The 56885-nt window shown below is 72.8% G+C and carries 50 protein-coding genes and 1 pseudogene (2 of these 51 running past the window's edge); 24 read left to right on the top strand and 27 right to left on the bottom strand.

What is annotated here, in order from left to right:
• The 5 genes from VE614_RS07165 to VE614_RS07185 all read right to left on the bottom strand — a co-directional run.
• A protein-coding gene (locus VE614_RS07165) for a gas vesicle structural protein GvpA (RefSeq protein ID WP_324933762.1) crosses the window boundary here: on the bottom strand, nt 1-411 show its 5' portion. The gene continues 21 nt to the left of window position 1, outside the view; 411 of the gene's 432 nt are visible here — the first part of the coding sequence; it begins with the start codon at nt 409-411; its stop codon lies off the left edge, out of view.
• A 50-nt stretch (nt 412-461) separates the two neighbouring features.
• Entirely contained in the window at nt 462-815 is a 354-nt protein-coding gene (locus VE614_RS07170) for a gas vesicle protein (RefSeq protein ID WP_324933764.1), read from the bottom strand.
• A gap of 98 nt (nt 816-913) precedes the next feature.
• On the bottom strand, nt 914-1840 hold the full coding sequence (gene ligD, locus VE614_RS07175) for a non-homologous end-joining DNA ligase (protein ID WP_324933766.1): 927 nt from the start codon (nt 1838-1840) through the stop codon (nt 914-916).
• The gene (locus VE614_RS07180) at nt 1837-3690 is read right to left on the bottom strand and encodes a transketolase (protein ID WP_324933768.1); all 1854 of its coding nucleotides are present in this window, start codon (nt 3688-3690) and stop codon (nt 1837-1839) included. Before VE614_RS07180 ends, ligD begins: the two co-directional genes overlap by 4 nt.
• The gene (locus tag VE614_RS07185) at nt 3687-5750 is read right to left on the bottom strand and encodes an FAD-dependent oxidoreductase (RefSeq protein WP_324933770.1); all 2064 of its coding nucleotides are present in this window, start codon (nt 5748-5750) and stop codon (nt 3687-3689) included. The genes VE614_RS07180 and VE614_RS07185 overlap by 4 nt, the downstream gene beginning before the upstream one ends.
• A 214-nt stretch (nt 5751-5964) precedes the next feature.
• On the opposite strand from VE614_RS07185, the gene VE614_RS07190 reads away from it, so the two are divergent.
• Nucleotides 5965-6924 carry an LLM class F420-dependent oxidoreductase gene (locus tag VE614_RS07190; RefSeq protein WP_324933772.1) on the top strand — a complete coding sequence of 320 codons (960 nt, stop codon included), beginning with the start codon at nt 5965-5967 and terminating at the stop codon, nt 6922-6924.
• Between the two features lie 7 nt (nt 6925-6931).
• Nucleotides 6932-8023 (top strand): enolase C-terminal domain-like protein, encoded by a 1092-nt coding sequence (locus tag VE614_RS07195; protein WP_324933774.1) that lies wholly within the window; start codon nt 6932-6934, stop codon nt 8021-8023.
• 424 nt (nt 8024-8447) lie between these two features.
• Here VE614_RS07195 and VE614_RS07200 read toward each other — a convergent pair whose 3' ends face one another.
• From VE614_RS07200 to VE614_RS07235, 8 genes are all read right to left on the bottom strand, one after another.
• A complete protein-coding gene (locus tag VE614_RS07200) occupies nt 8448-8957 on the bottom strand; it encodes a phage holin family protein (protein ID WP_324933776.1) in 510 nt (169 codons plus the stop codon).
• A 260-nt stretch (nt 8958-9217) separates the two neighbouring features.
• Nucleotides 9218-9781, bottom strand: coding sequence for a GNAT family protein (locus tag VE614_RS07205; RefSeq protein ID WP_324933778.1), 564 nt, complete (start codon nt 9779-9781; stop codon nt 9218-9220).
• A 275-nt stretch (nt 9782-10056) separates the two neighbouring features.
• On the bottom strand, nt 10057-10980 hold the full coding sequence (locus VE614_RS07210) for an LD-carboxypeptidase (RefSeq protein WP_324933780.1): 924 nt from the start codon (nt 10978-10980) through the stop codon (nt 10057-10059).
• On the bottom strand, nt 10977-12944 hold the full coding sequence (locus VE614_RS07215) for a prolyl oligopeptidase family serine peptidase (RefSeq protein ID WP_324933782.1): 1968 nt from the start codon (nt 12942-12944) through the stop codon (nt 10977-10979). Before VE614_RS07215 ends, VE614_RS07210 begins: the two co-directional genes overlap by 4 nt.
• Before the next feature lie 4 nt (nt 12945-12948).
• Nucleotides 12949-14253: a M20/M25/M40 family metallo-hydrolase gene (locus VE614_RS07220; RefSeq protein ID WP_324933784.1), complete on the bottom strand. Its 1305-nt coding sequence runs from the start codon at nt 14251-14253 to the stop codon at nt 12949-12951.
• Entirely contained in the window at nt 14246-15115 is an 870-nt protein-coding gene (locus VE614_RS07225; RefSeq protein ID WP_324933930.1) for a M55 family metallopeptidase, read from the bottom strand. The genes VE614_RS07220 and VE614_RS07225 overlap by 8 nt, the downstream gene beginning before the upstream one ends.
• A gap of 286 nt (nt 15116-15401) precedes the next feature.
• Nucleotides 15402-17810 carry an MFS transporter gene (locus tag VE614_RS07230; protein ID WP_324933786.1) on the bottom strand — a complete coding sequence of 803 codons (2409 nt, stop codon included), beginning with the start codon at nt 17808-17810 and terminating at the stop codon, nt 15402-15404.
• A gap of 148 nt (nt 17811-17958) precedes the next feature.
• On the bottom strand, nt 17959-18402 hold the full coding sequence (locus VE614_RS07235; RefSeq protein WP_324933788.1) for an SRPBCC family protein: 444 nt from the start codon (nt 18400-18402) through the stop codon (nt 17959-17961).
• 147 nt (nt 18403-18549) lie between these two features.
• Here VE614_RS07235 and VE614_RS07240 point away from each other — a divergent pair, with 147 nt between their 5' ends.
• The 4 genes from VE614_RS07240 to VE614_RS07255 all read left to right on the top strand — a co-directional run bounded on the left by VE614_RS07240 (nt 18550) and on the right by VE614_RS07255 (nt 22289).
• On the top strand, nt 18550-19581 hold the full coding sequence (locus VE614_RS07240) for an Rv2578c family radical SAM protein (RefSeq protein ID WP_324933932.1): 1032 nt from the start codon (nt 18550-18552) through the stop codon (nt 19579-19581).
• Nucleotides 19582-19716: 135 nt separating this feature from the next.
• On the top strand, nt 19717-21312 hold the full coding sequence (locus tag VE614_RS07245) for an alpha/beta hydrolase (RefSeq protein ID WP_414719538.1): 1596 nt from the start codon (nt 19717-19719) through the stop codon (nt 21310-21312).
• Nucleotides 21313-21369: 57 nt separating this feature from the next.
• The gene (locus tag VE614_RS07250; protein WP_324933790.1) at nt 21370-21768 is read left to right on the top strand and encodes a RidA family protein; all 399 of its coding nucleotides are present in this window, start codon (nt 21370-21372) and stop codon (nt 21766-21768) included.
• A gap of 20 nt (nt 21769-21788) precedes the next feature.
• Entirely contained in the window at nt 21789-22289 is a 501-nt protein-coding gene (locus VE614_RS07255; RefSeq protein WP_414719541.1) for a GNAT family N-acetyltransferase, read from the top strand.
• A gap of 45 nt (nt 22290-22334) precedes the next feature.
• Here VE614_RS07255 and VE614_RS07260 read toward each other — a convergent pair whose 3' ends face one another.
• A complete protein-coding gene (locus VE614_RS07260; RefSeq protein ID WP_324933794.1) occupies nt 22335-22919 on the bottom strand; it encodes an adenylosuccinate lyase in 585 nt (194 codons plus the stop codon).
• A gap of 404 nt (nt 22920-23323) precedes the next feature.
• Here VE614_RS07260 and VE614_RS07265 point away from each other — a divergent pair, with 404 nt between their 5' ends.
• The 9 genes from VE614_RS07265 (at nt 23324) to pssA (ending at nt 34240) form a co-directional block, all read left to right on the top strand.
• A complete protein-coding gene (locus VE614_RS07265) occupies nt 23324-25129 on the top strand; it encodes a 3-hydroxybutyryl-CoA dehydrogenase (RefSeq protein ID WP_324933796.1) in 1806 nt (601 codons plus the stop codon).
• Between the two features lie 160 nt (nt 25130-25289).
• Complete coding sequence (locus tag VE614_RS07270) at nt 25290-26099, top strand: TetR family transcriptional regulator (protein WP_324933798.1); 810 nt, start codon at nt 25290-25292, stop codon at nt 26097-26099.
• Nucleotides 26100-26517: 418 nt separating this feature from the next.
• Nucleotides 26518-27855: a crotonyl-CoA carboxylase/reductase gene (gene ccrA, locus VE614_RS07275; RefSeq protein WP_324933936.1), complete on the top strand. Its 1338-nt coding sequence runs from the start codon at nt 26518-26520 to the stop codon at nt 27853-27855.
• A 10-nt stretch (nt 27856-27865) separates the two neighbouring features.
• Nucleotides 27866-29893 carry a protein meaA gene (locus VE614_RS07280; RefSeq protein ID WP_324933800.1) on the top strand — a complete coding sequence of 676 codons (2028 nt, stop codon included), beginning with the start codon at nt 27866-27868 and terminating at the stop codon, nt 29891-29893.
• Nucleotides 29890-30849, top strand: coding sequence for a CoA ester lyase (locus VE614_RS07285; RefSeq protein ID WP_324933803.1), 960 nt, complete (start codon nt 29890-29892; stop codon nt 30847-30849). Before VE614_RS07280 ends, VE614_RS07285 begins: the two co-directional genes overlap by 4 nt.
• 4 nt (nt 30850-30853) lie before the next feature.
• The gene (locus tag VE614_RS07290) at nt 30854-31366 is read left to right on the top strand and encodes a MaoC family dehydratase (protein ID WP_324933805.1); all 513 of its coding nucleotides are present in this window, start codon (nt 30854-30856) and stop codon (nt 31364-31366) included.
• 2 nt (nt 31367-31368) lie between these two features.
• Nucleotides 31369-32574, top strand: a complete 1206-nt coding sequence (locus tag VE614_RS07295; protein ID WP_324933807.1) for an acyl-CoA dehydrogenase family protein — start codon at nt 31369-31371, stop codon at nt 32572-32574.
• 171 nt (nt 32575-32745) lie between these two features.
• A complete protein-coding gene (locus VE614_RS07300) occupies nt 32746-33402 on the top strand; it encodes a phosphatidylserine decarboxylase (RefSeq protein WP_324933809.1) in 657 nt (218 codons plus the stop codon).
• Nucleotides 33389-34240, top strand: coding sequence for a CDP-diacylglycerol--serine O-phosphatidyltransferase (gene pssA, locus VE614_RS07305; RefSeq protein ID WP_324933811.1), 852 nt, complete (start codon nt 33389-33391; stop codon nt 34238-34240). Before VE614_RS07300 ends, pssA begins: the two co-directional genes overlap by 14 nt.
• A gap of 192 nt (nt 34241-34432) precedes the next feature.
• Here pssA and VE614_RS07310 read toward each other — a convergent pair whose 3' ends face one another.
• A complete protein-coding gene (locus VE614_RS07310) occupies nt 34433-35590 on the bottom strand; it encodes a glycerate kinase (protein ID WP_324933813.1) in 1158 nt (385 codons plus the stop codon).
• A gap of 159 nt (nt 35591-35749) precedes the next feature.
• Between VE614_RS07310 and VE614_RS07315 the strand changes: the two genes are divergently transcribed.
• Entirely contained in the window at nt 35750-36850 is a 1101-nt protein-coding gene (locus VE614_RS07315) for an ADP-ribosylglycohydrolase family protein (protein WP_324933815.1), read from the top strand.
• Nucleotides 36851-36945: 95 nt separating this feature from the next.
• Nucleotides 36946-37440 (top strand): NUDIX hydrolase, encoded by a 495-nt coding sequence (locus VE614_RS07320; protein ID WP_324933817.1) that lies wholly within the window; start codon nt 36946-36948, stop codon nt 37438-37440.
• A gap of 52 nt (nt 37441-37492) precedes the next feature.
• Here VE614_RS07320 and VE614_RS07325 read toward each other — a convergent pair whose 3' ends face one another.
• Nucleotides 37493-37690, bottom strand: a complete 198-nt coding sequence (locus VE614_RS07325) for a type II toxin-antitoxin system VapB family antitoxin (RefSeq protein ID WP_324933819.1) — start codon at nt 37688-37690, stop codon at nt 37493-37495.
• A 77-nt stretch (nt 37691-37767) separates the two neighbouring features.
• Here VE614_RS07325 and VE614_RS07330 point away from each other — a divergent pair, with 77 nt between their 5' ends.
• Nucleotides 37768-38499: a Sir2 family NAD-dependent protein deacetylase gene (locus VE614_RS07330; protein WP_324933821.1), complete on the top strand. Its 732-nt coding sequence runs from the start codon at nt 37768-37770 to the stop codon at nt 38497-38499.
• 358 nt (nt 38500-38857) lie between these two features.
• Here the strand turns inward: VE614_RS07330 and VE614_RS07335 are convergent, their stop codons facing one another.
• From VE614_RS07335 to VE614_RS07345, 3 genes are read right to left on the bottom strand one after another with little or no spacing between them, the layout of a single operon-like run.
• Nucleotides 38858-39349, bottom strand: a complete 492-nt coding sequence (locus VE614_RS07335; RefSeq protein WP_324933823.1) for a methylated-DNA--[protein]-cysteine S-methyltransferase — start codon at nt 39347-39349, stop codon at nt 38858-38860.
• A gap of 16 nt (nt 39350-39365) precedes the next feature.
• Nucleotides 39366-40859, bottom strand: a complete 1494-nt coding sequence (locus VE614_RS07340) for an AlkA N-terminal domain-containing protein (RefSeq protein ID WP_324933824.1) — start codon at nt 40857-40859, stop codon at nt 39366-39368.
• A gap of 49 nt (nt 40860-40908) precedes the next feature.
• Nucleotides 40909-43026, bottom strand: a complete 2118-nt coding sequence (locus tag VE614_RS07345) for a heavy metal translocating P-type ATPase (RefSeq protein ID WP_324933826.1) — start codon at nt 43024-43026, stop codon at nt 40909-40911.
• 57 nt (nt 43027-43083) lie between these two features.
• Between VE614_RS07345 and VE614_RS07350 the strand changes: the two genes are divergently transcribed.
• Complete coding sequence (locus VE614_RS07350) at nt 43084-43449, top strand: metalloregulator ArsR/SmtB family transcription factor (RefSeq protein WP_324933829.1); 366 nt, start codon at nt 43084-43086, stop codon at nt 43447-43449.
• 14 nt (nt 43450-43463) lie between these two features.
• On the opposite strand, the gene lpdA is transcribed toward VE614_RS07350, so the two are convergent.
• The 4 genes and pseudogenes from lpdA to VE614_RS07370 all read right to left on the bottom strand — a co-directional run bounded on the left by lpdA (nt 43464) and on the right by VE614_RS07370 (nt 46693).
• Nucleotides 43464-44876, bottom strand: a complete 1413-nt coding sequence (gene lpdA, locus VE614_RS07355) for a dihydrolipoyl dehydrogenase (RefSeq protein WP_324933832.1) — start codon at nt 44874-44876, stop codon at nt 43464-43466.
• Between the two features lie 138 nt (nt 44877-45014).
• Nucleotides 45015-45440, bottom strand: a complete 426-nt coding sequence (locus VE614_RS07360) for a CBS domain-containing protein (RefSeq protein WP_324933938.1) — start codon at nt 45438-45440, stop codon at nt 45015-45017.
• An 18-nt stretch (nt 45441-45458) separates the two neighbouring features.
• Nucleotides 45459-46103, bottom strand: a pseudogene (locus tag VE614_RS07365) (phosphoribosyltransferase); the annotation flags it as partial.
• Nucleotides 46100-46693: an Hsp20/alpha crystallin family protein gene (locus VE614_RS07370; protein WP_324933834.1), complete on the bottom strand. Its 594-nt coding sequence runs from the start codon at nt 46691-46693 to the stop codon at nt 46100-46102. The pseudogene VE614_RS07365 and the gene VE614_RS07370, both read right to left, overlap by 4 nt.
• A gap of 92 nt (nt 46694-46785) precedes the next feature.
• Between VE614_RS07370 and VE614_RS07375 the strand changes: the two genes are divergently transcribed.
• Entirely contained in the window at nt 46786-47889 is a 1104-nt protein-coding gene (locus VE614_RS07375) for a CapA family protein (protein ID WP_324933836.1), read from the top strand.
• 37 nt (nt 47890-47926) lie between these two features.
• Here VE614_RS07375 and VE614_RS07380 read toward each other — a convergent pair whose 3' ends face one another.
• Entirely contained in the window at nt 47927-51919 is a 3993-nt protein-coding gene (locus tag VE614_RS07380) for a glycoside hydrolase family 2 TIM barrel-domain containing protein (RefSeq protein ID WP_324933838.1), read from the bottom strand.
• Nucleotides 51920-52191: 272 nt separating this feature from the next.
• Between VE614_RS07380 and VE614_RS07385 the strand changes: the two genes are divergently transcribed.
• Together VE614_RS07385 and VE614_RS07390 are read left to right on the top strand one after the other, a co-directional pair.
• The gene (locus VE614_RS07385; protein WP_324933840.1) at nt 52192-52938 is read left to right on the top strand and encodes a DUF4142 domain-containing protein; all 747 of its coding nucleotides are present in this window, start codon (nt 52192-52194) and stop codon (nt 52936-52938) included.
• Nucleotides 52939-53067: 129 nt separating this feature from the next.
• Nucleotides 53068-53763 (top strand): type 1 glutamine amidotransferase domain-containing protein, encoded by a 696-nt coding sequence (locus VE614_RS07390; protein WP_324933842.1) that lies wholly within the window; start codon nt 53068-53070, stop codon nt 53761-53763.
• 48 nt (nt 53764-53811) lie between these two features.
• Here VE614_RS07390 and VE614_RS07395 read toward each other — a convergent pair whose 3' ends face one another.
• Nucleotides 53812-54237, bottom strand: a complete 426-nt coding sequence (locus tag VE614_RS07395) for a nuclear transport factor 2 family protein (RefSeq protein WP_324933844.1) — start codon at nt 54235-54237, stop codon at nt 53812-53814.
• Nucleotides 54238-54348: 111 nt separating this feature from the next.
• On the opposite strand from VE614_RS07395, the gene VE614_RS07400 reads away from it, so the two are divergent.
• Both VE614_RS07400 and VE614_RS07405 read left to right on the top strand, forming a co-directional pair.
• The gene (locus VE614_RS07400) at nt 54349-54921 is read left to right on the top strand and encodes a PadR family transcriptional regulator (RefSeq protein WP_324933846.1); all 573 of its coding nucleotides are present in this window, start codon (nt 54349-54351) and stop codon (nt 54919-54921) included.
• A gap of 9 nt (nt 54922-54930) precedes the next feature.
• Nucleotides 54931-55890, top strand: a complete 960-nt coding sequence (locus VE614_RS07405; protein ID WP_414719539.1) for a LysR family transcriptional regulator — start codon at nt 54931-54933, stop codon at nt 55888-55890.
• A gap of 300 nt (nt 55891-56190) precedes the next feature.
• Here VE614_RS07405 and VE614_RS07415 read toward each other — a convergent pair whose 3' ends face one another.
• A complete protein-coding gene (locus VE614_RS07415) occupies nt 56191-56742 on the bottom strand; it encodes an O-acetyl-ADP-ribose deacetylase (protein WP_324933850.1) in 552 nt (183 codons plus the stop codon).
• Nucleotides 56739-56885: the 3' portion of an NAD(P)/FAD-dependent oxidoreductase gene (locus tag VE614_RS07420; RefSeq protein ID WP_324933852.1), read on the bottom strand. The gene runs 1266 nt beyond the window's last position; the window shows 147 of its 1413 coding nt (coding positions 1267-1413); its start codon lies off the right edge, out of view; it ends in the stop codon at nt 56739-56741. Before VE614_RS07420 ends, VE614_RS07415 begins: the two co-directional genes overlap by 4 nt.

A 56885-nucleotide genomic window follows, 5' to 3' on the forward strand; every position in this document is an offset into this window, starting at 1 on the left:
GCGGGCGGTGGTGCTCCGGCGCGAACGGCTCTTGCTCTCGGGCTCGGCGGAACCTTCGTCACGGGCCTGCTTGAAGGCGTCGGATATGGTCTGCGCGGCGCCGGACAGCGCGCCCTTGGACTTGCCGCGCGCGCCGGACTCGGTGATCTGGCCGACGACGTCGGGCAGGCCGGGGCTCTTGCGCGGACCCGACTCCAGGTCGAGGCGGTTACAGGCCTCGGCGAAGCGCAGGTAGGTGTCGACGCTGGCGACGACGACCCGCACGTCGATCTTCAGGATCTCGATGCCGACCAGGGAGACCCGGACGAAGGCGTCGATGACGAGGCCTCGGTCGAGGACGAGTTCCAGGACGTCGTAGAGGCCGCTGGAGCCGCCCCCCGAGCCCGTCTGCTGTGCCGGGACAACGGTCATGCCGACCGGTCCTCCTTCTCTGCTGGTGGGTTGGTGGCGGGCGGGGCGGCCTAGCGGCCGCCGGACCGGTGTGCGTCGGCCCGCCCGCGCTCGTAACGGCGCACCCGGCGGTACCCGGTGAGCTGTCCCCGGTCGTCGAGGGTCACCTCGTAACCGGCCATCAGACTCATCGTGTCCGGCACTCGTTCGAGTTCGAGTACCTCGACCTCCAGGGACCAGCCGTCCTCCGTCTGCTCGAAGGACGACACGGTCTCGGCGACCATGCCGGTCAGCTCCGCGAGCTGGGCGCGCGCCTGGCGCAGCACCTCCATCGGGCCCGGCCGGTCGTCCGCCGTGTGCGTGTTGTTGTCGGTCTGGGTTTCTTGTGAATTCTGCGACTGGGATGTGCGATTCGTGTTCGACATGGCCACCTCTTTGCTCGGGTGGCCGCCCAGCCCATGGCCAAACCTGTGGATGACGAAGCGGTGTCCGGACCGGTGGACGGCACGGCGGCGTCCGCAGGTCAGCCGCGCAGCGCGTCGAGCCTGCGCCGGGCCGGTCCGAGGGCCCGGCCCCGGCTCATCACGCCCGCCCAGGGGTTGGTGCGGGCCTGGTCGACGGCGTCGGCGAGGGTCCAGCGGCGGGGTCCGAAGCCGGGCTCGTCGAGCTGGTCCCAGGAGACGGGCACGGCCACGGGCGCGCCGGGGCGGGCGCGGACGGTGAAGGGGGCGACGGCGGTCTGGGCGTAGGCGTTGCGCTGGACGTCCAGGTAGAGGCGGTCGCCGCGGTCCTTCTTGCGGGCGGCGGTGGTGAACCGGTCGGGGTGCCCGGCGGCGAGGGTGTCGGCGGCGTCGCGAGCGAAGTGCCGTACCTCGTCGAAGTCGTGCCGGCCGGTCAGCGGCACCACGATGTGCAGGCCGCGCGAGCCGGTGGTCATCAGGGCCGACGGCAGCCGCAGTTCGTCGAGGAGTTCGCCGAGCAGCACGGCCGCCTCGCGCACGGGCGCGAAGTCGTCGCCGGAGGGGTCGAGGTCGAAGACCATCCGGTCGGGGCGGTCCAGCCGGTCACCGCGCGACAGCCAGCGGTGGAGCGTGACGCACGCCTGGCCGGCGAGGTGGACGAGGGTCGCGGAGTCGTCGCAGACGGTGTGACGGACGGTGCCGCCCTCCTTGGGCACCTCGACGCGGGTGATCCAGTCCGGGTAGGTCTCCGGGGTGTTCTTCTGCATGAAGCCGGGGCCGTCGACACCGTCCGGGTGCATCTCCAGCATCAGCGGCCGGCCGCGCAGATGCGGCAGCAGGAAGGGTGCGACGGACCGGTAGTAGTCGACGAGGTCGCCCTTGGTGTACTCCGGGTGGCCGTCGCCGCCCGGGAAGAGGACCTTGCCGGGCCGCCGTACCTCGACCGTACGGCGGCCCGCCCGTACCGTGCGCGCCTCGGCGCCGCTCACGGGACGATCGCCTGCTCCACGAGCAGGCGGACGGAGGCCGCGATCGACTCGGCGTCGATGCCGGCGGCGTGCAACTGCTCCTCGGGCGAGGCGGAGCCCGGCATCGTCCGGACCGCGAGGCGGACCAGGCGCGGCACCGGGCGCCCGTCGAGGAACGCGTCGAGGACGGCGTCCCCGAGGCCGCCCTCCGGGTGGTGGTCCTCCACGGTCAGCAGGCAGCCGGTGTCCTCCGCGGCCTGACGCAGGGTCAGCCGGTCGACGGGCTTGACCGAGTACAGGTCGATCACCCGCACCTGGATGCCCTCCCGGTCCAGGGCGTCGGCGGCGGCCAGCGCCTCGGGGACGGTGATCCCGGCCGCGACGACGGTGAGCCGGTCCTCGCCGGAGGAGCGCAGCACCTTGCTGCCGCCGATCGGGAACTCCTCGTCCGGCCCGTAGATCACCGGGGTCGCGCCGCGCGAGGTGCGCAGATAGCGGATGCCGTCCAGACCGGCGGTCTCCGCGACCAGCCGGGCCGTCTGGTTGGCGTCGCACGGGTACAGCACGGTCGAGCCGTGCACGGCCCGGAACATCGCCAGATCCTCCAGGCCCATCTGCGAGGGGCCGTCCTGCCCGATCGCGACGCCCGCGTGCGAGCCGGCCAGGTTGATCCCGGCCCCGCTGACCGACGCCATCCGCACGAAGTCGTACGCACGGGTGAGGAAGGCGGCGAAGGAGGAGGCGTACGGCACCCACCCGCGGGCGGCGAGACCGACCGCGGCGGCGACCATCTGCTGCTCGGCGATGTAGCACTCGAAGTAGCGGTCGGGGTGCTCCTTGGCGAAGTACTCGGCGCGGGTGGAGTCGCCGACCTCCCCGTCGAGGGCGACGATGTCGTCGCGGGCGGTACCGAGCGCGGTCAGCGCCTTGCCGTAGGCGTCGCGGGTGGCGGTCTTGTCGCCGCCGCGCTCCCACCGGGGCAGGTCGACACCCGAGCCGGTGGGCACGGACCGCAGGGCCCGGTCGCCCGGCGGCTGGTGCACCCGGACGGCGAGATCGCGCTTCCCGCCCAGCTGCGCGATCGCCTCCTCGGCGTCCGGCAGCGGCTTGCCGTGCAGTCCTTCACGGTCCTCGACCCCCTCGACTCCCTTGCCCTTCAGGGTGCGGGCGAGAATCGCGGTGGGCTGGCCGAGGGTGGAGATCGCCTCCCCGTAGGCGCGGTCGATGGCGTCCACGTCATGGCCGTCGATCTCGATGGTGTGCCAGTCGAAGGCGCGGAAGCGGCGTGCGTAGGCGTCGAGGTCGTGGCCGTGCCGGGTGGGGCCGCGCTGGCCCAGCCGGTTGACGTCGACGATCGCGACGAGATTGTCCAGCTGTTCGTGGCCCGCGTGCTCGGCGGCCTCCCAGACGGAACCCTCGGCCAGCTCACTGTCGCCGCACAGCACCCAGACACGGTAGTCGGCGCGTTCCAGCCGCTTGCCGGAGAGGGCGACACCGACGCCGACCGGCAGTCCCTGACCCAGCGATCCGGTGGCCGTCTCCACCCAGGGCAGCCGCCGCGGCGTGGGATGCCCCTCCAGCCGGCTGCCCATCGTCCGGAACGTCAGCAGCTCTTCGTCGTCCAGGGCGCCGGCCGCCTTGAACGCCGAGTACAGCAGGGGGGAGGCGTGCCCCTTGGACAGGATGAAGCGGTCGTTGGCGGGGTGGTCGGGGCGGTCGAAGTCGTAGCGCAGGTGGTTGGCCAGCAGGACGGCCATCAGGTCGGCGGCCGACATCGAGGACGTGGGGTGCCCCGAGCCCGCGGCGGCGGCCGCCCGCACACTGTCGACGCGCAACTGCTGTCCCAGCTCCACGAGTTCGTCGGTGTTCATCGCTCTCCTTGGACGGACTGGTCGGAAACGTCGGTGGTGTCGGGAGGGTCGGTGGGGTCAGGAGGGTCGGCGGGGTCGGGAGGGTCGGCGGGTTCGGAGGGCAGATCGGTGCTCTTGACCGGACCGGGAGGTTCGGGTCCCGTGCGCTGCCGGGCCGGGCCGGGCGGCTCACGGCCGGCCCGGGGCTCGGCGGCCGCGTCGGGACGCCGCACCGGCCCGGGAGGTTCGGCGCCGGACCCCGGACCCGGCGGTTCACGGCCGGCCCGCGGCTCGGCGGGCCCGTCACCCGGACTCCGCCGGGGGCCGTAGTGCGGCTCGGCCGGGCTCGACCCCTCCTCCCCGGTCACGGTCTCGGCGGGCCCGGACGGTTCGATCTCGGCGGACCCGGCGGCCCCGGGCGTCTCGGCGTCCAGGAACGGCCCGGCCACCCCGGACCACTCCGCGTCCCCTTCCACGACGGCCCCCAGGGCCCGGCCCCGGCTCCGCACGGGCTGCCCGCCCGGCTGCCCCGTCCCAGGCTCGCCGCCGGGCTGGTTCCTGGCCGGCTCCCCACCGGGCTGGTTCTTGGCCGGCTCCCCACCGGGCTGGTTCTTCGCGGGTTCGGACCCGGGCTGGTTCTTCGCGGGTTCGGACCCCGGCTGGTTCTTCGCGCTCTCGGACACGGCCCGCCTCCTGTTGGCCTCCGTACGGTCGTCCCCCTCTCCCCCGTTCCCGGGCGCCCGCTCTCTCCCGCTCCCCCGCACCCGCTCTCCCCCGTTCCCCGGCGTCCGCGCCGGCTCCGGTGAGGCCGTGTCCAGCGGGACGGACGACGACCGGTCGAGTCCCAGCTGGACGGCCTGCCGGGGCAGCACCGCGTCGAGCAGCCAGTCGGCGGCCACCCGCACCCGGTTGCCGGGCATCGCGGCGAGGTGGTACCCGCGGGCCACCGCCCCGGCGAGCGGCCCGGACATCGCGACGCCGAGCGGGTTGGCGGCCGCCTTCGTCCCGCCCAGGTCGACCACGACCCCCAGGTCGCGGTGGTGGTAAGCGTGCCGCTCCCCCGCCCCCAGCGAAGCGGCGACGTTGCGGGCGCACACCTTGCCCTGTCGCCAGGCGTGCTGCGCGGTCATCGGCGTGTACTCACCCGGCTTGTCGAGATCGGGCACGGCCGCCGCGTCCCCGCAGGCGAACACCTCGGGCCGCCCCGGCACCCGGAGGTGCGGGTCGACGAGGAGCCGGCCGCGTTCCATCGGCAGCTCCAGCGAGGCGACGAGCGGATCGGGCCGCACCCCGACGCACCACACGAGGGTGCGGGTCTCGACGTACTCGCCGTCGGTGAGCAGTACCCCGTCGCGCGTGGCCTCCTTCACGGAGGTCCCCGTCCGCACGTCCACGCCCCGCTGCCGCAGCACCCGGTCGGCGGCGCGGGAGAGCCGTTCGTCGAGTTCGGGCAGGACGCGCGGTGCGACGTCCAGCAGCAGCCAGCGGGGCCGTACGCCTTCCCGCAGCGGATGTGCGCGGACCTGCGCGTCGGTGAACAGCTGTCCGTGCGCGGCGACCTCGGTGCCGGTGTATCCGGCGCCGACCACGACGAACGTGCAGCGCGCGGCGCGGTGCTCCGGGTCGTCGGAGGAGGCGGCGAGTTCCACCTGCCGGGTGACGTGGTCGCGCAGGTACAGCGCTTCGGACAGGCTGCGGAAGCCGTGCGCGTGCTCGGCGACGCCGGGGACGGGCAGCAGTCTGTTGACACTGCCCGCGGCGAGGACCAGCCGGTCGTACTCCAGGGTTCCGGCGCCGCCCTCGGGGTCGGTGTAGTGCACGGTGCGCGCGTCGAGGTCGACACGGCCGGCCTCGCCGAGCACCAGCCGCACCCGGGGCAGTGTGCCGGCCAGGGAGACGGTGACCCGGCGCGGCTCCAGGACACCCGCCGCGACCTGGGGCAGCAGCGGCAGGTACAGGAAGTGGCCGGTCGGGTTCAGCAAGGTGATCTCGGCCTTGCCCCGGGACATGCGGGACAGTTCCCGGGCCGTCCGGTACCCGGCGAAGCCGGCACCGACGATCACGATGCGGGGTCGACTCACGGTGGCGCCTCCGGCGGTGTCGCCCGTAGGGGAAGGTACGCGGGCAGGTCGGGCCGTACGGCGGGCACGCGGACGTACGACGTCTCCCGTCCTCCCGTACGAGCTATCCGCGTCCCCCTGGCCGGGGCGCCCAAACGTCCCCGGTTTCCCCGCCGGGCGCCGGGTACTCGGCCCGGGACCCCCACCCGAGCCGCCCGTCGCGGAGGTACCCCCCATGCCCGAGTACGGCTACTTCCTCTCCTGCGAGGAGCACGGCCCCGCGGACCTCGTGGAGCAGGCCAGAATGGCCGAGCAGGCCGGTTTCCGGTCGCTGTGGATCTCGGACCACTACCACCCCTGGAACGACGCCCAGGGCGAGAGCCCGTTCGTGTGGTCGGTGATCGGCGCGCTCTCGCAGGCGGTGTCGCTGCCGATCGAGACGGCGGTGACCTGTCCGACGGTGCGGATCCACCCGGCGGTGGTGGCGCAGGCCGCGGCGACCAGCGCGGTGATGACGAACGGCCGCTTCCGGCTCGGCGTGGGCTCGGGCGAGGCCCTGAACGAGCACATCCTCGGCCACACCTGGCCGCCCGCGGACGTCCGGCTGGAGATGCTGGAGGAGGCGATCCATGTGATGCGCCGCCTGTTCACGGGCGAGGAGGTCACCCATCACGGCACCCACTACACCGTGGAGAACGCCCGCCTCTACACGGTCCCGGACGAGCCCGTCCCGATCGACGTCTCCGGCTTCGGCCCGAAGGCGACCGAGCTGGCGTCCCGGGTGGGCGACGGCTACATCACGATGATGCCCGAGGCGGACATGGTGCGGCGGTTCCGCGAGAACGGCGGGGGCGCGAAGCCCGTCATCGGCGGCACCAAGGTCTGCTACGGCACCGACCGCGACGAGGCGGTCCGTACGGTGCACCGGATGTGGTTCAACGAGTACCTGCCCGGCGAGATGGGCCAGATCCTGCCCTCGCCGCGCCACTTCGAGCAGCTCCAGCCGCTGGTCACCGAGGAGATGATCGCCGAGCAGGGCGTCTGCGGGGACGACGTGGACGAGCACGTGGCGGCGCTGACCGCGTTCGCCGACGCCGGCTTCGACACGATCTACGTCAACCAGATCGGCCCCGACCAGCGCGGCTTCTTCGACTTCTACCGGACCAAGGTGCTGCCGCAACTCCCGGGGAGCTGACGGGACGATGCGGCTGCGGTTACCCGCCGTTTCGGTGTACACGGTCCCGACGGACGCCCCGGAGGCGGACGGCACCCTCGCCTGGGACACCACGACGCTCGTCCTCGCCGAGGTCTCGACGGGCGAGGCGACCGGCACCGGCTGGACGTACGGCCCGCCCGCGGTCGGCGACTTCCTGCGCGACCATCTCGCCCCGCTCGTGGCGGGCCGATCCGCGCTGGACGTCCCGGCGTTGCACGACCGCCTGGTCCGCGCGGTGCGCCACGCGGGCCGCCCGGGCGTCGCCGGCTGCGCGATCTCCGCGCTGGACGTCGCCCTGTGGGACCTCAAGGCGCGACTCCTGGAGCTGCCTCTGGCGCGGCTGCTGGGGACGGCCCGGGAGCGGGTCCCGGTGTACGGCAGCGGCGGTTTCACGACGTACCACGACAAGCATCTGGCCGCGCAGTTGAACGGCTGGGTGCACGGCCAGCACATTCCGCGCGTGAAGATGAAGATCGGCGAGGACCGCGGCCGGGCGGTCCCCCGTGACCTGGCCCGGGTCCGCGCGGCCCGCGAGGTCGTGGGCGAGAGGGCCGAGTTGTACGTGGACGCGGGCGGCGCCTACACCCCCAAGCAGGCGGTCCGCGTGGGGCACGCCGTGGCGGATCTGGGGGTGGGCTGGTTCGAGGAGCCGGTGCCGTCGGACGACCTGTCCGGGCTCAGGCTGGTGCGCGACCGTGTGGTCTGCGATGTGGCGTCCGGCGGGTACGGCTACGACCTGCCCTGTTTCGCCCGGATGATCGCGGCCGGCGCGGTCGACTGCCTCCAGGTGGACGCGACCCGGTGCGGCGGCATCACGGAGTTCCTGCGGGCCGCGGCCCTCGCCCAGGCGCACGGCCTGGAGGTCTCCGCGCACGGCGCGCCGCACGCCCACGCCGCCGCGGCGGCCTCGCTGCCCAACCTGCGGCACATCGAGTGGTTCCACGACCACGTCCGGATCGAGTCGATGTTCTTCGACGGCGTCCTGGACCCCACGGGCGGCACGGTCCGCCCCACGGCGGGCCTGGGCCACGGCCTGACACCGCGCACGGACGAGGTGGAGGACTTCCGCGTCGCCTAGCCCCACCTGACAGCGGCACCCATCCGGCCGTGTGCCCCGAAGTCCCTGCCGTGCGGCCCGTCAAATGCCCACAGCTTCCCGGCGCTTCGGGTCTCCGCGCGATGCGCACCGGCTGACCCGGTAGGCGGGCACGGAGCACACCAAGTGCCCGAACGCGTTCACGGCCTGCCGGGTGGCGGCGTCGACGGCCTTGGCGTCGGCCATGCCGACGGGACGGCCAGCGCCGCCCCGCCCGCCCGCCGCACTTCGGCGGCGGCGGCCGCCGGCCCCTCGCGGCCCGGGCCGGCAGGGCGGCCACCCGGTCGGTCGCCGCGCGCGGCGAAGGCGCGGGCCGTCGCGCGGCCCACGCCTCCACCGGCCGCCACCGGCCCCGGCGACCACGACGGTTCTGCCACGCCCCGGCGTCACCGGCCGCGCCCGCGGATCACGCCCGGTGCCGCGGGTTCTCGGGGTCGACGTCGTCGGTCCGCGGCGCGGGGGCGCTCATCCGGCCGGGAGCCGGAGTGCGCGCGCCGGGTACGCCGGTCACGCCCGGGGCGACCGGCGGCATCGGCGGGTAGGCCGTGCCGAGCCCGCCGGGCGGTCCGGCGGGCGGGGTTCCGCCGACGACGTGTCCGCTGCCGGAGTCGTGCGCCGGCGTGTGCTCGGTGCGGGCGGCGCCACGCAGCGCGTAGGCGGCGACGGCGAGGAGCGCCGCCGTGATCAGCGCGGCGGCCCAGTCCGGCAGCACCAGCGCGAGGGCGAGCCCGACGGCGAGCGCGAGGGCCGCGCCCGCGTACAGGGCGACGGTGCCGGACGCGGCGTACAGCATCGCCGTACGGCGCTGCTTGCGGGTCTGCTGCTTCAGTTCGTCGCGGATCGTCTCCCGCGCCACCTGTGCCAGCTCGTCGGCGAGATGTTTGTCCAGATGCTCCAGATGCTCCAAGCGGTCCATGGCCGCCGGGTACCCGGCGCGGACCGCGGGTAACGCACCGTCACGGGACGGACCCCGCCCGGAGCCGGTGTCCAGCGGGCCGTAGGCCTCCCACCCGGACACCTCGCTCTCCGCCTCCAGCCGGATGTGTTCGAGCTGGGTACGGGCGAGCCCGGCCTAAATCTCGCGGCAACCACCGGTGCCGGGCTCGGTGAGCCAGTCCTGCCGGCGCCGTCCGCCGCCGCCGGTCCCGAGGACCTACCGGTCAGGATCGTTGACGGTCAACCGGAAACCCGCATCTCGACGGTGAGCGCCCAGCGCTCGTGGTCGCGCCAGGCCCCGTCGATGAAGAGCATGTTCGGCGAGAAGCCCTCCCGCCGGAAGCCCGCGGCCTTCGCCAGGTTGATGGAGGCGGTGTTCCCCGGTTGCACGTTGATCTCCAGCCGGTGCAGTCGCATGGGCCCGAACGCGTGGCGCACCACCAGCTCCAGGCCCTCCCGCATCAGTCCGCGACCGGCGGCGTGCGCGAAGGCGCCGTAGCCGAGGGCGCCGCACTGGAAGCCGCCGCCGACGATGTTGTTGATGTTGATGAACCCGGCGATCGCCCCCGGCCCGGCCGGGCCGTCCAGCTCGCAGACGAGGAACCCCGCCCTGGCCGGGTCGTCGATCAGCCGGCCCGCGTAGCCGGCGTACGCCTCGATGCTGTCCGGCGGGAACAGCCACGGATGGTGCAGGTCCTTGCTCTCCCGGACGCGCGCGACGAACTCGGCGCCGTCGCGGTGTGTGAAGTGGCGTATGCCCACCCGGGGGCCCTCGGCGAGATAGCGGGAGGTGTCGTGCGGCATCGGACCAGCCTACGACGGGCCGGCCGCGGCTCCCCGGGAGCCACCGCCGGAGGTCTTCGGGCTCATGACACCAGGATGAGCCCGAAGGCCGGGACCCGCACGGTGAGCGCCCGCCCGCCCGTGCCCCACGGGTGGCTCGGCCGCCGGGGAGACGACCGGAGGGTGGCGCGGGGTGCGCCACGAAGGTCAGGGGCCGGGTCTGCGGCGCGCTGGTCCAGCCCAGATGGGTGCCGCGCAGTACTCAGCGCAGTGCGGTGCTGAGCGAAGCGCCGTGCTCAGCGCAGTGCCGGTTCGTCCAGTGTCAGCGTCCCCGCCGCCGCGTCGAGTCGGGCCGCCACCCCGAACGGGATGGTGAGCGCGCCCGCGCAGTGCCCGAAGCCGAACTCCTCCGCCACCGGCACACCGAGCCCGCCCAGCCGTTCGGCGAGCAGGGCCCGCACCCGCTCGTACGGCTCGCACCCCTCCCAGGAGCCGAGGAGCACCCCGCGCACCCCGTCGAGCGCGCCGGCCCGCAGCAGTTGGGTGAGACAGCGGTCCAGGCGGTACGGCTCCTCCCCCACGTCCTCCAGGCAGAGCAGCCCGCCCTGCGCGGACCGCCGGGCGTGCGGGGTGCCGAGTTCCGCGGCGAGCAGGCTCAGACAGCCGCCGAACAGCACACCCCGCGCCCGCCCCGGCACCAGGGCGCGGCCGCCCGAGCCGATCGCGCGGACCGTCTCCGGCGCGAACAGGGTGGCCTTCAGGTGGTCCTGGGCACGCGCGTTCTTGACGAAGTCGATCCCGGCGGCCATCGGCCCGTGCAGGGTGACGAGTCCCAGCCGGGCGGCGAACGCCTCGTGCAGCGCGGTGACGTCGCTGAAGCCGACCAGGACCTTCGGCCCGGCGGCGCGCAGCGCCTCCCAGTCGAGCAGATCGACCATCCGCTGGACGCCGTAGCCACCGCGGGCGCACAGCACCGCGTCCACCGCCGGATCGCACCAGGCGGCCTGGAAGTCGGCGGCGCGGTCGGCGTCGGCGCCCGCGAGATAGGGCAACGTGCCGTGCCGGTCGAGCACATGCGGGGCCACGACGGGGTCGAGATCCCAGCCGCGCAGCACGTCGAGGCCCGCCTGGAGGCGCTCCTCGGGCACCGGCCCGCTGGGCGCGACGACGGCGACCCGGGCGCCGGGGGCGAGCCGGCGCGGCCGGACGAGTTCCCTCACCTGGTCAGCTCCACCGGACGGATGCCGGGCACCCGCAGCCCGAACACCTGGGCGTACAGCGACAGTTCGGCCTCCAGGGCGCACACCATGGTCTCCGCCCGGCGAAAGCCGTGGCCCTCGCCCTCGAAGGCGAGATAGGCATGCGGCACCCGCCGCCCGTCCATCCGGGCCAGGAACCGCTCGCACTGCACGGGCGGGCACACCACGTCGTCCAGGCCCTGGAGCAGCAGGAACGGTACGGCGATCCGGTCGGCCCGGGTCACGGGCGAGCGCTCCGCGTACCGTCCGGGCACCTCGGCGAACGGCCCGACCAGGCTCTCCGGATACCCCGACTCGAAGTCGTGCGTCTCCCCCGACGCCCAGCCGGTGAGGTCGAGGACGGGGTAGAGGATCGTGCCGCAGGCGTAGACGTCGGTGGCGGCGAGGGAGGCGGCGGCGGTCCAGCCGCCCGCGCTGCCGCCCCGGATGGCGAGCCGCGCCCGGTCGGCGGTGCCCTCGTCGGCGAGGGCGAGCGCGACGGCCGCGCAGTCCTCGACGTCGACCACGCCCCACTGCTCGCGCAGCCGCTCCCGGTAGGCCCGCCCGTAGCCGCTGGACCCGCCGTAGTCGACCTCGGCGACGCCGATGCCGCGGGAGGTGAAGTAGGCGACGGCGAGGTCGAGGACGAGCGGGGCACGGTCGGTGGGCCCGCCGTGCGCCCAGACGACATACGGCGGGAGTTCCCGCGCGGGGGCGGTGCAGACGGGGTGGTGCGGCGGATACACCCGGGCGTGGATGTCGCGGCCTTCGGGTCCGGTGAAGGTGCGGATCTGCGGCTCGGGGTAGTAGGCGGGGTCGACCGCGTCGCGGTGCGCGGCGCCGATCACCCGGGCCCGGCCGGTCCGGGTGTCCAGCTCGATCACCTCGTGGGCGGTGCGCGGGCTGGCGCCGACGGCGACGACGCGCTCGCCGTGCGCGGCGAGGGTGGGACAGAACTCGGTCCAGGGGCCGGCGGCGTCGACGAGTTCACCGGATTCGGGATCCAGTATCCCGAGTACGGCCGGCCCCCGACCGTGGACGACGGCGATGAGCCCGTTCTCCAGCGGCGCGAACCAGCGCTGGCCGACCTTCCACAGCGGGCCGCCGAACTCCTCCTCGCGCGGGCACAGCGGCTCCCCGTCCCGGTAGAGGTTCCACCAGCCCGTACGGTCGCTCGTGTACAGAAGACGGTTGTCCGTCGACCACTCCACCTGGGCGATCGACTCCTCCGGTCCCCCTGCCACCGTCCGCGCTCCGCGCAGCCGGCCGTCGTCCCCGACCTCGGCGGCGATCACCTCCGTGCCCTCCCACGGCATCCGCGGATGGTCCCAGCCGAGCCAGGCCACCCGCCGCCCGTCCGGGGCGAGACGCGGCCCGGTCACGAACCGGTGCCCGCCGTCGCTCAGTTCACGGACACCGCCCCGGTCACCGGCGGCCGAACCGTCCAGCGGCACGGCGGCCAGCACCCGGCGCACCGCACCGGGCCCGTCACCGGTGAACTCCTCCAGCACGCACCACACCTCACCGCGCTCCACGCACAGCACCGGGTCGGCCCAGCGCAGCCCGCCGCCCACCGCCGACACCGGGGTCAGCGGACGCGGGGCGCCCGCGCCGGGCTCGTACCGGTACAGCCGCTGGTCGGCGTAGTGCGCGAACACCACCAGCGGCCGGCCGTCCACGACCCCGCCCGCCCAGGGCCGCCCGCCGTACTCCCACACCCGGCTGCGCACGTTCCACGGCGCGGACAGCATCTGCTCCTCGACGCCGTCCGCCCGCCGCCGCACCAGCGCGCGCCGGCCGCCCTCGGCGGGCCGCGGCTCGGTCCACCACACCTCGTCGCCGACGAAGCCGACGTACTCGGGCCGGCCGTCGTGCGCGGCGGCGAGGGCCGCGTCGATCGGCGAGGGCCAGGAGCCGTAGGGCAGGGTGTGCACCTCGTCCCCCATCCGCCTAGGCCGTCCGCAGGAAGCGGTCGAGGACGCGGACGCCGAAGTGCAGCGCCTCGACCGGCACCCGCTCGTCGACGCCGTGGAACATGGCCTGGTAGTCGTAGCCCTCGGGCAGCTTCAGCGGGGTGAACCCGTAGCCGGTGACGCCGAGCCGGGAGAACTGCTTGGCGTCGGTGCCGCCGGACATGCAGTACGGCACGACGTGGCCCTCCGGCGCGAACTCCTCGACGGCGGCGCGCAGCCGGGCGTACGTCGGCGAGTCCACCGGCGCCTGGAGGGCGACCTCGCGGTGGTGGTACTCCCAGTCCACATCCGGCCCGGTGAGCCGGTCGAGGGCGGCGCGGAACTCCTCCTCGCAGCCGGGCAGATACCGCCCGTCGACATAGGCCACGGCCTCGCCCGGAATGACGTTGATCTTGTAACCGGCGTCCAGCATGGTCGGGTTGGCACTGTTGCGCACGGTCGACTCGACGAGCTTCGCGGCCGGGCCCAGCTTCTCCAGCAGCCGGTCGACATCGCGCAGATCGGCGTCCACGCCGTAGAGCGCGGCGAGTTCGGTGAGCGCGGCCCGCACGGTCGGGGTCAGCCGCGGCGGCCACTCGTGGGCGCCGATCCGGGTGATCGCGGCGGCGAGCCGGGTGACCGCGTTCTCCCGGTTCACCTTGGAGCCGTGCCCGGCGCGTCCGCGCGCGGTGAGCTTCAGCCAGGCCGTGCCCCGTTCCCCGGCGGCGATCGGGTAGAGCTGCCGGCCCGCGCCGTCGTGGAAGGTGAACGCCCCGGATTCGCTGATGCCCTCGGTGCACCCCTCGAAGAGATACGGGTGCTCGTCGGCGAGGAACCCGGAGCCGTCCTCCGCGCTGGCCTCCTCGTCTGCGGTGAACGCGACGACGATGTCCCGGCGGGGCCGGAAGCCCGCACGGGCCCAGGCCCGCACGACGGCGAGGATCATCGCGTCCATGTTCTTCATGTCGACCGCGCCCCGCCCCCAGACGACCCCGTCGCGCACCTCCCCGGAGAACGGGTGCACGCTCCAGTCGGCGGCCTCGGCGGGGACCACGTCCAGATGGCCGTGCAGCAGCAGCGCGTCGGCGGACGGGTCGGTGCCCTCGATCCGGGCGACGACATTGGTGCGGCCCGGGGTGCGTTCCAGCAGCGTGGGCTCCAGACCGGCGTCGGCCAGCCGCTCGGCCGCGTACTCCGCGGCGGGCCGCTCCCGGCAGTCGCCGGCGCCCCGGTTGGTGGTGTCGATGCGGATGAGGCCGGAGGTGAACTCGACGACCTCGTCCAGCGCGTGCCGGTCAGCCATACTGCTCCTCCACGGCGGCCGAGGCGACGGTGGTGACCGCCTTGAAGGTGCGGATTCCCTCGTACATCGTCGGGCTGGTGTACGCCACCTTGCGCTCCCCGACCCGGCCGACGCCCGGCACGACGGTGGCCGCCATCGCCAGGTGCTCGGCGTCGAACTCGACGGCGACTGTATACGGCCCACCGGCTGCCACCGGCCCGCCGGCCGTATGCGGTCGAGCGGCCATCGGATCCCGCCGGCCCGCCAGCGCCACCGCCTCCTTCGCCGCCGCCCGGATGTCCGCCGCCGTCCTGGCCGGCGTACGGCACACCGCCGCGTACCGCGACACATGGTCCTTCACCGCGACCTTCAGGGCCTCGGGCGCGTACCCGAGCGCGTCCTCGCACGCCACGTCGTCCCCGGTGACCAGCACCACCGGCACGCCGTACTCGGCGACAACGTGGGCGTTGAGCAGCCCTTCGCTGGCGCGGACGTCGTTCAGCCAGACCCCGGTGATGGAGTTGGCGAGGTAGGTGTGGGCGAGCACGCCCTCCATGCCGGCACCCGCGTGGTAGCCGACGAAGGCGATGCCGTCGACGTCGCCGTGCTGCACGCCCTCCACCATGGACAGCGACTTGTGCCGCCCGGTCAGCATCTCCACCCGGTCGTCCAGCCGTTCCAGCAGCAGGTTGCGCATCGTCCAGTGCGCCTCGTTCACCAGCACCCGGTCCGCGCCGCCGTCGAAGAAGCCGAGGGCGGCGGCCTGCACGTCGGAGGTGAACATCGCCCGGCACCGCTCCCACTGCGGGGTCCCCGGCAGGACGTCGGCCGGCCAGGTGACGCCCGTGGCACCCTCCATGTCGGCGCTGATGAGGATCTTCACCATGCTCCCAACTCCGCCGGTCCCGGACGCGGATCTTTGCCGGCCTCACGTTACGCGTGGCCCGCACCACAGACCAGAACGCGCGCGCGAACGCCTCTGTCGTGGCGGGTGGCGGTCGGCAGGGTGCCTCGACGCCGCACCCGTGTGATGTCCGCTGATGTCCGCGTTATTGCGCGAGGGGCCGGGCGGGTACGACCTGCCGCCCCCTGATCGCGGTCACAAGGCGCACGGGACGGCGCGAGGCGCACCCTCCGCGCCTCGCGCCGTCCCGGCGGGTGCGCGTGTGTCAGTCCTCGTGCCCCAGCTGAAGATCGCGTTCCGTGCGGCCGCCGCCGGCCACCTGGAGCACGGTGGCCACGGGCGGATAGCCGGCCGCGATGACGGTGTACTCGCCGGACGACAGGTCGACGAACCGGAAGGTGCCGTCGGCGCCGGTGGTCATGGTGTCGACGACGTTGCCCGCCGCGTCGAGCAGGGTCACGCGCGCGTCCTCGACGGACCGTCCGCCGCCGGCCCGGACGGTGCCGCGCAGCACGGCGCCGCCCGCGAGTTCGATGTCCTGGCGGGTCTCGCGGGCGGCCTGGACGGTGACCGGGAGCGCGGCGGGGCGGAACGCGGGCGCGCTGGCGGCGAGGGTGTACTCGCCGGCGACCAGCTCGGTGATGACGTAGCCGCCCTCGCGTCCGCTGCGGGTGGCGGCGACGACCTCGCCGTGGACATTGGTGAGGGTGACGGTGGCGTCGCGTACGGGGGTGCCGTCGGCGGTGACGACGGTGCCCGCGAGGCGTCCGGCGCCGCCGAGGACGACGTCCAGCTCGACGGGGCGCTCGCCGACGGTCACGGAGACGGCCTGCGGCTGGTGGCCGCCCGCGGCGGCGATCAGCACGTACGCCCCCGAGCCCGGAGTGGCCAGCGCGTAGCGACCGTCCTCACCGCTGGCTCCCCGCCCGATCTGCTGTCCGGCGACGTTGATCAGGGTGAGCGCCGCGCGGGGCACGACGGTCCCGTCCGAGTGCTGCACCGTGCCGCAGACCGGGATGCCGCCCGCGTACGCCGCCCGGGCATGCGGGATCGGCGGTGCGGGCGCCGGCGGGGCGACCGGCGTGGTCTCCGGGGCGGTGGCAGGGGCGTTGTGGGACACCAGTGGTCTCTCCTTGAGGAAGAAGGCGATGAGCAGGCCGAGGACCAGCACCGGCACGAGGTAGAGGAAGATCCTCGGCATGGCGTCGGCGTAGGCCTGGATGTAGCCGTCGCGCAGCGCCGGGGGCAGCGCGTGGACCAGCTCGGGGGTCAGGGACTCGGGGTCCGGAAGCTCGGCGCCGGCCCGGGCGGGGAGGTGGTCGCCGAGGGAATCGCTGAGCCGGTCGGCGAAGAGGGTGCCGAAGATCGCGGCGCCGACGCTGCCGCCGATCTGCCGGAAGTAGTTGTTGAAGCTGGTGGCGGTGCCGAGGTCGGCGGGGCGTACCGAGTTCTGCACGGCGAGGATGAGCACCGGCATGACCAGGCCGATCCCGGCGCCCAGGACGGCCATCCAGACGCTGTAGTGCAGCCGCGGGGTGTCGGCCTCCAGCCGGGAGAGCAGCCACATGCCGACGGCGGACAGGGCGCTGCCGAGGACGGGGTAGATCTTGTAGCGGCCGGTGAGGCTGATGAGCTGGCCGGAGACGATGGAGGCGCCGACGATGCCGCCCATCATGGGCAGCATCAGCAGGCCGGACTCGGTGGCGCTGGCTCCGTCCACCATCTGCAGGAAGGTCGGCAGATAGCTGGCCGCGCCGAACAGGGCGACGCCGATGACCAGGCCGACCAGGCCGGTGACGTTGAAGACGGAGTCCTTGAACAGCCGCAGGGGGATGAGGGGTTCGGCGGCGTGGCGTTCGGCGACGAGGAACAGGAGGGTGGCGGCGAGGGCGCCCGCGCCGAGGCCGAGGCTGACGCGCGAGTCCCAGGCGTGTTCGGTGCCGCCCCAGCTGGTCAGCAGGACCAGGCAGGTGGAGGCGGCGGCGAGCAGCAGCGCGCCGAGGAGGTCCAGGCGGGGCTTCGCGGTGGGCTTGGGGAGTTTGAGGACGGCCGCGATGACGGCCATGGTGACCAGGCCGAAGGGGACGTTGATGTAGAAGCACCAGCGCCAGGAGTGGTGGTCGGTGAGATAGCCGCCGAGCAGGGGGCCGGCCACCGAGGCGAGCCCGAAGGCCGCGCCGATCAGCCCCATGAACCGGCCGCGCCGCCGGGGCGGCACGATGTCCGCGATGATCGCCTGCACGCCGATCATGAGCCCGCCCGCGCCGACGCCCTGCACCGCGCGGCAGGCGATCAGCTGGTCCATCGTCTGGGCGCGGCCGGCCAGCGCGGAGCCGGCGACGAAGACGACGATGGCGAACTGGAAGACGCCCTTGCGGCCGAAGAGGTCGCCGAGCTTGCCGTAGATCGGCAGTCCGACGGTGGCGGTGAGCAGGTAGGCGGTGATCGCCCAGGCCATCTTGTCGAGGCCGTGCAGCTCGCCGACGATCCTCGGCAGCGCGGTGGCGACGATCATCTGCTCCAGGGCGGCGAGCAGCAGGGCCAGCATCAGTCCGAAGAAGACCAGCCGCACGCGGCGGGGGCTGAGTTCGGCGGCCCGGTCGGGGGGTGCGGCGGGAGGCTGTCCGGGCGCCGCCGCGACCGGTTCTTCCTGCACCAGAGTGATCCCGCCCACGTACCGCTCCCCTCGTCGCGCTGCTCGGATTTCCGCGTAATGCGGCAACTACGAGCAAGCGCGACGAGTTACGGCGTAAAGCCGGTCGATACGGAGAACCACTCGATCCGGTGAGGACGCCAACGCGCCAAGATGCGTTGGCTCTTGACTACTTCTCGACCTCGGCGGCGAGCTTGGCGAGCACCGCGTCGTAGATCCGGCCGAGACCCTTGGGGGCGAAGGTCTTCTCGAAGAAGCCGCCGATGCCGCCGGCGCCGTTCCACACCGTGGTCACGACGACCCGGGACTTGCCCTCGCCGGCCGGGGTGACGCGCCAGGTGGTGACCATGGAGGAGTTGCGGTCCTTCTCGACCAGCTCGCCGTCGGTGGGCTCGGTGACCTCCAGGAGGCAGTCGCGGACGCGCTTGCTGGTGGCCTGGAGCTTCCAGTGGACGAGGGTGCCCTCGCCGTCACCGCCCTCGCGCACCTCGTACTCGCTGAACTGCTCGGGCAGCAGCTTCGCGCGCGTGCCGCTGTAGTCGGCGAGGGTGTCGAACACCGTCTCCGGGTCCGCCGCGACGACCCGCTCGGTAGTGGCCTCGACCTGAGCCATTGCGTTCCTCCAGCACCTGGGGTTCTCGGGGTTGGGGGCAAGCCAACCACCCCGCCGCCCGGCCGCCCAAATCGGGGCCCGGCACTGCTCGCACGATCATGGGAACACATGTTCTATTCTGGGGGCGAGCACTACCGAGGAGGCGTCATGCGCTGGGAGAACCTCTCCGTCGAGTCCGAGGAGCACGCCCGGGCCGACGCCGCGCTGTTCGGCGCGGACGCGGTGACCACCCGCACCTTCGACACGCCGGAATTCCGCGGGATCACCTTCCACGAGGTGCGGGCCCGCTCCGTCCTCAACCGGGTGCCCGGGGCCTCCCGCATGCCCTTCGAGTGGACGGTCAACCCCTACCGGGGCTGCTCACACGCGTGCGTCTACTGCTTCGCCCGCAAGACCCACAGCTACCTGGACCTCGACACCGGCCTCGGCTTCGACTCCCAGATCGTGGTGAAGGTGAACGCGCCGGAGCTGCTGCGCCGCCAGCTGGCCTCCCCGCGCTGGCACGGCGAGCACATCGCGATGGGCACCAACGTCGACTGCTACCAGCGGGCCGAGGGCCGCTACCGGCTGATGCCGGGCATCATCGCCGCCCTGCGCGACCGCGCGAACCCCTTCTCGATCCTGACCAAGGGCACGCTGATCCTGCGCGATCTGGACCTGCTGACCGAGGCCGCGCGGGTGACGGACGTCGGCATCTCCGTCTCGGTCGGCTTCACCGACACCGAGCTGTGGCGCACCGTGGAGCCGGGCACCCCGGCGCCGGAGCGGCGGCTGGACGTCGTGCGCGCCCTCGGGGAGCGCGGCATCGGCTGCGGGGTGCTGATGGCACCGGTGATCCCGTTCCTGAGCGACCACCCGGACCGGCTGCGGGCCACCGTGCGGGCGATCGCGGCCTCCGGGGCCACCTCCGTGACGCCGCTGGTGCTGCATCTGCGGCCCGGCGCCCGGGAGTGGTTCATGGCCTGGCTGGAGCGCGAGCACCCGTATCTGGTGCGCCGCTACGAGCGGCTGTACGCGGACGGCGCCTATGCCCCGAAGTGGTACCAGCGCCGGATCACCCGGCAGGTGCACGACCTCGCGCGGGAGTACGGCATCGGACCCACGCGCGCGGGGACGGCCCGCCGGATCCGGGAGCCCGAGCCTGCCCCACCGGAACCGACCCAGCTCACGCTGCTCTGAGCAGCGTCGGGGCGCATCCGGCGGAGCAATCGGGTCACGTCCCGACCGAACATGTTCTTCCGGGCGCCCACCCCGGGACGATGCGGCGAGGACCGTGATCCTCACGGTCCGGCAACCTCCGTCCCGGGAGGCTCCATGCACTCCTTGTCCCAGCGCGCGGCCGTGCTGCGCGGTGCCGCCGCCGTCGCGGCGGCGACGCTCTCGGCCGCAGCGCTCTCCGCCGCCCCGGCCCGGGCCGGCGCCCCCCGCGCGGACCCCGCTCCCGCCGCGCGCCTCGCCTGGAAGACGTGCGGCACGACCGCCTACCCGACGCTCCAGTGCGCGTCCCTGAAGGTGCCGCTCGACCACGCGGACCCGCGCGGGCGGCAGATCACCCTGGCGCTGTCCCGGGTCCCGCACACCGCGAAGACCTCCCAGGGCCCCCTCCTGGTCAACCCCGGCGGCCCCGGCGGCAGCGGTCTCACCCTCGCCGGGTTCGTCGCCTCCGCGCTGCCCGAGAAGGTCGCCGCCCAGTACGACGTGATCGGCTTCGATCCGCGCGGAGTGGGCCGGAGCGACCCCGCCCTGGACTGCGCGCCCGGCCACTTCGACCCCGTACGTCCGGACCCGGTGCCGCTCACGCCCGCCGGAGAGCACGCCAACCTCATGCGCGCGAAGGCGTTCGCGGACGCCTGCGGCCTCAAGCACGCGGACGTGCTGCCGTACATCGACACGGTCGGCGCGGCACGGGACCTGGACCTGATCCGCCGGGCGCTGCGCGCGGACCGGATCTCCTATTTCGGTTACTCGTACGGCACCTACCTGGGCGCGGTCTACGCCCGGCTGTACCCGGAGCGGGTGCGCCGCGCGGTCCTCGACTCGGTGGTCGACCCGACCGGCGTCTGGTACGAGCACAACCTCACCCAGGACCTCGCCTTCAACGACCGCCATCGCGCCTTCCTCGCGTGGGTGGCCCGGCACCACGGGACGTACGGGCTCGGCACGGACCCGGAGCGGCTGGAGACCGCCTGGTACGCGATGCGGGCGGAGCTGGCGAAGGAGCCGGCGGACGGCCGGGTGGGCGCGGCGGAGCTGGAGGACACCTTCGTGCCCGGCGGCTACTACGACGGCTACTGGCCGTATCTCGCCGAGGCGTTCGCGGCGTACGTCGAGGACGGGGACACGGAACCCCTCATCGAGGCGTACGAGAACTTCGGGGCGGCGGACGCCGCCGGCGGCAACGGCTACAGCGTCTACACCGCGGTGCAGTGCCGGGACACCGGCTGGCCGCGCGACTGGGAGCGGTGGCGCGAGGACAACTGGGCGGTGCACGCGCGGGCACCGTTCTTGACCTGGAACAACGCCTGGTACAACGCGCCGTGCGCGTTCTGGCCGGCGGATGCGGGCCGGCCGGTGGACGTGTCCAACGACCGTCTGCCGCCGGTGCTGCTGTTCCAGGCGACCGGCGACGCGGCCACCCCCTACCGGGGCGGCGCCACCGTCCACCGGCTGCTGCGCGGCTCCAGCCTGGTGGTCGAGGACGGCGGCGGCAACCACGGCGTCACGCTGAGCGGCAACGCCTGCCTGGACCGGCACCTGGCGGCGTACCTCACCGACGGCACGGTGCCGCGCGGCGACGGCGAGGCGGACGCGGTGTGCGCGGCGGGACCGGACCCGAAGCCGCTGGATGCCAGGACGTCCACCACGGCGCCGGGCGGGACGCTGCACGCCCTGCTCGGATTCCGTCGCTGACCTGAGAGGTGACGACCCGTCGGGGGCGTTGTCAGACCCATGGTCCACCATGGACCCATGACCGAGCTGACCAGGATCCCCGCCCCCGACGGCGTCGCCCCCGCCGCGCAGTACTCCCATGTCGTGATGGGCAGCGGCCGCTTCGTGGCGATATCCGGGCAGCTCGCCCTGGACGAGGAGGGCAAGCCGGTCGGGGAGGGGGATCCGGCCGCCCAGGCCCGCCAGGTGTTCGAGAACCTCCGGCGCTGTCTGGCCGCCGCCGGGGCGACGTTCGACGACGTCGTCAAACTCACCTACTTCGTCACGGACATGGCGCACATGCCGGCGATCCGCGCGGCCCGCGCCGAGCACATACCCGACGACCGGCTCCCCGCCGCCTCCGCCGTGCGGGTCGCCGGCCTGGTCCGTCCCGAGTTCCTGATGGAGGTCGAGGCGTTCGCGGTGGTCCCCGCGTGACGGCCGTGCGCGTGCGGGAGATGACGCCCGCCGACTGCGACCGGGTCGCGGAGATCCGCGTCGGCGGCTGGCGGACCGCCTACCGGGAGCTCGTCCCGCGGTCGTACCTCGACGCGATGGACCCGGCGCGGGACGCCGATCGCCATCGCGCCCGGCTCGCCCAAGGCCCCGGCCCGGCGCGGGACCTGGTCGCCGAGCAGGACGGGCACGTCGTCGGCTGGGCCTGCCACGGGCCCTACCGCGACGGTGAGACGTACACCGAGGACGCCGAGCTGTACGCGATCTACGTCGATCCGGGGCGGTACGGCGGAGGCATCGGCCGGGCGCTGCTGGCGGAGTCGGCGGGCCGGTGCGCGGCCGCCGGTCACCCGCGCATGCTCCTGTGGGTGCTCCGGGAGAACGCGCCCGCGCGCCGTTTCTACGAGCGGGCCGGCTTCCGGCCGGACGGGACCGAGGAGCCGTTCGAGGCGGACGGGGTGGCCGTGCCCGAGGTGCGGTACGTCCGGCGGCTGACGTCCTGACCGCGTGACGGCGTGACGGCGTGACGGATCCCGGCCGCCCGGGCCTCACCGCTGTTTCGGGATAAGGGCCAGGGCCCGTACCGCGGCCTCGGCGAGGGACGGGTGGGCCAGGGCCTCGCTCAGGACGGGGCGGGCCCGGGGGTCGCCCAGCGCGCCCAGGCCTTCGACGCAGGCGAGGGCCACGCGGCGGTGGGGGTCGTGCGGGCGCAGCCGGCGTCGCAGCGTGGTGATCAGCGCGGGGACGGACTCCGGGGCGCGCAGGTCGGCCAGCAGCCGCACCGGGTGCAGGGCGTAGGCCACCCGCAGTTCGTTGGTGGCGAGGGCCGCCGCCGCGCGGGCGGTGCGCGGGTCGCCGAGCCGGGCCAGCGCGTGGGCGGCGGCGGCGCAGCGGGGCGGGTCGCGATGGTTGAGGAGGAGGACCAGGGCCTCGAAGGCGCGGCGGTCCCCCGCCACGCCCAGGCGGAAGGCGGCCAGCTCCCGCGCCCACAGGGGCTGTCCGGGGGCGGTCAGCACCTCCGCGAGTTCGTCGTGGTCGCCGGTCGCCGCCAGGTGCTCGAAGGCCGCCGAGCCACCCGACTCCTGCCGTAAGCGCTGCGTGAGCGCCCGTGACGCTTCGTCCCTCACATCCATGAGGCGAGGGTAGGGGCGATCGGGCCGGGGAGGGACCTACATCACAAAGACCGGGGACTGGCGCGCTCGTTACCCGCCGGTTAAGCTCAGACGAGCGAGTTACCCACTCGCCTCTCCTCGCGACGGTCTGGTGACGCGGCCGCCGCGCGGGGGCACCTCCCACGCCCCTCGGGCCGTGGGGGACGCAGTCGGTTCGGTACTGATGTACCTCGGTACGACTCGGCCACGGGACAGGGCCGGTCGGTTCACCGCCGTAGCGCGGACGTGTGCGCGTCCGCGACGACCGGCACCGGGCGTGTGCGCTCGCAGCCCGGCCAACACCCGCATCTCAGCACGTACCCGGTGCGCCCTTCGGCGCACCCGGGCGCGCTTCCCGTCGTCACCCTCATTCCTGGAGTCCCGCGATGGCCGCTCCCCTGTCCGACAGTTCCCTGTCCCCGCTCCAGACCGTCGCCGTCGTCGGCCTCGGCACCATGGGCACCGGCATCGCCGAGGTCCTGGCCAAGGCCGGCCGCGAGGTCGTCGGCATCGACATCAGCGAGGCCCAGGCCGCGCGCTGCGTCGCCGCCCTGGAGGCTTCCACGGCCCGCGCCGTCGAGCGCGGCAAGCTCACCGAGCAGGAGCGCGCCGATGCGCTCGCCCGCGTTCGCACCTCCACCGACCTGCGGGCCGCGGCCGAGGCCGACCTGGTCATCGAGGTGGCGCCGGAGTCGTACGAGATCAAGCACCAGATCTTCCGGGAACTCGACGGCATCGTGCGGCCCGAGACGATCCTGGCCACCGGCACCAACGCGCTGTCCGTGACCCGGCTGGCCGCCGACTCGGCCCGCCCGGAGCGCGTCCTGGGCCTGCACTTCTTCAACCCCGCCCCGGCGATGAAGCTCGTCGAGGTGGTCTCCTCGGTGCTGACCGCGCCCGCCGCCGTCGGCGCGGTCACCGATCTCGCCCTGGCCCTGGGCAAGGAGCCCGTCGCGGTCGGCGACCGGCCCGGTTTCGTCGCGGACGGCCTGCTGTTCGGGTACCTCAACCAGGCCGCCGCGATGTACGAGGCGAAGTACGCCTCCCGCGAGGACATCGACGCCGCGATGCGGCTGGGCTGCGGGCTGCCGATGGGCCCGCTCGCCCTGCTCGACCTGATCGGCATCGACACCGCCCGCACGGTCCTGGAGGCGATGTACGCCGAATCCCGGGACCGGCTGCACGCCCCCGCGCCGATCCTCAAGCAGCTCAGCGAGGCGGGCCTGACCGGCCGCAAGGCGGGCCGCGGCTTCTACACCTACGAGGCCCCGGGCAGCGCCACCGTCGTGCGGGACGCGATGACGCCGCTCGACGGCGACCTGAAGGTCCCCGGCCGCCCGGTGCGCTCGGTCGGCGTGGCGGGTTCCGGCACCATGGCGTCGGGTATCGCCGAGGTGTTCGCCAAGGCGGGTTACGAGGTCGTCCTCGCCGCCCGCAGCGAGGAGAAGGCCCAGGCCGCCAAGGCCCGGATCGGCAAGTCCCTGGCCCGCTCGGTCGACAAGGGCCGGATGACCGCGGAGGCGGCCGCCCGGACCCTGGAGCGGATCGTCCCGGCCGGCTCCTACGACGCGTTCGCCGACGTGGACCTGGCCGTCGAGGCCGTCGCCGAGGACCTGGAGGTCAAGCGGCAGCTGTTCGCCGCGCTGGACAAGGTCTGCAAGCCGGGCGCGGTGCTGGCCACCACCACCTCCTCGCTGCCCGTCGTCGCCTGCGCCCGCGCCACCTCGCGCCCGCAGGACGTGATCGGCATGCACTTCTTCAACCCCGCCCCGGCGATGAAGCTGGTCGAGGTGGTCCGCACCGTGCTGACCGCGGACGACGCGCACGCCACGGTCCGCGAGGTCTGCGGGAAGATCCGCAAGCACGCGGTGGACTGCGGTGACCGCGCCGGGTTCATCGTGAACGCGCTGCTCTTCCCGTACCTGAACAACGCGATCAAGATGGTCCAGGACCACTACGCCTCGCTCGACGACATCGACGCCGCGATGAAGCTCGGCGGCGGCTACCCGATGGGCCCGTTCGAGCTGCTGGACGTGGTCGGACTGGATGTCTCGCTGGCCATCGAGCGGGTCCTGCACCGCGAGTTCCGCGACCCGGGCCTGGCTCCCGCGCCGCTCCTGGAGCATCTGGTGGCCGCGGGCTGCCTCGGCCGCAAGACGGGCCGCGGCTTCCGCGAACATGCCCGGCGCTGAGCGGCCCGGCGACTGGTTCCGGGCGGGTGAGGACTGGGGCGGTCTGCTCGATCCCGGGTGGCCGGCCCAGCCCCCGCCCGCCCGGACTCCCCCGCCCGCCGAGGGCGGGGGAAACCCCGGACCTGCGCGAAGAGCTGCGGACATGCAGTACGTTCGGGTCATGTCCCAGCCCGCCAAGTCCTCCCGTACACCAGCCACGCCCGACGCGCCGGAAAGTGCCGCAGGCAGTCGCGCCGCCGCCCAGCGGCTGAAAATGCGCCGAGAGCTGGCGGCCGCGGCCATGGAGCTGTTCGCGACCAAGGGGTACGAGGCGACCACCGTCGACGAGATCGCTGCCGCGGCCGGGGTCGCCCGCCGCACCTTCTTCCGCCACTTCCGCTCCAAGGAAGAGGCGATCTTCCCGGACCACGACGACACCCTGATCCGCGCCGAGGCGGTGCTCAACGCCGCCCCCGCGCACGAGCATCCGCTCGACACGGTGTGCCGCGGGATCAAGGAAGTGATGAAGATGTACGCGGCGCGGCCCGAGATCTCGGTCGCCCGCTACAAGCTGACGCGCGAGGTGCCCACCCTGCGCGAGGCGGAGATCGCGTCGGTGGCCCGCTATGAACGCCTCTTCACCCGCTATCTCCTCGGCCACTTCGACGAGCACGCGCACGACGACGACGCCAACGACGACCCGCTGCTGGCCGAGGTCGCCGCGTCCGCCGTGGTCACGGCCCACAACCATGTACTGCGGCGCTGGCTCAGGGCGGGCGGTCAGGGCGATGTGGAGGCGCAGCTCGACCACGCCTTCGCGATCGTCCGCAAGACCTTCGGCACCGGGATCATGGCGGGCCGCGGGACCCCGCCGAAGCCGGCCGCGGCGACGGCCTCGGCCCACGGCGAGGTGCTGGTGACGGTGGCCCGCACCGACGCCCCGCTGGAGGAGGTCATGCGGACCATCGAGGAGGCGTTGAAGGAGCGCTGACCGACCCTTGCGCGTGTGATGACGGCCACCCTTCGGGGTGGCCGTTTTGGCATGTCAGAGGCGGTTTTCGGAAGGCTTCCCGACCCGATTCGATCGATCATCGCTCATCTGTCGGGTAAAGAATTCATTTGAGAGCAACTTCTGGCACCCAGTGCCTTGTCACCTGACACGGGGTGCCATACGTTGATGTTGTCCGGGCGGCCGGCGCACCCGATCACAGTGCGGCGACTGTCCCCGCGGGCCCATGGCCCGCGCGCCCGGACGCCTGCGTCACAGGCACCCTCCCGCGCCACAAAGCGCTGCCGAAGCACCACCCGCCGAACCGACGGCACCCAGAACCCTCATCCCTCAGCAGCACCGACGTAACCCTCAGCACCCCTCCCTCAGGGTGCGCATCGCCGGAGGCAACACCGTGACCGTGAAGGACATCCTGGACGCGATCCAGTCGCCCGAATCCACCTCGGCCGACTTCGCCGCCCTGCCGCTGCCCGACTCCTACCGGGCGATCACCGTCCACAAGGACGAGACGGAGATGTTCGCGGGCCTTCCCACCCGTGACAAGGACCCCCGCAAGTCGCTGCACCTGGACGAGGTCCCGCTGCCCGAGCTGGGCCCGGGCGAGGCCCTGGTGGCCGTGATGGCCTCCTCGGTCAACTACAACTCGGTGTGGACCTCGATCTTCGAGCCGCTGTCCACCTTCGGGTTCCTGGAGCGCTACGGCCGCACCAACGAGCTGGCCAAGCGCCACGACCTGCCGTACCACATCATCGGCTCCGACCTCGCGGGCGTCGTGCTGCGCACCGGTCCCGGTGTCAACGCCTGGAAGCCGGGCGACGAGGTCGTCGCGCACTGTCTGTCGGTCGAGCTGGAGTCCAGCGACGGTCACAACGACACCATGCTCGACCCGGAGCAGCGCATCTGGGGCTTCGAGACCAACTTCGGCGGCCTCGCCGAGATCGCCCTGGTCAAGTCCAACCAGCTGATGCCGAAGCCGGACCACCTCAGCTGGGAGGAGGCCGCCGCCCCCGGCCTGGTGAACTCCACCGCCTACCGCCAGCTGGTCTCCCGCAACGGCGCCGGGATGAAGCAGGGCGACAACGTGCTGATCTGGGGCGCGAGCGGCGGCCTCGGCTCGTACGCCACCCAGTTCGCCCTGGCCGGCGGCGCCAACCCGATCTGCGTCGTCTCCTCGCCGCAGAAGGCGGAGATCTGCCGCTCGATGGGCGCCGAGGCGATCATCGACCGCAACGCCGAGGGCTACAAGTTCTGGAAGGACGAGCAGACCCAGGACCCGAAGGAGTGGAAGCGCTTCGGCAAGCGCATCCGTGAGCTGACCGGCGGCGAGGACATCGACATCGTCTTCGAGCACCCCGGCCGCGAGACCTTCGGCGCGAGCGTCTACGTCACCCGCAAGGGCGGCACCATCACCACCTGCGCCTCCACCTCGGGCTACATGCACGAGTACGACAACCGCTACCTGTGGATGTCGCTGAAGCGGATCATCGGCTCCCACTTCGCCAACTACCGCGAGGCCTGGGAGGCCAACCGCCTCATCGCCAAGGGCAAGATCCACCCGACGCTCTCGAAGGTGTACTCCCTGGAGGACACCGGCCAGGCGGCCCACGACGTGCACCGCAACGTCCACCAGGGCAAGGTCGGCGTGCTGTGCCTGGCCCCCGAGGAGGGTCTGGGCGTGCGCGACCACGAGATGCGCGCCAAGCACCTCGACGCCATCAACCGCTTCCGGAACATCTGAGAGGCGCCGGATGAGTGAGCGTCAGAAGGACCGGCCGTGGCTCATGCGGACCTACGCCGGTCACTCCACGGCCGAGGCGTCCAACGAGCTGTACCGGCGCAACCTCGCCAAGGGCCAGACGGGTCTGTCGGTCGCCTTCGACCTGCCGACCCAGACGGGCTACGACCCGGACCACATCCTCGCCCGCGGCGAGGTCGGCCGGGTCGGGGTGCCCGTCGCGCACCTCGGTGACATGCGCCGGCTGTTCCAGGACATCCCCCTGGAACAGATGAACACCTCGATGACCATCAACGCCACGGCCATGTGGCTGCTGGCGCTCTACCAGGTCGTCGCGGAGGAGCAGGGCGCGGACATCGCCAAGCTCCAGGGCACGACCCAGAACGACATCGTCAAGGAGTACCTGTCCAGGGGCACCCACGTGTTCCCGCCGGGACCGTCGCTCCGCCTGACGACGGACATGATCGCGTACACGGTCTCCCACATGCCGAAGTGGAACCCGATCAACATCTGCAGCTACCACCTGCAGGAGGCGGGCGCCACACCGGTGCAGGAGATCGCGTACGCGATGTCCACCGCGATCGCCGTGCTCGACGCCGTGCGCGACTCCGGCCAGGTGCCGCAGGAGCGCATGGGCGATGTCGTCGCCCGCATCTCCTTCTTCGTCAACGCGGGCGTCCGCTTCGTCGAGGAGATGTGCAAGATGCGGGCGTTCGGCCGCATCTGGGACAAGATCACTCGGGAGCGGTACGGCATCGAGAACCCCAAGCAGCGCCGCTTCCGCTACGGCGTCCAGGTCAACTCCCTCGGGCTGACCGAGGCGCAGCCGGAGAACAACGTCCAGCGGATCGTGCTGGAGATGCTGGCGGTGACGCTGTCCAAGGACGCCCGCGCGCGGGCCGTGCAGCTCCCGGCCTGGAACGAGGCGCTGGGGCTCCCCCGGCCCTGGGACCAGCAGTGGTCGCTGCGCATCCAGCAGGTGCTCGCCTACGAGAGCGACCTGCTGGAGTACGACGACATCTTCGAGGGCTCGACGGTGGTCGAGGCGAAGGTCGGCGAACTCGTCGCCGAGGCCCTCGCGGAGATCGACCGGATCCAGGAGATGGGCGGCGCGATGGCGGCCGTCGAGTCCGGCTACCTCAAGTCGCAGCTGGTCGCCTCGCACGCCGAGCGCCGGGCACGGATCGAGTCCGGCCAGGAGAAGATCATCGGCGTCAACATCTTCGAGACGACCGAGCCGAACCCGCTCACCGCCGACCTGGACACCGCGATCCAGACGGTCGACCCGGCCGTCGAGGCCCGCGTCGTCGAGTCGCTGCGGAACTGGCGCGACACCCGCTACCAGCCGCCCTTCAACCACCCGCGTCCCTGCAAGGCGCTGGAGCGGCTGAAGGAGGCCGCCAAGGGCACCGGCAACCTCATGGAGGCCACCCTGGAGTGCGCCCGCGCCGGCGTCACGACCGGCGAATGGGCCGGGGCCCTGCGCGAGGTGTTCGGCGAGTTCCGCGCCCCCACGGGCGTGTCGTCGGCGCCGGTGGCCATACCCGCCGAGGAGGGCTCCCAGCTGGCCCGGGTGCGCCGGAAGGTGGAGCTGACCGCCCAGGAGATGGGCGTGGGCAAGCTGCGCTTCCTGGTCGGCAAGCCGGGCCTGGACGGTCACTCCAACGGCGCGGAGCAGATCGCCGTGCGGGCCCGGGACGCGGGCTTCGAGGTGGTCTACCAGGGCATCCGGCTCACGCCCGAGCAGATCGTGGACGCGGCGCTCGCCGAGGACGTGCACGCGGTCGGCCTGTCGATCCTCTCCGGCTCGCACGCGCAGCTGGTCCCGGACGTGCTGGACCGGCTGCGTGTGGCCGGTGCCACAGATATACCCGTGATCGCAGGTGGCATCATCCCGAACGGTGACGCCGAACAGCTGCGAGCCGCCGGAGTGGCCGCGGTCTTCACCCCGAAGGACTTCGACATCACCGGAATCATCGGCCGCATCGTCGACGAGATCCGGAAAGCGAACAAGCTCGACCCCCTGGAGGTCCCCGCATGACCGTCAACCGTCTGCGCCCCCGCCGCTCCTGTCTCGCGGTGCCGGGAAGCAACCCGCGCTTCCTGGAGAAGGCGCAGGGCCTCCCGGCGGACCAGGTCTTCCTCGACCTGGAGGACGCGTGCGCGCCGCTCGCCAAGCCCGAGGCGCGGCACACCATCGTGAAGTTCCTGAACGAGGGCGACTGGACCGGCAAGACGCGCGTGGTGCGCGTCAACGACTGGACGACCGAGTGGACGTACCGCGACGTCGTCACGGTCGTCGAGGGCGCCGGCCCGAACCTGGACTGCATCATGCTGCCGAAGGTCCAGAACGCCCAGCAGGTCGTCGCGCTGGACCTCCTCCTCACCCAGATCGAGAAGACGATGGGCTTCGAGGTCGGCCGGATCGGCATCGAGGCGCAGATCGAGAACGCGCAGGGCCTGAACAACGTCAACGAGATCGCGCAGGCCTCCCCGCGCATCGAGACGATCATCTTCGGCCCGGCCGACTTCATGGCGTCGATCAACATGAAGTCGCTGGTCGTGGGCGAGCAGCCGCCCGGCTACCCGGCGGACGCCTACCACTACATCCTCATGAAGATCCTGATGGCCGCCCGCGCCAACGACCTCCAGGCCATCGACGGCCCCTACCTCCAGATCCGCAACGTCGACGGCTTCCGCGAGGTCGCCGGCCGTGCCGCCGCCCTCGGCTTCGACGGCAAGTGGGTGCTGCACCCCGGCCAGGTGGACGCCGCGAACGAGGTCTTCTCGCCCTCCCAGGAGGACTACGACCACGCCGAGCTGATCCTCGACGCGTACGACTACTACACGTCCGAGGCGGGCGGCAAGAAGGGCTCCGCGATGCTCGGCGACGAGATGATCGACGAGGCCAGCCGCAAGATGGCCCTGGTCATCGCGGGCAAGGGCCGCGCCGCCGGCATGCGGCGCACCAGCACGTTCGAGATCCCGGAGGCGTAGGGCCATGCAGTTCGGACGCACCTACGAGGAGTTCGAGGTCGGCGCGGTGTACAAGCACTGGCCGGGCAAGACGGTCACCGAGTACGACGACCACCTGTTCTGCCTCCTCACCATGAACCACCACCCGCTCCACATGGACACGAACTACGCCGAGCGGACCACCGACTTCGGCAAGAACGTGGTGGTCGGGAACTACATCTACTCCCTGCTGCTCGGCATGTCCGTGCCGGACATCTCCGGCAAGGCGATCGCCAACCTGGAGATCGAGTCGCTGAAGCACGTGGCGCCGACCTTCCACGGCGACACGATCTACGGCGAGACGACCGTGCTCGACAAGTGGCCGTCGAAGTCGAAGAACGACCGCGGCATCGTCTACGTCGAGACCAAGGGCTACAAGCAGGACGGCACGCTGGTCTGCGTCTTCCGCCGCAAGGTGATGGTGCCGACCGAGACGTACATCAAGGAGCGCGGCGGCGAGCAGCCGGGCCGCCCCCAGCTCAAGGAGCAGGAGAAGTAACCATGGCCCGTCTCGCCCAGACCCACGGCCTCACGGACGTCCAGCGGGAGATCCTCTCCACGGTCCGCGACTTCGTGGACAAGGAGATCATCCCGGTCGCGACGGAGCTGGAGCACCGCGACGAGTACCCGCAGCAGATCGTGGACGGCCTGAAGGAGCTGGGCCTGTTCGGTCTGATGATCCCCGAGGAGTACGGGGGGCTGGGCGAGTCGCTGCTGACGTACGCGCTGTGCGTGGAGGAGATCGCCCGCGGCTGGATGTCGGTCTCCGGCATCATCAACACGCACTTCATCGTGGCGTACATGCTCAAGCAGCACGGCACGCAGGAGCAGAAGGACCACTTCCTGCCGAGGATGGCGGCCGGCGACATCCGCGGCGCCTTCTCGATGTCAGAGCCGGGCCTCGGCTCGGATGTGTCGGCGATCACGTCCAAGGCGGTCAAGGACGGCGACGAGTACGTCCTGACCGGCCAGAAGATGTGGCTGACGAACGGTGGCACGTCGTCGCTCGTGGCCGTTCTGGTGCGAAGTGACGAAGGACACCCCGAGGGCACCGCGCCCCACAAGTCGATGACGACCTTCCTGGTCGAGAAGGAGCCCGGCTTCGGGGAGGTACGCCCCGGCCTCACCATTCCGGGCAAGATCGACAAGATGGGCTACAAGGGGGTCGACACCACCGAGCTCATCATGGATGGCCTGCGGATTCCGGCCGACCGGGTGCTCGGCGGGGTCACCGGACGCGGTTTCTACCACATGATGGACGGTGTCGAGGTCGGCCGCGTCAACGTCGCCGCGCGCGGTTGCGGCGTCGCTCAGCGTGCGTTCGAACTGGGTGTCCAGTACGCCCAGCAGCGTCACACCTTCGGCAAGCCGATCGCCCAGCACCAGGCGATCCAGTTCAAGCTCGCCGAAATGGCTACCAAGGTCGAGGCCGCCCATGCCATGATGGTGAACGCAGCGCGCAAAAAGGACTCCGGGGAGCGAAACGACCTCGAAGCAGGGATGGCGAAGTACCTCGCCTCCGAGTACTGCAAGGAGGTCGTGGAGGATGCCTTCCGGATCCACGGCGGCTACGGCTTCTCCAAGGAGTACGAGATCGAGCGCCTCTACCGGGAGGCCCCGATGCTGCTCATCGGTGAAGGTACCGCCGAGATCCAGAAAATGATCATCGGGCGCAGGCTGCTCGAAGAGTATCGATTCCAGGGCTGATTGCCTGGAACGGGGTGTTTTCTTCGAGAAGAAGATCACACCCCGTAGGCACTCTTCGGCCGCCGACTCGGCTTCCTGGCTTACCCAGTTGCGGCGGTTAGCCGCTACGATCGCCGGAAAGCCGCCGTCCCCCCGTCAGAAGCGCGGCATCATCCGCTACGAAGGTCATCCATGCCCCACAGCCAAACCTCTGCACCTCGCGACAGCCGAGTCGGCGTACGCCTCGCGCGCGGAGCATCGCCGTGGCTTCTCCCGACCGTCGCCACCGCAGCCCTCAGCCTGGCCAAGGCGCGCCGCTCCGGCGCCGCCAAGGCCATCGCCGTCCCCGCCACCGCGCTCGCGGCGGGGATGCTGTGGTTCTTCCGCGACCCCGAGCGCGAGATCGCCACGGGCCGGGTCATCTCCCCCGCCGACGGTGTGGTGCAGAGCATCATGCCGTGGAAGGACGGACGGACCCGCGTCGCGATCTTCATGAGCCCGCTCAACGTACACGTCAACCGCGCGCCGCTGGCCGGCACGGTGACGTCGGTGGAGCACATCCCGGGCGGCTTCGTTCCCGCTTTCAACAAGGAGAGCGAGAACAACGAGCGGGTCGTGTGGCACTTCGACACCGAGCTGGGCGACATCGAGATGATCCAGATCGCCGGCGCGGTGGCCCGTCGTATCGTGCCGTACGTCCCGCAGGGGACGAAGGTGGAGCAGGGTGAGCGGATCGGCCTGATCCGCTTCGGCTCCCGGGTCGACCTCTACCTGCCCGAGGGCGTCGAGGTGGCGGTGGAGGTCGGCCAGAAGACAGTGGCTGGGGTGACTCGCATTGACCGTGACTGATCCGGAGGCGCAGCCGGGCTGGGTCCCCGAGGACATCGAGGACGACGAGGAGGAGATGCCGCTCTCGCTCCGCCTGTCGATAGCGGACACCCTCACCCTCGGCAACGCCACGTGCGGCTTCATGGCGGTGTACTTCACCACCACCGGAATCCTGATCCCGCACCTCACGGGCAGCCAGGAGACGGGCATGGCCCGCCACAGCGCGGCCACCGCGGTGATCCTGATGCTGTGCGCGGCGGTCTTCGACCTGTTCGACGGCCTGGTGGCGCGCAAGCTGCGGTCCTCCCCCATGGGCGCCGAGCTGGACAACCTGTCGGACCTGATCAGCTTCGGTCTGGCCCCGGCGTACTTCGTCCTGGTCTACGGCATGGTCGCGAACGACGCGCACCAGCGGGTGGCGGCGGTCGGCGCGATCGTCGTGCTGCTGGCGGTGGTGCTCAGACTCGCGAGATTCTCCTGCGTGACGGTGAAGGACGGCACGTTCCAGGGCATGCCGAGCCCCTTCGGCGCGCTCACGGTGGTCTCCATCGTGCTCCTTGAGCTGCCCTTCGAGGCGACGCTGCTCGCGATCCTCGGTACGGCGTGGCTGATGGTCAGCCGCGTCGAGTACCCGAAGCCGCGTGGCCCGCTGGCGGTGGCGATGCTCTCCTGGATCGTCTCCGCGATGGGTCTGCTCGCCGCCTGGGCCTTCGACGCCCCCGGCGGCCAGCTGCTCCTCCAGGCCGGCTGCGCGCTCCAGCTGGTCCTCGGCGCGGTGATCCCCCTGTTCGCCACGGCCCGCCGGGTGAACAACTTCCGCGACAACCGCCGAGAGGCGCGGGCGGCGCAGCTGCCGTAGCGGTGACACGACGCCGAAGGGCCCCGAACCGACTGGTTCGGGGCCCTTCGCGTGTCCGGGGCGAAGCAGCCCGTCCGGCGTGCGAGGACGAGGCCCGTCCAGGGCCGAAGCGGGGGCCCGGGGGCGGCAGTCCCGGGGACGGGCAGGGCAGGGGCGGCGGGGGCGAGGAACTCCCGGCCCGCCCCGCCCGCCTCAGCTCAGGAAGTCGCGGGCGATGGACTCCGCCACCCGCTCCAGGATCGGCCCCGCCTCGGCGATGCACTTCGCCACGTCCGGCTCGACCCCGGTGAGGGGATAGGCACGGCGGATCCCGGCACGTCCCAGCGCCTCGGGCGCCAGCGCGAGCCGCCCGCACACCGCGACGACCTCCTTGCCGGCCGCCCGCGCCGCCGCGGCGACACCCGCCGGAGCCTTGCCGTGCAGGGTCTGCTCGTCCAGGGAACCCTCACCGGTGATCACCAGACCGGCCCGCGCCAGCGCCGGGGCGAATCCCAGCACGTCCAGCATGACCTCGATGCCGGGCCGGAACCGGGCGCCCACGAGCAGCGCGCCGTAACCGATGCCGCCGGCCGCGCCCGCGCCCGGCGACTCCGCGTGCTCCGCGGCCTTCGCGCCGACGCCCGGCGTCTGCGACAGCACCTTCGCGTAGTGTGCGAGCGCCGCGTCCAGGGCGGCCACGTCGTCCGGCGAGGCGCCCTTCTGCGGGCCGTACACCGCCGGGGCGCCCTTCGGGCCGGTCAACGGGTTGTCGACGTCGCTGGCGAGCACCAGCTCGATCTCGGCCAGGCGCGGGTCGAGGCCGGACAGGTCCGCGGCGGCGAGGGCGGCGAGGCCCCCGCCGCCGGGCGCCACCTGCGCGCCGTCGGCGTCCAGGAAGCGCGCCCCGAGCGCGGCCAGCATGCCCGCGCCGCCGTCCGTGGTCGCGCTGCCGCCGACGCCGAAGACGATCGTGCGCGCCCCCGCGTCCAGCGCGGCGCGCAGCAGCTCGCCGGAGCCGTACGTGGAGGCGGTCAGCGGGGCGAAGACACCCTCGGGCAGCCGCTGCAGCCCGCTGGCCTCGGCCATCTCCACGACCGCGGTGTCCCCGCGCAGCGCGTACGCGGCCGTCACCTCGTCGCCGAGCGGCCCCGCGACCCGCAGTTCGCGGCGCTCGAACCCGGCGGCGACCGCCGCGGCCACGGTGCCGTCGCCGCCGTCGGCCACGGGCATCGCCTCGACCACGAGGTCCGGTACGACCCGGCGCAGTCCGGCGGTGACCCGCTCGGCGACCTCTACGGCCGTCAGCGAGCCCTTGAACTTGTCCGCGGCGATGAGCACCCCGCGGGCACCGTCCTGTGCAGCGTCAGCCACCTTGCTTTCCCCTTGCTCTCCGAGCCTTGCCCACGTCAAGGCAGTCGCGCCGCTGCGACCATAACCTCAGGACGCCCCCGCCGTCATGCCCCTGCCCGGAGGGTGGAACGCCGTACGGCGGGCCGGTGCGAGCGCCGGGAATCGGGTACCCCGGGACCCATGACCTCTGTGGGCACCCACGCCCCGGCTCCCGCGGCCGCCGCGCCCGGCCTCGCCGACCGGGTCCTCGGCGGCTGGCTCGGCCGGATCGCGGGCAACATGCTGGGCAAGCCGGTCGAGCAGGGCGAGGTGTGGACGCGCGAGCGCATCGACCGCTATCTGCGCCGCGCGGACGCCCTGCCGCTGACCGACTACCTCCCCGAGCCGCCGGCCGGCGCGGACGACCTGCCCGCGCTGCGCCCGGAGTGGCGCGAGTGCGTGCGGGGCCGTATCGACGGCAGCTGCCGCGACGACGACGTGGACTACGCGATCCTCGGCCTGCACCTGCTGGAGACCCACGGCTTCGGCTTCAGCACCGAGCAGGTCGGCGACGTGTGGCTGCTGCGGCTGCCGTATCTGCAGACCTTCACGGCGGAACGCGCGGCCTACCGCAATCTCGCGAACGGGCTGCGGCCACCGCTGACCGCGACGTACGACAACCCTTACCAGGAGTGGATCGGCGCCCTCATCCGCGCCGACATCCACGGCTGGACCTGTCCCGGGGAGCCGCGCCGGGCGGCCTCGCTGGCCCGCCGCGACGCGGTGCTGTCGCACACCGGGAACGGCGTCTACGGCGCCATGTGGGCGGCGGCGCTGATCTCCGCAGCCTTCACCGCGCCCACCGTCCGCGACGCCCTGGACACGGCCCTGACCGTCGTACCGGCGAGCAGCCGGCTGGCGCGCACCGTGCGCCGGGTGATCTCGCTCCACGACACCCGGATGACCTGGGAGGACACCCTGGCGACGGTGTCCGAGGAGACCGCGGGGCCGCACTGGATCCATGTGGTGCCGAACGCGGCCGTGCTCACCGCGGGGCTGATCTACGGCGACGGCGACTTCACCCGCACCATCGCGCTGACCGTGCGCGGCGGTCTGGACACCGACTCCAACGGGGCCACAGCGGGCTCGGTGGCCGGGGTGCTGAACGGGGCGCGGGCCATCCCGGCACAGTGGACGGAGCCGCTGCGGGACACCGTGCGCAGCGCGGTCTTCGGCTTCGACGGGGTGCGGATCAGCGAGCTGGCGGAGCGGACGCTGCGGCTGGCCGAGTCGGAGCACTGAGCGCGCCGGGAGGTGGTGGAGCAGTTCCCGGCGCAGGGGTGCGCCCGGCTTCCCCGGACGGCATCGCGACCGGGGCCGCTGGTTACCCTTCCAGGATGACCAACACTGCTGACTTCGCCGCGTACATCGCCGGTCTGCCCCGGGTCCTCGCCGGGGCCGCCGCGCTCTTCCGGGACGCCGAGGGGCGGGTGCTGCTCGTCGAGCCCAACTACCGGGAGGGCTGGGCGCTGCCGGGCGGCACCATCGAGTCGGACGACGGCGAGACCCCGCGCCAGGGCGCGCGCCGGGAGACCGCCGAGGAGATCGGTCTGGACCGTCCGCTGGGGCGGCTGCTCGCCGTGGACTGGGTGCACGGCCCGGACCGGCCGCCGCTGGTGGCGTACCTCTACGACGGCGGGGTGCTCACCGAGGACGACCTCAAGGCGATCCGGCTCCAGGAGGAGGAGCTGCTGTCCTGGCGGCTCGTTCCCCGCGAGGAGCTGACCGACCACCTGCTGGACGCGCTGGGCCGCCGGGTGCTGGCAGCGCTGGACGTCCTGGCGGACGGCTCGGCCACGGCGGAGCTGGAGAACGGGCACCGGGTGGGGTGATCCGGCGCGGGATCCGGTGCGGGCCCAGGGCGGCTCGGACGGCCAGCGGGGCTCAGCCCTCTTCGCGGGGTTTGATGTCGGCCTCGCGCAGCGCCTCGTCCCGGGTGACGAGCCTCGCCTCGGTGCGGTGCCCGCGCTCGATGTAGTCGCGCAGGACCAGCTCGACGGCGTCCTGGGGGCTGCCGACGCCGGCGAGCACCATGGCTTCCACGACGAGTTCGGCGTCGAGCGAGACGGTGACCTTGGCCATGCGCGGACCCTAGCACCGCGCCCCGCCTCCCGGATATCCGTTCGCCCCGGCGTTCGGCCCGCCCTACGCTCGGCGGCATGAGCAAGCCCCTCGTCGCCCTGCTGACCGGCGCCGGTGTCTCGACCGACTCCGGCATCCCCGACTACCGCGGCCCCCACGGACTGTGGCGGCGGGACCCCGAGGCCGAGAAGCTGGTGACGTACGAGTACTACATGGGCGACCCGGAGATCCGCCGCCGCTCCTGGCGGATGCGGCGGGAGACCGGCGCTCTCCAGGCCGGGCCGAACGCCGCGCACCGGGCGGTGGCGGAGCTGGAGAAGTCCGGGGTGCCGGTACGGGTGATCACCCAGAACGTGGACGGGCTGCACCAGCTCGCCGGGATGCCCGACCGCAAGGTCCTCGAACTCCACGGCACGGCACACCGGTACGTGTGCACGTCGTGTCACGCGCGCGGACCGATGGAGGACGCCCTCGCCCGGGTCGAGGCCGGGGAGCCGGACCCGCCGTGCCGGGAGTGCGGGGGCATCCTGAAACCGGCGACGGTGATGTTCGGGGAGCGGCTGGACCCGGTGGTGCTGGGCGACGCCGTCGCCATCACCAAGGCCTGCCAGATCTTCATCGCCGCCGGCACCAGCCTCCAGGTGCAGCCCGCCGCGGGCCTGGCGGGCGTCGCCGCGGACCACGGCGCCCGCCTGGTCATCGTCAACGCCGAGCCGACGCCGTACGACGAACGGGCCGACGAGGTGATCAGGGAGCCGATCGGCACGGCTCTGCCCGCACTGCTGCGCCGGGTGGGGCGGGCGGCGTAGGGGTCCGACGGCCGGCTCCTGTCCGTGCCGGGTCAGGAGCCGTCGCGGAGCACGTGGGCCTCCCCGCTGGGCCGCCGGATCGCCACAGGCGGTGCTCGGCGTCCCCGGTGTAGTGCCGCACCTCCGGCTCGCGGGACGGCCGGGTCCGGCTGCGTACGGTGGTGCGGCCCTCGGCGTCGTAGTCGTCCTCGTCGACGTTCGGGAAGTTGATCCCGATGAACTCCAGGATCTCGTCCAGCCATCCCGGCAGAACGTAACCCGTCCCCCGTGAGCCTCCCTGCTCCGTTCGCTGCTTCGCCGGTGCGATCGTTGCCGCCCGTCCGCACTGTGGTGGGCCGGCATGATCCCAGGACGAGGGTCAGAACAGGGCGGTTCCCGCCTCGAAGTCCAGCAGGCGCCGTTTGCGGTCCAGGCCGCCGCCGTAGCCGGTGAGGCTGCCGTTGGTGCCGACGACCCGGTGGCAGGGGACGATGATGCCGATCGGGTTCCTGCCGTTGGCGAGGCCGACCGCGCGGGACGCCTGGGGGCTGCCCAGGGCGGCGGCGAGCCGGCCGTAGGTGCGGGTCTCGCCGTACGGGATGGTGCGCAGGTGTTCCCAGACGCGACGCTGGAACGGGGTGCCGTGCAGGCGCAGCGGGAGGGTGAACTCGGTCAGCCGGCCCGCGAAGTAGGCCTCCAGTTGTTCCTCCGCCTCGGCGAAGGGCCCGGCGGACGCCGCGGAGTGTTCTCCGAACGTGTCCTCGGGCGGGCGGTGGCGCTGGTTCTCCATGTAGACGCCGCACAGGACGCCTCCGTCGGCGACCAGGGTCAGCGGGCCGTACGGGCTGTCGATCACGGTGTGCTGTCTCATGAGGGTTCCCGGATCCTTATACCGGCAGGAAGTTGATGGGGTGGCTGTCCGTCGCCCACAGGTACTGGACGGCGTACGCCCGCCAGGGCCGCCAGGCCGCCGCGCGGGCGGTGAGCGCCGCCGGGGTGGAGGGCAGGCCCAGTTCCCGGGCGGCGCGGCGGATGCCGAGGTCGGTGGGGAGGAAGGCGTCGGGGTCGCCGAGGGCGCGCATCGCGATGACGTCGACCGTCCAGGGGCCGAATCCGGGGAGGGCGAGAAGCTGGGCGCGGGCTTCCGGCCAGTCGCTCTCCACCCCCAGGTGGAGTGAGCCGTCGGCGAGTCGGCGGACCAGGGTGGTGAACGTCGCGCGGCGGGTGCGGGGCATCGCCAGGGACTCCGGGTCGACGGCCGCGAGGGCCTGCGGTGACGGGAACAGGTGGGTGAGGCCGCCCTCGGGGTCGTCGACGGTCTCGCCGTGCGCGCCGACCAGGCGGGCCGCGTGGGTGCGGGCGGCGGCCGTGGAGACCTGCTGGCCGAGTACGGCCCGTACCGCGAACTCCGCCTCGTCGACCGTGCGCGGGACACGCCGCCCGGGCGCCTTGTCCACCAGCGGGGCGAGCACCGGGTCCGTGCGCAGCTGGTCGTCGACGGCGACCGGGTCGGCGTCCAGGTCCAGCAGGCGGCGGCAGCGGCTGATGGCGACGGGCAGGTCGCGCAGGTCGCCGAGGACGAGACGGCACGCGATGTGGTCGGGGCGCGGGGAGAGCGTCGCGATGCCGTGGCCGTACGGCAGCCGCAGGGTGCGGCGGTAGGCGCCGTCCCGCCACTCCTCGACGCCGGGGACGGCGGTCGCGGCGAGGTGGCCGAAGAGGTTGTCGGGGTTGAGGGGGGCGCGGAAGGGGAGGCGGAGGGAGATCGCTCCGGGGGTGCCGGCGGGGGTCCCGGGCGGGTTCGTCCGGGGTGCGCGGGCGCGCAGGTCGCTGGGGGTGAGGGCGTAGACCTCGCGGACGGTGTCGTTGAAGGTGCGGATGGAGGCGAAGCCCGCGGCGAAGGCGATCTCCGCCATCGGCAGGGTCGTCGTCTCGATCAGCAGGCGGGCCGTCTGGGCGCGTTGGGCGCGGGCGAGGGCGAGCGGGCCGGCGCCCAGCTCGGCGAGCAGCTGGCGTTCGATCTGCCGGGTGCTGTAGCCGAGCCGGACGGCGAGGCCGGGGACGCCCTCGCGGTCCACGACGCCGTCGGCGATCAGCCGCATGGCGCGGGCGACGAGGTCGGCGCGCTGGTTCCACTCCGGGGAGCCGGGGGTGGTGTCCGGGCGGCAGCGCTTGCAGGCCCGGAAGCCGGCCTGCTGGCAGGCGGCCGCGCTGGGGTGGAACACCATGTTCTCCGGCTTGGGCGGCACGACCGGGCAGCTGGGCCGGCAGTAGATCCGGGTGGTCAGGACGGCGGTGAAGAACCAGCCGTCGAAGCGGGCGTCCTTGGACCGGACTGCGCGGACACAGCGCTCGGTGTCGGTGTGCATCCCCATCTGCATGCGTCCAGCATCCGGTACCGGACGCATGCGGGCTGGCGAGATTCCGACATCAACCTCGGCTGTCCTGGACCGGCCCGGATCGCCGCCGTCGGTCGGGGCGCCACGCGGACTCGCGCAGCAGCCGCAGCCCGTTCAGGCCGACCAGCACGGTCGAGCCCTCGTGGCCCGCGACACCGAGCGGCAGCGGGAGGTGGCCGACCAGGTCCCAGACGACCAGGACGGTGATGAACGTGCCGGCGATGACCAGGTTCTGCACCACCAGCCGGCGGGCGGCGCGGGACAGGCGGACGACCGCCGGGACGGTGGCGAGTTCGTCGCGGACGATGACCGCGTCGGCGGTCTCCAGGGCGAGGTCGGATCCGGCGCGGCCCATCGCGATGCCGGAGTGGGCGGCGGCGAGGGCGGGCGCGTCGTTGACTCCGTCACCGACGAACAGCACTTTGCGGCCGGTCCGCTGGATGTCGTACACCGCGTTCACCTTGTCCTCGGGCAGCAGCTCCGCGCGGACGTCGGTGAGCCCGGTGGCCTCGGCGACGCGGGCGGCCGTGTGCCTGTTGTCGCCGGTGAGCAGGACGGGGGCGGCGCCGGTCAGGGCGGTGAGGGCGGCGGTGGTGGCCGCGGCGTCGGGGCGCAGGCGGTCGGTGAGGGCGAGGGTGCCGACGGGGACGCCGTCACGGGTGACGGTGACGACGGTGGCGCCGCGCTCCTGCCGGCCACCGGTGACGGGTCGACCGGTGGCCTGCCGGCCGTCGACATGCCGGACGTCACCCTGTCGACCGTCGGTCTGCGCATCGTGACCCGGTCCACCTGCCCCCGCCGGCCGCCGACCGCCGACCAGCTCGCCGTCGACCGGCGACGGCAGGTCGCATACGGAATCCCGCGTGCGCCCCACAGTCACCCGCCGACCGTCCACCATCGCAGTGACCCCCTGACCAGGCGTCGCCGTGAACTCCTCCGCCGTCGCGATCGGCAGTCGGCGCCCCCGTGCCGCCGCCACGATGGCCCGGGCCAGCGGATGCTCGCTGGGGTTCTCGGCCGCCGCGGCGAGGGCGAGCAGCTGCTCCTCGTCGAGCCCGGAGCCCGGCAGCGGCCGGACGGCCGTGACCTCGGGGGCGCCCTCGGTCAGGGTGCCGGTCTTGTCGAGGGCGGCGGTGTCGATCTCGCCGAGGCGTTCCATCGCGACGGCCGACTTGACCAGGACGCCGTGGCGGCCGGCGTTGGCGATGGCGGACAGCAGCGGCGGCATGGTGGCGAGGACGACCGCGCACGGCGAGGCGACGATCATGAAGGTCATCGCGCGCAGCAGGGCGTCGGTGAGGTTCGCGCCGAAGGCGAGGGGGACGGCGAAGACGGCGAGGGTGGCGGCCACCACGCCGACGGCGTAGCGCTGTTCGATCTTCTCGATGAAGAGCTGGGTGGGTGCCTTGGTGCGGGAGGCTTCCTCGACCAGGGTGACGATCCGGGCGATGACGGAGTCGGCGGGATCGCGGCCGACGCGGACACGCAGGGCTCCGGTGCCGTTGAGGGTGCCCGCGAAGACGTCGTCGCCGGGGCGCTTGACGACCGGGAGGGGTTCGCCGGTGATGGTGGCCTGGTCGGCCTCGCTGGTGCCGTCCAGGACCGTGCCGTCGGCACCGATCCGCTCCCCCGGCCGGATCAGCAGCACGTCGCCGACGGCCAGTTCGGCGGTGGGCACGGTCTCCTCGGTGCCGTCGGCGCGGACCCGGGTGGCGGTGGTGGGGGCGAGGTCGAGCAGGCCGCGCACGGAGTCGGCGGTGCGGGCGGTGGCCAGGGCCTCCAGGGCGCCGGAGGTGGCGAAGATGACGATCAGCAGGGCGCCGTCGAGGACCTGGCCGATCGCGGCGGCGCCGAGGGCGGCGACGATCATCAGCAGGTCGACGTCGAGGGTCTTCTCGCGCAGGGCGCGCAGTCCTTCGAGGGCGGGCTCCCAGCCGCCGGTGACATAGGCGACGGCATACGGGATCCCGTGGGCCCAGGCGGGTGCGCCGCCGAGATCGAGCGCGAGACCCAGCAGGAAGGCGACCAGCGCGGCGAGCGCCCAGCGGGCCTCGGGGAGCGCGAGGACGCGGGTGCGGCGGCGGGGTGCCGGCAGGGAGCGGGCGGAGGTCTGTCGGGGAGCGAGAGTCGCGGACACGCGCCACACCATACAGGAACACATGAAGACTCATTCATTCGTTCATATACGGTGGGTAAGATATGCGCCATGGGTCATGGAGCCGTCACCAGCGCGCAGAGCGCCCCCGAGCGCGTCCGTCTCGACGCGGACAACGTCGCGAAGGTGGCCACCACCCTCCAGGCCCTGTCCACCCCCTCCCGGCTGCTGATCCTCGCCCGGCTGCGCGAAGGGCCGCTGCCGGCCACCGAGTTGGCCGCGGAGGTGGGCATGGAGCAGTCGGCGTGCTCGCACCAGCTGCGGCTGCTGCGCAATCTCGGACTGGTGGTGGGCGAGCGCCGCGGCCGGTCGGTGGTGTACGCGCTGCACGACCACCATGTCGCCGAACTCCTCGACCAGGCCGTGTACCACGTGGAGCATCTGCGCCTGGGGATCAGCGACGCCGCGCCGGAATGACCGCCGCCTGAGCGTCAGAAGTTGATCATGTGTCCGGCGAGGCCGTGCACCGCCTCCTTCACCGCCTCGCTCAGCGTCGGGTGGGCGTGCACGTTGCGGGCCACCTCGTGCACGGTGAGGTCCCACTGCTGGGCCAGGGTCAGCTCGGGCAGCAGCTCGGTGACGTCGGGGCCGATGAGGTGGCCGCCGATCAGCTCGCCGTACCGCGCGTCGCTGATCAGCTTGACGAAGCCGGTGGAGTCGCCGAGGCCGTGCGCCTTGCCGTTCGCGGTGAAGGGGAACTTGGCGACCTTCACGTCGTAGCCCAGGTCGCGGGCCTGGGCCTCGGTGTAGCCGAAGCTGGCGATCTGCGGCTGGCAGAAGGTGGCGCGCGGGATCATCGCGTAGTCGAGTTCCATGGTCTCGGCGCCGGCGATGGTCTCGGCCGCGACCACGCCCATCGCCTCCGCGGCGTGCGCGAGCATCAGCTTGGCGGTGACGTCGCCGATGGCGTAGAGGTGCGGGACGGAGGTGCGGCAGCGCGCGTCGACGTCGATGGCGCCGCGCTCGGTGAGCCGGACGCCGGTGTTCTCCAGTCCGTAGCCCTCGACGTTCGGGCCGAAGCCGATGGCCTGGAGCACCTTGTCGGCCTCCAGGACCCGCTGGGAGCCGTCCTCGGCGGTGACCGTGACCCGGACCTGGGGGCCGGACTCGTCGATGGCGTCGACGCGGGTGGAGGTGAGCACGTCGATGCCGAGGCGCCGGTACTGCTTGGCGAGTTCGGCCGAGACGTCGGCGTCCTCGGTGGGGGCGACGCGGTCCAGGAACTCGACGACGGTGACCTTCACGCCGTAGTTGTGCAGGACGTACGCGAACTCGATGCCGATGGCGCCGGCGCCCGCGATGACGATCGAGCGGGGCAGGTCCTCGGCGAGGATCTGCTCCTCGTAGGTCACCACGCGGGCGCTGCGCTTGGTGCCGGGCAGCAGGCGCGGGGTGGCGCCCGTGGCGATGACGCAGTTCTCGAAGCCGATGGTGCGGGTGGTGCCCTCGTAGTCGGTGACCTGGAGGGAGTGCGGGTCGAGGAAGATGCCGCGGCCGTCGTACTCCGTGATCTTGTTCTTCTTCATCAGGTAGTGGACGCCCTTGACCCGGCCGTCGGCGACCTTGCGGCTGCGGCGGAAGGCCTCGCCGTAGTCGAAGGTGATCGGCGCGTCCGACCGGATGCCGAAGGTCCTCGCCTCGCGGGTGACGGTGTGCGCGAGTTCGGCGTTGCGCAGCAGGGCCTTGGTCGGGATGCAGCCGACGTTCAGGCAGACGCCGCCCCAGTACTTCTCCTCGACGACGGCGACCCGTCTGCCCAGCTGGGCGGCGCGGATGGCAGCGACGTACCCGCCGGGGCCGGCGCCGAGTACGACGACGTCGAAGCGCTCGTCCAGCTCAACCATGCGCGAGGTCCCTTCGGTGCGGTGCGAGCGGTGGGTACCAGTCCGGATTGTTCCGCCCCGCACCGCTCCCCGCCACCGCGCCGTCGGGGGCACCCCTCACCGGTCGGGAGCCGCGCGTCACCGGTGGGGAGCCGGCCGTCACCGGTTGGGAGCCGCGCGGCTGATGTCGGCGAGGGCGGAGTGCGGGTCCTCGGTGGTGGCGAGGTCACCGAGGCTGACCATGCCGACCGGGCAGCCGCCGTGCTCGACGACGGGCAGCCGCCGCACCGCGTGCCGGCGCATCAGCTCGACGGCGTGCTCCGTGGTGTCCTCGGGCGTGAGGGTGACCACCGGCGGCCGGGTGCACAGCTCGCCGACGGTGGTCGCCGTGGGATCGCGGCCCTCGGCGACGGCCCGCACGGTGATGTCCCGGTCGGTGAGGACGCCGAAGAGATCGCAGTCGTACGCCACCAGGACGTCGCCGATGTCCCGCTCGCGCATCATCTCGGCGGCCCTCGCGACCGTCGTCATCGGTTCGACGGAGGCCGCGCCCGGCGACATCACATCGCGTACGTACCTGGTCATCGGGGCACCTCCTAACCGCCGCAGGGCGTTCAGGACGTCGTCGTCGGTGAGCTGGTCGAAGTTCTCGTACCACAGGCCGACCGCGTGGAAGGGGCTGGGACGCAGCAGGCAGACCACGTCGTCGGCCTCGCCGCGCAGCAGCTCGGACGCCTCCGCGGAGCACACCGGCGCGGCCATCACGATCCGCTCCGGCTCCCGGCCGCGCACGGCGCGGACGGCGGCGCGGGCGGTGGCGCCGGTGGCCAGCCCGTCGTCGACGAGGATGGCGGTACGGCCGCGCAGCTCCGGCGCGGGGCGGCCCTGCCGGTAGCGCTCCTCGCGGCGGCGCAGCTCGGCCCGTTCCCGTTCCACCACGGGGGCGAGGTCGGCCTCCGTGAGCCCGGTCTGCTCCAGGGACCGCCGGTCGAACAGCGGGGGCTCGTCCCCGGCGATGGCGCCCACCGCGAACTCCTCGTGGAACGGGGCCCCGATCTTGCGGACCACGAACACGTCGAGGGGCGCACCGAGGGCCCGGGCGACCTCCTGGGCGACCGTGACGCCGCCGCGGGGCAGGGCCAGGACGACGGGGTGCGGGAGCAGGCCCTTCTCCTGGAGGATGCGCAGGTGCTCGGCCAGTTCACGGCCGGCGTGCGCCCGGTCGTGGAACCGTGTGCGCGTGGTCATGTGTCCGCCCCCGTCCGGTACGTCTCCGGGTTCGTCCCCCGGTCCGATTGCGCGTGCGTCTCCGTGATCGTCTCCCGGTCCGCGCCGCCGATGGGCAGGCGGCGTCGTTCCGGTGCCGCGGACTTGGGCAGGCGGATCCGCAGGATGCCGTCGGTCAGGTCCGCCTCCGCCCGGTCCGGGTCCGCGCCGGTGGGCAGGCAGGTGCGGTGGAAGAAACGGCCTCCGCGCCCGGGGACCGGGCGGGCCCGCCGTTCCTCCCCCGGGTCGCCGGAGTCGCCCGAGATCCGCAGTTCGCGCTCGTCGATGTCGACGGTGATCCGCTCGCGCGGGATCCCGGGCAGCCCGGCGCGGATCTCGTACGCCTCGTCGGTCTCGTCCTCCTCGACCGCGGGCACCCAGGCGAAGCCGCCGCCCCACCCGGAAGATCCCCGGCCGAAGTCCCGCGCCGGTGTTCCCCGGTCGACGGCGCCGTCCGTGTCACGCCACAGCCGCCGCAGCTCCGCGAGCGGGTCCCGGTCCCACGGCCCGCCCCGGCCGGGCCCCCGCCGTGGCTCCAGGGGGCCGCCGCCACGCCGCGCAGGCGTGTTCATGGCACGCCTCCCTTCTGATGAGGTACCTCACGGGGCCCGGGTTTCCCCGGCGACGCGACCCACACGTGGCGGTGTGGGCCTACGGTGGAGACATGGACGGCGGTGTCGTGACGCTGTTCCTGTGCGGGGACGTGATGCTCGGGCGCGGCGTCGACCAGATCCTGGCGCACCCCGGCGATCCGGGGCTGCGGGAGGACTACGTGCGCGACGCCCGCGGTTATGTGGCGCTGGCGGAGGCGGTGAACGGGCCGGTGCCCGCGCCGGTGGGCCCGGAGTGGCCGTGGGGAGAGGCACTGGGCGTGCTCGCGGAGGCCGCGCCGGACGTGCGGATCGTGAACCTGGAGACGGCCGTGACGGCCGACGGCTCGTTCGCGCCCGGCAAGGCGGTGCACTACCGGATGCACCCGGCGAACCTGCCCGCCCTGACGGTGGCCCGGCCCGATGTGTGCGTCCTCGCCAACAACCATGTGCTGGACTTCGGCCACCGGGGCCTGGCGGAGACGCTGGACGTGCTGGCCGGTGCCGGGCTGCGGGTGGCGGGCGCGGGCCGGGACGCGGACGAGGCGTACGCGCCCGCCGTGATCGACAGCGGTTCCGGCGCGCGGGTGCTGGTCTTCGCGCTCGGCATGGCCTCCAGCGGGATCCCGTCCGGCTGGGCGGCGACGCCGGAGCGGTGCGGGGTGGCGTACACGTCCGTGCCGTCGCCCCCGGCCGCCGACGAGGTGCTGCGCCGGGTGGGCCTGGCGCGGCGGCCCGGCGACATCGTGGTCGTCTCCGTGCACTGGGGCTCCAACTGGGGGCACCGCATCCCCCAGGACCAGGTGCGTTTCGCGCACACGCTGGTCGACGGCGGGGTGGATGTCGTCCACGGCCACTCCTCGCACCATCCGCGCCGGATCGAGGTGTACCGGGAGCGGCTGGTGCTGTACGGCTGCGGGGACTTCATCGACGACTACGAGGGGATCGTCGGCCACGAGGAGTACCGCGACGACCTGCGGCTGGCCCTCCTGGTGTCGGTGGAGGCGGAGACGGGACGGCTGGCCGGTCTGCGCATGGTGCCGTTCCAGGCGCGGCGGATGCGGCTGGAACACCCGGCCGGAGACGACCGCGCCTGGCTGCGCATGACGCTCGACGGCGTGGCCGTCGGCGCCGATGTCGTCTCCGGTCCGGAGGGCACCCTCGAAGCGCGATGGTGAGCGCGCCCGCGACGCTCCCCGCCGCTTCGCCCGCCCCCTACGCCTCCGTGGCCGTCGGCCGCCGCGAGGCCGCCATCGCCTGCGCCACGTCGGCCAGGGGGCGCAGCCGGTAGCTGTAGGAGTGGTCACGGTCGGCGAACAGCTTGTACTCGTCGTGCGTGTGGGCGCCCCAGCTGTTGTCGCCGCCCACGCCCATCTGCCGGTGGTTGACCCGCAGCACGACCTCGTCGCGGGGGGTGAGCTGGTAGTCGTGGCGCACCCCGGAGGAGAGGTCCTCGGGGGTGAAGTGCGAGGCGTTGACCTCCACCAGCGGCTCCCCGCTGACCAGCAGCCCGGCGCCGCTGTCGTCGGTGAGCGCGATCCAGCGGACGTCGGTCTTGTTGCCGTTCTCCTGCGGGCGCAGGTACGGCGTCCACTGTCCGGAGACCGTGCCGGAGTACAGGCCCACGTCGGTCGCGTTGTTGCGGTCCCACTGGTTCTCCTCGGGGCCCCGGCCGTAGTAGTGCAGCCGGTCCAGGCGGCGCGGGAGGAAGAGGATGGTGCCGACCTCGGGGATGTACGGCAGGCTGGGCGCGCCCGGGCGCAGGGTGTGGTCGACCTTGATCTCGCCGTTGCCGAAGACGGTGTACGTGAGGGTGTACGCCGACGCGGTGCTGGTGGGCAGCGTGCCGCTGACCTCGATCCGGACGGCCCGGTCGTTCAGGGGGGTCACGCGCACGCCGGTCACCGTGCGCCGGGCTCCGGCGTCGCGCCAGGTCTGGTTGCGGGTGTGCTGGCCGTTGCCCCGGTCGTTGTCGGTGGGCGCGCGCCAGAAGTTCGGCACCGGGCCGGAGGTGATCAGGCGGCGCCCCGCGGCCTCGTACGAGGTGATGGTCCCGCTGCGCTTGTCGACGGTCACCGAGAAGTTCTCGCCGCGTACCGTGACGGCCGTCTCGCCGTCATGGAGGCGCAGCGCGGGGACGCTGTCCAGCGGTACCGGTGTGACGGCCGGCCCGCCCGTGGCGAGGGGGAGCTGCTGCTTGGCCACCTCGAAACCGGGCTCCGCCCAGGGGGTGGGCTCCTTGGTGGTGAAGGACAGGTGCAGGAAGTACTCGGCGCCGGGCGCCGGGTTCTCCGGCAGCCGCACGGGCACCGTGATCTCCTTGCGGGTCAGCGGCGGCACGTCCAGCTGGTCGTGGGTGAGCCTGCCGCGCCGGACGACCCTGCCGTCGGCGACCAGGGACCAGCGGCCGTCGAACTCGCGGAGGCTGGTGAACAGGTACTCGTTGGTGAGGGTGATCCGGCCCGCGGGGGTGAGGGTGTCACCGGCGGCGGGGGCGGCGTTGATCGCCTGGTAGATCTGCTTGACCTCGGCGGCCTTGCCGGTGTGACCGCGGTCGGCGGTGACGATGCCGTCACCCGCGAAGGCGCCGTCGTTGGGGTTGTCGCCCCAGTCGCCGCCGTAGGCGTAGAACGTCCTGTCGTGGGGCCGCCGCTCGGTGAGCCGGACGGTGGCGGCGTCGAACCAGAACCGCACGCCCTCGTCGCCGGGGCCCCGGCCGTCGGTGGCCAGCTCGGCGGCCGTGAGGGCGCGGGCGTACACGCGGGCCCGCCGGATGGTGCCGCTGAACTCGCGGGTCGGGTTGTCGACGTCGGTGGCGAGGGCGAGGGGCGCCGTGGTGACGGCGGGGCGCCGGGTGGTGGTCCGGGTGGCCCGCACCGAGCCGTCGACGTACAGGGTCAGCGTGCCCGCGTCCGCGTCGAAGACGCCGGCGATGTGATGCTCGCGGCCCGTCCAGTCGTCCGGCAGCGCCCAGTTCGCGGCGATCCACTGGCCGCCGCCGTGGATGAAGAACTCCAGCGACTCGTTGGTCTGCTTGAGGGCGTACTGGGTGTCGCCCTTGGCGAGGATCGGCTGGTGATAGCCCGTCACGTGCGGGGTGACCCAGGCCTCCAGGGTGAGGGAGCCGGTGAGGTCGAGGCGCGCGTCGCGGGGGAAGACGGTGGCTCCCGAGACGCCCTTGGCGCGGTCGAAGCTGCCGCTGGGATTGACGATCTCGCCGCGCAGCCCGCCCGGCCCCTGCTCCGTCAGCAGTTTGCGGGAGGGGGTGGGCCACTTCAGGGCCTGATCGGCGAAATCCCAGATCCAGCCGCCCTGGAGCACGTCGTGACGGCGGACGATGTCCCAGTACTTCTTGAAGTTGCCGTTGGAGTTCCCCATGCCGTGCGAGTACTCGATCATGACGTACGGCCGGGTGTCGCGGGTGTCCTTCGCGCGGCCCTCGACGGTCTGGGGGCTGTCGTACATCTCGGAGCGGATGTCACTGATGCCCGGGCGGTCGTCCCCCTCGTACTGGATGACCCGGGTGGGGTCGTACGACTTGATCCAGTCGTGCATAGCGTTGAAGGTGCTGCCGCCGCCCGCCTCGTTGCCGAGCGACCAGATGACGACCGAGGCGTGGTTCTTGTCCCGGTGGACCATGTTCTGGGCCCTGGCCACGCACGCCTCGGTCCACTCGGGGTGGTTGCCCGGGTACTCGCCGCGGATGCCGTGGGTCTCCAGATTGGTCTCGTCGACGAGGTACAGGCCGTACTCGTCGGCCAGCTCCAGCCAGAGCGGGTTGTTGGGGTAGTGCGAGGTGCGGACGGAGTTGATGTTCAGGCGCTTGATGACCTCGATGTCCTCGACCATGTCCGCGCGGGTGAGCGCCGAGCCGTGGACGGGATGCATCTCGTGGCGGTTGGTGCCGCGGAAGGAGACCGGCTGTCCGTTGATCCGCATCAGGCCGTCCTTGAGGGCGAACTCCCTCAGGCCGACCCGGTGCGAGAGGGTCTCGGTCACCTTTCCGGCGGGGTCGCGCAGCTGGAGGACGGCGGTGTAGAGGTAGGGGTGCTCGGCCGACCAGAGGCGGGGTTCGGGGACCTCCCGGGCGGCCTCGACGGTGGCCTCGCCGCCGGGCGGTACGTCGGCGGATCGCTGGAGGGGCCGACGCCAGACGGGGCGGCCGTCGGCGTCGTACAGCATGATGTCGACCGTGTACCGTCCGCCGCCTACGGGATTTCGCCCACCGTCGCCGGTATTCCGTCCGCCCTCGCCACCGTGGCCCTCCCCGTACGCACGCACATGCGCCGTGACCTTCAGTCCGGCCGTGGTGCAGTCGTCGCCGAGCGGGGTGTCCAGCTTGAAGTCCCGCAGGTGCACGACCGGGGTGGAGTACAGGTAGACCGAGCGGAAGATGCCGCTCAGCCGGATCATGTCCTGGTCCTCCAGCCAGTCCCCGTCGGAGTAGCGGTACACCTCGACGGCGATCTGGTTGGTGCCCGGCTTGAGGAGCCGGGTGATGTCGTACTCGGCGGCGGTGTACGAGTCCTCGCTGTAGCCCGCCAGCTCGCCGTTGATCCAGACGTAGTGGGCGGACTTCACCCCCTCGAAGTGCAGGAAGGTCCGCCGTCCCGTCCAGTTCCGGGGCACCGTGAAGGTGCGCCGGTACTGGCCGACCGGGTTGTAGCGGGTGGGGGCGGCCGGCGGCTGGGCGTCCTCGCCGAGGCCGTTGGGGCCCCACCAGGGGTAGGTGATGTTGACGTAGACCGGACGGTCGTAGCCGTGCAGCTGCCAGGCGGAGGGGACGGGCAGGGTGTCCCAGCCGCGGTCGTCGAGGTCGGTGCGGTGGAAATCGGGGTCGCGGTCGTCGGGGCGCTCGGCGTGGGCGAACCTCCAGATGCCGTCGAGGCTCAGCCGGTACGGCGATCGGGTGCGGTCGGCGGCCAGGGCCTGGCGGAGGTCGCCGTACGGCATCAGGGTGGTGTGCGGCGGTTCGGTGCCCAGCCGGAAGACGTCGATGCTGCCGTTCCACTCCGGGCTGCCGTCCGGGGCGGCGGCGAGTCCGCCGGTGACGCGTCCGCCGGTGGCGTGCGCCGCGCCGGGCGGTGCGGACAGGGCGAGCGCGCCGAGGACGGCGGCGCCCCCTTCCAGCAGCCGGCGGCGGCTGACGAACGGGCGGTCGGCGGGCGGTTCGGGGCGGTGGGCGTGCGGCGCGTGCGGGTGCGGCATGACCGTGACCTTCCTCGGGTGAAAACCCCTCAACTCACGGGTCCCAGGGGGCTTCTGAGCCTCGGTCACACTAGAACTCCAACACAACCGAAGCAATGACGCCGTCGCGGTCTGTTCGGTTCTGTTGGGCCAGTCGGCCGACATGCGCCCCCGTCCGGCCGGTTGTGGCGCACCCCACACCACCCGGCGAAAGAATTTCCCGGACTCGCTGATCGATCCGCCCGGCCCGTGCGTACCTCCTGGCGTACAACGCGCTCGCGTCTGGAGGCAGCATGCGGATGTCCCGCAACACGGCAGGAAGCGTCTTCGTGTTCGGCGCGCTGGGTCTGACCCTGGCGGCGCTCGCGTATCCCGCCATGCTCGGGGTGGAGAACACGTCCACGACGGCGGACCGCATCATCGCCAACACTCGCTACGGTCCGCTGACCGAGGCCGACCGCGACTTCGTGGTGAAGGTGCGGGCGGCGGGGCTGTGGGAGTACCCGCTGGGCGAGCTGGCGATGGAGCGGGGGACCACGCCGGAGATGAAGGAGGCCGGTGCGCATCTGATCGTCGGCCACTCCCGGCTGGACGAGACCTGCCGCAGGATAGCGCCGGAGCTGGGCATCACCCTGCCCAACCAGGCCAGTCCCCAGCAGCAGCAGTTCGTGGCGACCGCGGCGGCGGAGAACGGCCGGCAGTTCGACTCCACGGCCGTCACCATCATGCGGGTCACGCACGGGCAGATCTTCCCGGTCGTGGCCAAGGTCCGCGCCAACACCCGCAACAGCCTGGTACGGGAACTCGCCGACCAGGCCAACGACACGGTGCTCGACCACATCACCGTGCTGGAGAAGACCGGCCTGGTCAATCACGAGCAGGTGAACTTCCAGCAGACCTCCCCGCCTAAGCTGCCCAAGGAACAGCTCACCCCGCCCCCGCCGCAGCCGGGCTCGCCGGTCCTCGTACTGGAGCCCCGGCCGGATCTGAACATCAACACGGCGACGCCCTCCCCGACGCCCGCGCCGACGTCCCGGTAAGGAGCCGTTCGGGTTATTCCTCGGAATCCATTGGCATCCCTATGCCGGACATTGGATTCGTCATTGGAAACGCTCTGGCGGGCAGGCCTAACGTCGACGGCAACGAAGCACCCCTTTGGGAGAGGCAACATGTCGAAGATCCTGTTCGTGATGACCGGCGCCGACCACTGGACGCTGAACGACGGCACCCGGCACCCCACCGGCTTCTGGGCCGAGGAGGCCGTCGCCCCGTACGAGGCGTTCCGGGCCGCCGGGCACGAGATCGTCGTCGCCACGCCGGGCGGCGTCGTGCCCACCGTCGACAAGGCCAGCCTGGCCGCCGAGGTCAACGGGGGCCAGGAGGGCGCCGACCGGATCGCGGCGGCGCTGGCCGCGATGACCGAGCTGGAGCGGCCGGTCCGCCTGGAGGACGTCGACCTCGACGAGTACGCGGCCGTGTTCTACCCCGGCGGCCACGGCCCGATGGAGGACCTGGCCGTGGACGCCACCTCCGGCCGGCTGCTGGTCGACGTGCTCGCCTCCGGCAAGCCGCTGGCCGTGGTCTGCCACGGCCCGGCCGCGCTGCTGGCCGCGACGCGTGAGGACGGCTCGAACGCGTTCGCCGGGTACGAGGTGGCCGCGTTCACCGACGCCGAGGAGGTCCAGGGCGGCCTGGCGGACAAGGCGAAGTGGCTGCTGGAGTCGCGGCTCACCGAGGCCGGGGTGACCGTGCGCGCCGGTGAGCCGTGGGCGCCGAACGTGGTCGTCGACCGCAACCTGGTGACCGGGCAGAACCCCGCGTCGTCCGCCCCGCTCGCCGCGGAGCTGCTGAAGAAGCTGGCCTGAGCCGGCCGGACGCCCGGCCGGAGCGGACCGGGCGCCCGGCCGAGCCGGTCAGGCGCCCGCCGCCTCCGCGGCGATCCGGTCGAACTGCGCGCCCATGGCGTCGGCCAGCGCCCGCGCCGCGGACAGGGGGCGGACCATGACCGTGAAGTCGTCGATCCGCCCCTCGGCGTCGAAGTGCAGGAAGTCGCAGCCCTGGATCCGCTTGCCGCCCACCGTGGCGGTGAAGACGAGCGCGTGGTCGCGGCCGCCCGGATCGGCGATCTCCCGGACGTAGCGGAAGTCCTCGAACACGCGCATCACCGCGCGCAGGATCGCCGCGGTGATCGCCTTTCCCTCGTACGGCTTGAACGCCACCGGGCTGGTGAAGACGACGTTCTCCGCCAGCAGCGCCTCCAGCGCCGGAGCGTCGCGCGCCTCGACGGCCTTCCGGAACGCGTGCGGGGATGCCGTGGAACCCGGGAAAGCCATGTCCATGGAAACTCATCTCTCCTGCGCCGGCACCGGCCCCGTACCGCGCCGATACAGGGCGTTACCGCGCCGGTACTCAACAAGTTGAATAGGTGTGTTGGAGAGTAGGGTGGCGGCATGGCTCTGCGCAATGCCGTGATGGCGGCCCTTCTGGAGGGAGAGGCCTCCGGGTACGACCTGGCCAAGGGCTTCGACGCCTCGGTGGCCGACTTCTGGACGGCCACGCCCCAGCAGCTGTACCGGGAACTGGAGCGCATGGAACGCGAAGGCCTGGTCAGCACCCGCCTGGTGCGTCAGGAGCGGCGCCCCGACAAGCGGCTGTTCTCACTGACCGACGCCGGGTACGCGGCCCTGCGCGGCTTTCTCGCCGAGCCGATCCGCAAGCCCACCGCGATCCGCGACGGCCTCATGGTCAAGGTGCGGTGCGTCGACGTGGGCGAGCTGGACGCCGTCCGCGCCCAGATCGCCGAACGCATGGAGTGGGGGCGCGCCAGGCTGGCCCGCTACGAGCGGCTGCGGGAACGACTGCTCCAGGGGCGCGACGAGGCGGGGTACCTGGCCACGGCGGACCGCGTGGGCCCGTATCTGACGCTGCTGCGCGGCATCTCCTTCGAGGAGGAGAACCTCCGCTGGGGGGAGACGGCACTGCGCGTGCTCGACGCGCGGGCCACCGCCATAAGCAGCCGATAGGCTCGCCCCGTGAGGCATAAGGACCCCGATGACTCCGCCGGTCCGGGCGGAGAGCCGGCGCCCGGCGCCCATCCGGTGGCGGACCTGAACCAGCTGCGCACCTTCCTGGCGGTGTACCGCTCGGGCTCGTTCACCGCCGCGGCCGGGCTGCTCGGCGTGTCACAGCCGACCGTGACCACGCAGATCCGCGCGCTGGAACGACAGTCCGGGCGGGAGTTGTTCGAGCGGCTGCCGCGGGGTGTCGCACCGACCGCCGTCGCCCACGACCTCGCCGCCCGGGTGGCGGCCCCGCTGGACGCGCTCGCCGCCGCCACCGGGCAGGACACGGGCGCGGAGGAGCGGGCCGCGCCGGTACATCTGGCGGGTCCGGCCGAGCTGATGTGCGTCCGGGTGCTGCCGGCCCTCGCGCCGCTGACCGCCGAGGGGCTACGGCTGCGAGTGACCCTCGGTCTGACCGAGGCGCTGCTGGCGGAACTGCGCGCCGGGCGGCACGACCTGGTGATCGCCACCTACCGGCCGCGCGGGCGGGCGCTGACCGCGGTGCCCTTGATGGACGAGGAGTTCGTGCTGGTCGCCGCGCCCGTCTGGGCCGGCCGGCTGGCGGGCCGGCTCGCCGCCGAAGGCCCCGACGCGCTGCGCGCCGTCCCGCTCGTCAGCTACGCGGAGGACGTGCCGATCGCCCGCCGCTACTGGCGCCATGTCTTCGGCACCCGGCTGTCCCGCCCCGCCGCCGTCACCGTCCCGGACCTGCGCGGGGTGCTCGCCGCGGTCGTCGCGGGAGCCGGGTTCACCGTGCTGCCGCGCTATCTGTGCCAGGACGAGCTGGCCTCCGGAGCGCTCATGCCGCTGCTGGAGCCGGAGGACCCGCCCATCAACACCGGCTACCTCGTCCAGCGCCCCGGCCGCCCCGAGAACCCGGACGTGCTCCGGGTCCGCGACGTGCTGCTGGAGGCGGGGCGCACATGGTGACCCGGGCGGGCGGTTCGGCGGTTGACGGCCGGCCGGAGGAGGTGTGGGGACAGGCCGACGCGAACGGCGGCACCTGCACGGTGCGCCGGGACGCCTTCGGGCAGCCGTACGAGTCGGTCGATCCGGCCGGGTCCGTCACCCGCCTGGAGTGGACGGCGGACGGCTGGCCGACCCGGCGTACCGCACCCGACGGGTCGAGCGAGCAGTGGACGTATGACGAGGAAGGCAACTGCCTCACCCGCCAGCCTGAAGGACCACAAGCCCCTTCAGGAAACCACGACTCCCCGGCCGCGCCGGTGGTTACGGAGCCGCCGCGCTGCCCTGTCCCTCACCGTGGCGCGGTTCGCGGATCTGCTCGGCGAACGCCTCGTGGGCCCGCTCGTCGAACAGCACGAATCTGACCTCCTCCACCGCCGTGTCCGCCGCCCGCACCGTCTCCACGGCGATGCGGGCGGCGTCGTCCATGGGCCAGCGGTAGACACCCGTGGAGATGGCGGGGAAGGCGACCGTGCGGGCGCCCAGCGCGTCCGCGATCCGCAGCGACTCGCGGTAGCAGCGGGCGAGGAGGTCCGAGCGGTCCTGCTCCTGGGAGAAGACCGGACCGACGGTGTGGATGACCCAGCGGGCGTCCAGCTCACCCGCCGTGGTGGCGACCGCCTGGCCCGTGGGGAGGCCCTTGCCGTACTGGGAGGCACGGAGCTTGCGGCATTCCGCCAGGATCGCGGGGCCGCCGCGGCGGTGGATGGCGCCGTCGACGCCTCCGCCGCCGAGCAGGGAGGAGTTGGCCGCGTTGACGATGGCGTCGGCGGACTCGCGGGTGATGTCGCCCAGGACGAGGGTGAGCGTGGTCATGGTGTCTGCCTCAGCTTTCGCCAGACGGCTTTCGCCGCGTTGTGGCCGGACATGCCGTGCACACCGGGCCCCGGTGGGGTGGCCGACGAGCAGATGAAGACCGCCGGGTGCGGAGTGCGGTACGGGGACAGGGACAGTCGGGG

Origin of the sequence: Streptomyces sp. (genome assembly GCF_035645055.1) — a bacterium.
In the GTDB taxonomy this organism is placed as follows: Bacteria; Actinomycetota; Actinomycetes; order Streptomycetales; family Streptomycetaceae; genus Streptomyces.

Bases quoted from the DNA above. Each gene is read 5' to 3' on its own strand.
- VE614_RS07170 (WP_324933764.1), bottom strand. From the start codon at position 815: ATGTCGAACACGAATCGCACATCCCAGTCGCAGAATTCACAAGAAACC.
- VE614_RS07180 (WP_324933768.1), bottom strand. From the start codon at position 3,690: ATGAACACCGACGAACTCGTGGAGCTGGGACAGCAGTTGCGCGTCGAC.
- VE614_RS07190 (WP_324933772.1), top strand. From the start codon at position 5,965: ATGCCCGAGTACGGCTACTTCCTCTCCTGCGAGGAGCACGGCCCCGCG.
- VE614_RS07195 (WP_324933774.1), top strand. From the start codon at position 6,932: ATGCGGCTGCGGTTACCCGCCGTTTCGGTGTACACGGTCCCGACGGAC.
- VE614_RS07200 (WP_324933776.1), bottom strand. From the start codon at position 8,957: ATGGACCGCTTGGAGCATCTGGAGCATCTGGACAAACATCTCGCCGAC.
- VE614_RS07205 (WP_324933778.1), bottom strand. From the start codon at position 9,781: ATGCCGCACGACACCTCCCGCTATCTCGCCGAGGGCCCCCGGGTGGGC.
- VE614_RS07215 (WP_324933782.1), bottom strand. From the start codon at position 12,944: ATGGGGGACGAGGTGCACACCCTGCCCTACGGCTCCTGGCCCTCGCCG.
- VE614_RS07220 (WP_324933784.1), bottom strand. From the start codon at position 14,253: ATGGCTGACCGGCACGCGCTGGACGAGGTCGTCGAGTTCACCTCCGGC.
- VE614_RS07235 (WP_324933788.1), bottom strand. From the start codon at position 18,402: ATGGCTCAGGTCGAGGCCACTACCGAGCGGGTCGTCGCGGCGGACCCG.
- VE614_RS07240 (WP_324933932.1), top strand. From the start codon at position 18,550: ATGCGCTGGGAGAACCTCTCCGTCGAGTCCGAGGAGCACGCCCGGGCC.
- VE614_RS07245 (WP_414719538.1), top strand. From the start codon at position 19,717: ATGCACTCCTTGTCCCAGCGCGCGGCCGTGCTGCGCGGTGCCGCCGCC.
- VE614_RS07250 (WP_324933790.1), top strand. From the start codon at position 21,370: ATGACCGAGCTGACCAGGATCCCCGCCCCCGACGGCGTCGCCCCCGCC.
- VE614_RS07255 (WP_414719541.1), top strand. From the start codon at position 21,789: ATGACGCCCGCCGACTGCGACCGGGTCGCGGAGATCCGCGTCGGCGGC.
- VE614_RS07260 (WP_324933794.1), bottom strand. From the start codon at position 22,919: ATGGATGTGAGGGACGAAGCGTCACGGGCGCTCACGCAGCGCTTACGG.
- VE614_RS07265 (WP_324933796.1), top strand. From the start codon at position 23,324: ATGGCCGCTCCCCTGTCCGACAGTTCCCTGTCCCCGCTCCAGACCGTC.
- VE614_RS07270 (WP_324933798.1), top strand. From the start codon at position 25,290: ATGTCCCAGCCCGCCAAGTCCTCCCGTACACCAGCCACGCCCGACGCG.
- VE614_RS07280 (WP_324933800.1), top strand. From the start codon at position 27,866: ATGAGTGAGCGTCAGAAGGACCGGCCGTGGCTCATGCGGACCTACGCC.
- VE614_RS07285 (WP_324933803.1), top strand. From the start codon at position 29,890: ATGACCGTCAACCGTCTGCGCCCCCGCCGCTCCTGTCTCGCGGTGCCG.
- VE614_RS07290 (WP_324933805.1), top strand. From the start codon at position 30,854: ATGCAGTTCGGACGCACCTACGAGGAGTTCGAGGTCGGCGCGGTGTAC.
- VE614_RS07295 (WP_324933807.1), top strand. From the start codon at position 31,369: ATGGCCCGTCTCGCCCAGACCCACGGCCTCACGGACGTCCAGCGGGAG.
- VE614_RS07300 (WP_324933809.1), top strand. From the start codon at position 32,746: ATGCCCCACAGCCAAACCTCTGCACCTCGCGACAGCCGAGTCGGCGTA.
- VE614_RS07315 (WP_324933815.1), top strand. From the start codon at position 35,750: ATGACCTCTGTGGGCACCCACGCCCCGGCTCCCGCGGCCGCCGCGCCC.
- VE614_RS07320 (WP_324933817.1), top strand. From the start codon at position 36,946: ATGACCAACACTGCTGACTTCGCCGCGTACATCGCCGGTCTGCCCCGG.
- VE614_RS07325 (WP_324933819.1), bottom strand. From the start codon at position 37,690: ATGGCCAAGGTCACCGTCTCGCTCGACGCCGAACTCGTCGTGGAAGCC.
- VE614_RS07330 (WP_324933821.1), top strand. From the start codon at position 37,768: ATGAGCAAGCCCCTCGTCGCCCTGCTGACCGGCGCCGGTGTCTCGACC.
- VE614_RS07335 (WP_324933823.1), bottom strand. From the start codon at position 39,349: ATGAGACAGCACACCGTGATCGACAGCCCGTACGGCCCGCTGACCCTG.
- VE614_RS07340 (WP_324933824.1), bottom strand. From the start codon at position 40,859: ATGCAGATGGGGATGCACACCGACACCGAGCGCTGTGTCCGCGCAGTC.
- VE614_RS07345 (WP_324933826.1), bottom strand. From the start codon at position 43,026: ATGGTGTGGCGCGTGTCCGCGACTCTCGCTCCCCGACAGACCTCCGCC.
- VE614_RS07350 (WP_324933829.1), top strand. From the start codon at position 43,084: ATGGGTCATGGAGCCGTCACCAGCGCGCAGAGCGCCCCCGAGCGCGTC.
- lpdA (WP_324933832.1), bottom strand. From the start codon at position 44,876: ATGGTTGAGCTGGACGAGCGCTTCGACGTCGTCGTACTCGGCGCCGGC.
- VE614_RS07360 (WP_324933938.1), bottom strand. From the start codon at position 45,440: ATGACCAGGTACGTACGCGATGTGATGTCGCCGGGCGCGGCCTCCGTC.
- VE614_RS07370 (WP_324933834.1), bottom strand. From the start codon at position 46,693: ATGAACACGCCTGCGCGGCGTGGCGGCGGCCCCCTGGAGCCACGGCGG.
- VE614_RS07375 (WP_324933836.1), top strand. From the start codon at position 46,786: ATGGACGGCGGTGTCGTGACGCTGTTCCTGTGCGGGGACGTGATGCTC.
- VE614_RS07380 (WP_324933838.1), bottom strand. From the start codon at position 51,919: ATGCCGCACCCGCACGCGCCGCACGCCCACCGCCCCGAACCGCCCGCC.
- VE614_RS07385 (WP_324933840.1), top strand. From the start codon at position 52,192: ATGCGGATGTCCCGCAACACGGCAGGAAGCGTCTTCGTGTTCGGCGCG.
- VE614_RS07390 (WP_324933842.1), top strand. From the start codon at position 53,068: ATGTCGAAGATCCTGTTCGTGATGACCGGCGCCGACCACTGGACGCTG.
- VE614_RS07395 (WP_324933844.1), bottom strand. From the start codon at position 54,237: ATGGACATGGCTTTCCCGGGTTCCACGGCATCCCCGCACGCGTTCCGG.
- VE614_RS07400 (WP_324933846.1), top strand. From the start codon at position 54,349: ATGGCTCTGCGCAATGCCGTGATGGCGGCCCTTCTGGAGGGAGAGGCC.
- VE614_RS07415 (WP_324933850.1), bottom strand. From the start codon at position 56,742: ATGACCACGCTCACCCTCGTCCTGGGCGACATCACCCGCGAGTCCGCC.